Below are 57,671 nucleotides of genomic sequence, written 5' to 3' on the forward strand. Positions count from 1 at the left end.
GTCAGGAATTAATCTTCAAACTGACAACTATTTTCAGTACACTTCAAACGCTTTGACGTTTTACCTAAAACGCAAGTACGTTTTAAATGAAACGCTTCGACGTTCTGTTGCAAACGTCAAAGCGTTTTTTTATGTCCGATTTTCAAGCTTGTTTTTATGCCTGACGAAGCTGGCGATCCATGGCAGCAGCCGCACGGCGTCCGTCACCCATCGCCAAGATTACAGTGGCTCCTCCACGCACGATGTCACCACCGGCATAGATGGTCGGAATAGACGACTGCATGTCATCGTTGACAGCAATGGTTCCCTTGCGTCCTAATTCCAATCCCGGAATAGAATTCGGCACAATCGGGTTAGGCGATACACCTACACTGACAATGGCCATGTCAATGTCGAGAGTTACTGTAGCTCCCGGAATGGCAACCGGACTACGACGACCGGAAGCATCAGGTTCACCCAGTTCCATTTTCTGCAATACCACCTGTTTTACACGTCCCTTCTCATCGGCAATGTATTCTATCGGATTGTGCAGTGTCAGGAATTCCACACCTTCTTCCTTGGCATGTTTCACTTCTTCCAGACGAGCCGGCATTTCTGCTTCCGAACGACGGTAGATAATCATCGCTTTCTCTGCTCCCAGACGGCGTGCGGTACGTACAGAGTCCATTGCTGTATTTCCACCACCGATTACAGCCACTCGCTTACCGAATGTCACCGGAGTATCGGCATCTTCGCTGGCTGCATCCATCAGGTTCACACGTGTCAGGTACTCATTCGAAGACATGATGTTGATGGAGTTCTCGCCCGGAATGTTCATGAAGTTAGGCAGTCCGGCACCCGAAGCAACAAAGATTCCCTTGAAGCCTTCGCTTTCGAGGTCTTCCACACTGATGGTCTTACCTACGATGCAGTCCTTCACGAAAGTCACACCCATCTTAGACAAGTTTTCGATTTCCACATCCACAATCTTGTTCGGCAGACGGAATTCCGGAATACCGTATTTCAATACCCCACCAATTTCATGCAGTGCCTCGAACACAGTTACATCGTAACCCATCTTGGCCATATCGCCTGCAAACGATAATCCGGCAGGTCCTGAACCCACTACTGCAATCTTGATACCGTTCTTGGCTGCAATTTCGGGCACTGAAATCTGTCCGCTTTCGCGTTCATAGTCAGCCGCAAAACGTTCCAAGTAACCGATAGCCACCGCTTCGTGACCCATCTTCAGGTGAATACATCTCGATTCGCACTGCTTTTCCTGCGGGCAGACACGTCCGCACACAGCCGGAAGTGCACTGGTCTTTTTCAGCGTACGTGCAGCTTCCAGAAATTCTCCGCGTTCGATGTTCTTGACAAAGCCCGGAATATCAATACCTACCGGACAACCTTCCATACAAGAAGGATTGGCACAGTCCAGACAACGCTTGGCTTCTGTCAGCGCCTGCTCTTCGCTCAGCCCCAAGTTCACTTCTTCCTTGCGACTGTGTGAACGGTATTCCGAATCCAGCTCGTTCATCTTCACGCGCGGAATAGCCACACGTTCTTTCGGCTTCATGCTCTTGCGCAACGCTTCACGCCATTCAGCGTTTCGTCCGGAAGCAGCCTGTTCAGCTTCACAAGTTGCAGGTTTGGTATCCAGTTTATGAATTTCTTCACGCTCAATATCCTTGAAAGCCCCCATACGTTTCAGCATCTCGTCAAAGTCCACCTGATGACCGTCGAATTCCGGACCATCCACACATACGAACTTCGTCTTTCCGCCTACGGTGATACGGCAAGCACCACACATGCCCGTACCATCCACCATGATGGTGTTCAGCGACACATCAGTCGGAATATCATATTTCTTGGTCAGAAGGCAGACAAACTTCATCATGATGGCCGGACCAATGGCAAAACACTTGTCCACCTTTTCACGCTTGATGACTGCTTCTACTCCTTCCGTAACCAGACCTTTCTGTCCGTAAGAACCGTCGTCCGTCATGATAATCACTTCATCCGAGCTCTCACGCATTTCCTTTTCAAGAATAATCAGTTCCTTAGTACGTCCGGCCAGCACGGTAATGACCCGGTTTCCCGCAGCCTTCAATGCCTGCACGATAGGCAACATCGGGGCCACACCTACACCACCTCCGGCACAAACCACCGTCCCGAAGTTTTCAATATGAGTAGCCTTTCCCAGCGGACCTACCACGTCTGTAATGTAATCACCCACATTTAGTTCACACAGACGGGTAGACGAAAGTCCTACCTCCTGCACCACCAAAGTAATGGTTCCCTTCACCGGATCGGCTGCTGCAATAGTCAAAGGCATGCGTTCCCCCTTCTCGCCTACACGGACAATGACAAAATGTCCCGCCTTACGCGACTTTGCAATCAAAGGAGCCTCAATCACCAGTTTGAAGACCTTTTCGGAAAAATGTTCCTTCTGAAGAATCTTGTTCATAATTCTATCTGATAAGTTAATTATTTAGTTGTTTGTTTCATGAATAAATTGCTACAAAGTTATAAGAAATAATAACATAATCAAATAGATTCCTGCATTTCAATAAATTTTTGACAAGCATTAAATTATCATTCATACACAATCCCCCTTTTCAGAAACATCATTTAGTTGTATATACATCTTTTTCAGTTGAAACAAAATAAAACATCATAAAACTCTTTAATAATCAACATGTTGCACAATTGCACAAACAAGAAAAATCGGTATTTTTTACTATTTATTCCGTAAAAATGACTCTCGTACCAAATTAAAGACTATCTTTGTAAGGTTACAATATGACATAAAAGCCCATGAATGAACAACTGAATCACATCAGACAACTGATAAATGAAGGACATGTAGACACCGCTATATCTCGCCTGAATGATTGGTTGCAAACGGCTTCCTCGCCCACGGCGGAAGCATATTATCTTTTGGGAAATGCCTATCGGAAAAAAGGTGACTGGCAGGGAGCACTCAACAATTATCAGGAAGCGATTGCCCTAGACCCGGAAAGTCCGGCAGCCGATGCCCGAAAGATGGTGATGGATATACTTAACTTTTATAATAAAGATATGTTTAATCAATAAGAGATATATACTATGGCTAAGATGAAAGGTGTGGTTATCGTAAATACCGAACGCTGCAAGGGATGCAACTTATGTGTGGTAGCATGCCCGCTGCATGTGTTGTCACTCACCCCGAAAGTAAATCAAAAAGGATATAATTACGTACAACAGGTAGTGGAAGATACCTGTAACGGATGCTCTTCGTGCGCCATTGTGTGCCCGGACGGTTGTCTGACCGTGTACAGAGCGAAAAGTGAAGAATAAAAATGCCCAACAAGCAAAATCGAAAAATTATGGCAGAAGAAGTTGTTCTTATGAAAGGTAACGAGGCCATAGCCCATGCCGCCATCCGTATCGGCGTGGACGGTTACTTCGGTTACCCTATCACCCCCCAATCTGAAGTATTGGAAACGCTTGCCGAGCAGAAGCCGTGGGAAACTACCGGAATGGTAGTTCTTCAGGCTGAAAGTGAAGTGGCAGCAATTAATATGGTATACGGAGGCGCCGGCAGTGGAAAAATGGTCATGACTTCATCCTCCAGTCCGGGCGTCAGCTTGAAGCAGGAAGGTATCTCCTACATCGCAGGTGCGGAACTTCCTTGTCTGGTGGTCAACGTGATGCGAGGAGGTCCGGGTCTGGGTACTATCCAGCCCAGTCAGGCCGACTATTTCCAGACTACCAAAGGAGGCGGTCACGGCGACTACCACCTGATTGCACTGGCTCCGGCTTCCGTACAGGAAATGGCTGACTTTGTAGGGCTGGCTTTCGACCTGGCTTTCAAATACCGCAATCCGGCTATGATTCTGGCCGACGGTGTAATCGGTCAGATGATGGAAAAGGTAGTGCTTCCGGAATATCGCCCCAGACGTACAGAAGAAGAGATTCTGGCACAATGCCCTTGGGCTACAACCGGTTGCAAGGGACGTAAGCCCAATATCATCACCTCACTGGAACTGGATCCGGCCATCATGGAGCAGCGCAACTTGCACCTGCAGGCCAAGTATGCAGAAATAGAAGAGAAAGAAACACGCTACGAAGAACTGAATGCCGAAGATGCCGAATACCTGATTGTGGCTTTCGGTTCTTGCGCACGTATCGCACAGAAAGCCATGGAGCATGCACGCGAAGAAGGTATCAAGGTAGGTCTGTTCCGTCCGATTACATTATGGCCGTTCCCAAGCAAGGCCCTGAAAGAAAGAGCCAAACAGGTGAAAGGTATCCTGACCGTGGAACTGAACAGCGGACAGATGATTGAAGATGTCCGTCTGGCCGTAGAATGTAAGGTACCCGTAGAACATTTCGGACGTCTGGGAGGTATCGTGCCCGACCCGGATGAAGTAATCGAAGCCATCAAGGAAAAACTGATTCAGAAATAAGCTATGGATACCGATAGAATAAGAGCCGTCTTAAACGTACTGTTTATGATTGGAGCATTGATTTCCGTCATTCTCTACTTCACACTGGGTGAAGACAAGACCGTATTCTTTTATGTGTGCGGTGCCTCTCTTTTCCTGAAAATGATGGAATTCGTGTTTCGTTTCTTTCTACGATAAACTACAGGAGAATTAATTATGACAAAAGAAGATATAATCAAACCTGAAAATCTGGTTTATCAGAAGCCTCGCCTGCTGAACGATAACCCTATGCACTACTGCCCGGGATGCAGTCACGGAGTAGTTCACAAACTGATTGCCGAAGTCATCGACGAAATGGGCATGGCCGAGAAAGCTGTCGGAGTAAGTCCGGTAGGTTGTGCCGTGTTCATGTATAATTACCTAGATATAGACTGTCAGGAAGCCGCACACGGACGTGCACCTGCCCTGGCTACTGCCATCAAGCGCTTATGGCCCGACCGCCTGGTATTCACCTATCAGGGCGACGGTGACCTGGCCTGCATCGGTACAGCCGAAACCATCCACGCTCTGAACCGCGGAGAAAATATTACTATCATTTTCATCAACAATGCCATTTACGGTATGACCGGCGGACAGATGGCTCCAACCACACTGGTAGGCATGAAGACTTCTACCTGCCCGTACGGACGTGTTCCGGAAATCCATGGTTACCCGCTGAAGATGACCGAAATTGCCGCTACACTGGAAGGTACCGCTTACGTAACCCGCCAGTCAGTGCAGTCAGTGGCTGCCATCCGCAAGGCTAAGAAAGCCATCCGCAAGGCATTCGAATGTTCCATGCAGAAAAAAGGCTCCAGCCTGGTAGAAATCGTATCTACCTGCAACTCCGGATGGAAAATGACACCCGAAGCCGCCAACAAATGGATGGAAGAACACATGTTCCCCTTCTACCCATTGGGCGACCTGAAAGATACTACCGAAAATAAATAATTATTTGCACATTATATGAAAGAGGAAATTATCATAGCAGGATTTGGAGGTCAGGGAGTTCTTTCCATGGGAAAAATCCTGGCATATTCCGGCCTGATGGAAAACAAGGAGGTGACTTGGATGCCAGCCTACGGTCCGGAACAGCGCGGAGGTACAGCCAACGTCACTGTCATTGTGAGCGACGAGCGTATCTCATCCCCGATTCTCAGCAAGTATGACACAGCCATCATCCTGAACCAGCCTTCGCTTGCCAAGTTTGAAAGCAAGGTAAAACCGGGCGGTGTATTGATTTACGACGGATACGGCATCATCAACCCTCCTACCCGCAAGGACATCCATGTATATCGCATTGACGCCATGGATGAAGCCAACGAACGGAAAATGGCCAAGACCTTCAACATGATTGTATTGGGAGGTTTGCTGAAAATCCGCCCCATCGTATCAATCGAAAGTGTGGTGAAAGCCCTGCGCAAAACTTTGCCCGAGCGTCATCATCACCTGATTCCGATGAACGAAGAAGCCATACGCATCGGTATGGACATCATCAAGGAAGTCTGATTCCTTACCGGAAGCATACTTCTATCTTGCAGGCTGCCAGTGCATTTACAGAAAGGAATGCAGTTGGCAGCCTGCTTCTTTTTCCGGAGTTTCACTTCTGACACCTCCAATGCTACTTTTTGAAAGCCACAATCTCCCGTTTTCGCATTTTTATTGTATCTTTGCCCCATTATGAAGAAGCTATTTTTTACAACCCTATTCATACTGGTGTGTACGGCCCTTTCGGCACAAAACACCATCTCCCAATACGGACAAGGAATGTCGGCCACCGGAATGGACGGCAACAGATATGACCGAAACGGTAATCCGATAGATACAACCGCAGTGATTGATGCCAGCACCGTACCGGTGGGACTGAATGCCTGGAAAATCGACACACGCTTTGGAGAAATGACCCCCGTTCAGGTAGATACCCTGCAACATGGTTTCCAGAACTCCAATGATACAGGAGGGCCTACGGGACATTATACTTACTTAGGTAACTTGGGAGCACCGCGTATCTCACACGTGTTCTTTGAACGGAAAGAAAGCAGCCAGTTTTTCTTCACCGATCCGTACGATTTCACCGTACGAAAGCCCAGTGATGTGGTGTATACCAATACCAAATCACCTTTCACCAACCTGACCTACTTCAAGCAGGGAGACGGACGCTACGGAGAGGAACGCTTCAAGGCTTACTTTGCCGTGAATGTGAACAAGCGCTTAGGCTTCGGATTCGACATTGACTACACCTACGGACGAGGAAAATACGACAGCCAGTCGACGGCACTGTTCAACGGTAATCTCTTTGCCTACTATCACGGCGACCAATACGACATGCATTTCAGCTTTATTAATGAAAACCTGAAGGTGGCTGAAAACGGAGGTATCACGGACGACCGCTACATCACCAACCCGCTGGAGATGGCCGAAGGAAACCGGACCTACGAAACGTATTCTATCCCGACCAATCTGTCGAATATCTGGAACAACAATACCGGATACCATGCCTTTCTGACTCATCGGTATAACTTGGGATTCTATCGCGATGAAACGACTGAAAACGATACGATTACCAAAGAAGTATTCGTACCGGTAACCAGCTTCATTCATACCGTCAACGTAGACATCAACCGCAGAAAATACGTGTCTTATGACGTTGACCAGAATGAAGAATACTTTGAACATAACTACCTGGGAAAGGATTCACTGGACATCACCAAAAACTTCTCTATCAAGAACACCGTCGGCATTGCCCTGCGGGAAGGATTCAACAAATGGGCCAAAGCCGGACTGACCGTCTTTGCCAGCTTTGAACATCGTAACTTTACGCTGACAGATACCATTACCGGCACACCCGGACGACGCATTCCGACAACTCACAAGGAAAATGTATTGTCTATCGGAGGCCAGCTTATCAAATCACAGGGAAAGACACTGCACTACAATGTGTTGGGTGAAATAGCCATGATTGGAGAAGATGCCGGACAGTTCAGTGTAGAAGGACAAGGTGACTTGAACTTCCGCCTGTTCAACGACACCGTACGTCTGGAAGCCAATGCCTATATCAAGAACCTGAATCCTACGTTCTACTACCGTCACTTCCACTCCAAACATTACTGGTGGGACAATGACTTGAGTAAAATCATGCGTACACGCATTGAAGGAAAGCTGAGCATCGACCGCTGGCGGACACAGTTGAAGGCAGGAGTAGAAAATATCACCAACTATACGTACTTGGACAATGCTTCAGTGAAATATACCAACGCCAACGATGTAGTCAGCTACAAGAACGACATGGCCGTACGCCAGCATTCCGGAAACATCCAGGTGTTCAGTGCCAGCCTGCGTCAGGACTTCAAGTTGGGCATCCTTCACTTAGACAATGAAATCACCTACCAAAAGACCAGTAACGAAACCGTACTTCCCTTGCCGGAACTTGTGCTCTATCACGACCTATACATCCGGTTCGGACTGGCCAAAAAGGTGTTGAGCATTGAAATGGGAGCCGACATGCGGTACTTCACACAATATTACGCACCCGACTATGCTCCGGCTATCGGACAGTTCTACCTGCAAAATCCGGATACACGCTACAAACTTGGCGGATACCCTCTCATCAACGGATACATCAACCTGCACCTGAAACGTACGCGTATCTTCGTGCAGATGTATAACCTGCTGCAGCGCACAGGAGAAAAGAGCTACTTCCTGGCTCCGCACTATCCGCTCAACCCGCGTATCCTGAAAGTAGGACTCTCATGGAACTTCTTTGATTAATTCTCTGCCTATGAAGAGAAACCAAATTCTATACCTGGCAGGCGGATTGATTATTCTTGTCGCCATACTCCGGCTCTGTTCACACCATGAAGAAGAACCGAAGTTCACACCGCGCGACTATCCGGAAATCATCGAGTCAGGTATCCTCCGTGCAGTAACGGAATACAACACCATCAGCTATCATGTTGACAAGGATAGCCTGTCGGGTTTTGACTACGAACTGCTGAATGCCTTTGCACAAGCCAAGAACCTGAAACTGGAAGTCACTCCAGAAATGAGCTTTGAGGAACGGTTGAAAGGCCTCAACAAAGGGAAGTACGACCTGATTGCTACGGAAACGACCGTGACTACCCGCTCCAAAGACTCTCTTCTCTTCAGTCACACTTTGCTGCTCAGCAAACAGGTACTGGTACAGCGCAAACCGGAAGAAGGGAAAGACAGTCTGTACATACACAACCAGCTGGAATTAGGACATAAAACCCTGCACGTGGTCAAAGGCTCTCCTGCCCTGCTGCGTCTTCACAACCTCATCAGCGAGATAGCCGACACCATCTACATTCAGGAAATAGAACAATACGGTCCTGAACAACTCATGGCCATGGTTTCCGGAGGAGATATTGACTATGCCGTGTGCGACGAGAACATTGCCAAGGCAAACATGCACCTATATCCCAACCTGGATATTGATACAGATATCAGTTTCACCCAATTCTACGCATGGGGAGTAGCCAAACATTCTCCCATTCTGCTCGACAGCCTGAACCAATGGCTCGACGAGTACATGAAAAGCGAAGACTATCAGAAATTATATAAAAAATACTTTCACTAAAACCACTCATCTATGATCAAACTGGATAAAGTAAACTGGGGATTCATCGGATGCGGTGAAGTCACCGAAAAGAAAAGCGGACCCGCTTTTAACATGATAGAAGGCTCACGGGTGGTTGCCGTCATGAGCCGCGACGAAGAAAAAGCCAAATCCTACGCCATACGCCATCAGATACCCCGATGGTACACCGACGCACAAGAGTTAATTGGAGACGAAGATGTGAATGCCATTTACATCGCTACTCCTCCTTCTTCGCATGCCACATTTGCCATCATGGCAATGAAGGCCGGCAAACCGGTGTACATCGAGAAGCCGATGGCTGCCAGCTATGAAGACTGCGCACGAATCAACCGTATCTCGAAAGAGACCGGAGTGCCTTGCTTCGTAGCCTATTACCGCCGCTACCTGCCCTACTTCCAAAAAGTCCGCCAGTTGGTGGAGGAAGGTGAAATCGGTAACGTTATCAACGTGCAGATTCGTTTTGCACAGCCCCCGCGTGCACTCGACTACAACACCAAGAATTTGCCGTGGCGTGTGCAACCCGATATTGCAGGTGGAGGTTATTTCTACGACCTTGCCCCCCATCAGCTTGATTTATTGCAGGATATGTTCGGATGTATTCTCGAAGCAGAAGGCTACAAATCCAACCGTGGCGGGCTGTATGAAGCTGAAGATACAATCAGTGCCTGCTTCAAGTTTGACTCCGGTCTGCCGGGCTCAGGTTCCTGGTGCTTTGTAGCCCACGACTCCGCCAAGGAAGACCGTATTGAAATTATCGGAGACAAAGGCATGATCTGCTTCTCCGTCTTCACCTACGACCCGATAGCCTTGCATACAGAACGCGGACGTGAAGAAATCCTGCCTCCTAACCCTCCTCATGTACAGCTCCCTTTGATTAAAGCGGTAGTAGAGCATCTGCAAGGAAAGGCAGTCTGCACCTGCGACGGAGTCAGTGCCACTCCTACCAACTGGGTAATGGACCGCATTCTGAACAAACTTTAACCAATACATTATTATTTGGGGTGAAACCACTCTCCTTGTTGACCATACTGTCTATACTCCTTCTCTATCCGACTCACACCATGGCTCAGATAGAGAAGAAAGACAGCATGTCAATCAATGAACCGGCTCCTGTGGCTTCTCCCCGACTGTCATTAAGCAGTCTGACCGACGGCATTGTCCGTTCCATCAAATTCACCGGAGAAGAAATCAAAAAAGCCGGTGCCAAACTGAATACCATAGATACCACCTACATTTCTCCCAACAAATACAACCTGGCCTTTATGCTGGAGCAAAGTTCCTGGTATGAGCATTACCGATTAGGAAGCAACGACGGACAAAGTCTGAACTTTGCCCCGAACATCAACACCAAGCTGGGAGTTTATTTTGGCTGGAGATGGATTTTCCTGGGACTTTCTTTCGACATCAAGGACCTTATTGGTAAAGGCAAGGAAAAAGCTCCCCGAAAAGAAATTGTGTTCAACTTATACAGTGCCAAATTTGGCGTAGACTTGTATTACCGGAAAACGGGCAGCGACTTCAAACTGTCTTCCTATGAAAAGTTTAACCTGAGCCAAAGCTATACGAACACACAATTCAACGGTTTTCAAAGCAACATCAAAGGACTGAATGCCTACTGGATTTTCAACCACAAGCGATTTTCCTATCCTGCAGCCTATAGCCAGTCGACCAACCAGCGGAAAAGCTGCGGTTCCCTGCTGGCCGGATTCTCCTATTCCCAGCATAACATTTCCTTCGACCATACACAATTGCCAGAAGAAATGCAACAGCAGCTCAGCCCCTCCCTGAAATTTCACAGCCTGCGCTACACCGACTACAACCTCAGCGTGGGCTACGGCTATAACTGGGTGTTTGCCAGAAACTGTCTGCTGAACATCTCTCTTCTTCCGGCCATAGCCTATAAAAAGGCACGTATCAACGACCAGCCCACCCAAAGCGGAACTGACTGGGCACAATGGATAAGAGACATCAATTTCGACCTGATTACGCGTGCAGGCATCACTTGGAACAACAGCAAATACTATGTCGGAGCCTCTCTAGTACTTCACACATACGACTACCGGAAACCCACTTTCTCTATGACCAATTCTTTCGGAAGCCTGCGCATCTACATGGGATTCAATTTCTGGAAGAAGAAAGAATACCGTGAAAAAAAGGAATAAAAAGGGAGCCGCCCCAGTGAATAAAAGCAACTCCCATATTAAATAAAACAAACACAATGAACTTCTAGAAGTGAACGCCCAGCGTAAGCAATAACTGATGACGTTCGTTGGTTACTTTTGTAGCTTGCAGTGCTACATCATCAAACATATAAAAGTCAGATTTGTAGAAATCATATTTATAAGCTACATCAGCATAAAAAAGCCGTCCTCTATATCCTAAGCCAAAGGTTACAGCCTGACGAGATTTCGGATTCATATAGGAAGCCACCGTACGCGTATTGTCAGTCGCTTCAATGTTTCTAAATGCATCTTCCACAATAGGAGAAGACTGATAGTTATATCCTACCCGAAGACTGAATGCATCTGTCAACTTTGTTTCCATACCGGCACGGAAAGTATGTACCCCCTTTAAAGTCTCGCTGATAGAAGATGTTGCATTTAATTCATACCCTTCTCTATCTTTCAACTTAGCAGATGAATACTTCTCATATTCATATTCTGCATCTAAGGCCATAATTCCACCCACAATCGTTCCAGCACTTATATTAAAACGCCACGGAATAACCATACTGTAATCCCATACATAATTCATATCAGGATAAAAATAGTCTGATAAATTTTCTGAATAAGAAACAGGATTCTTTCCATCCAATGCAATATTAGAAGTCATGGCAGCAGTATAACGATCAGTTAATGTATACCATATCGGAGTATGAATGGCCAAGCCAAACCGGAACGGTGAATATTCAAACGGACGAATAATCGTTCCCAGTTTCAGATCAACTCCTGTACCTTCCGCTTTATACCAGTTATTCAGTGTAAAATCACCTTTGTCATGATAAGTCACACTTCCATCCTGCATATTTCTATTCATTGTTTCACCATACGATGAATACAAATTATAGTTCAAATCATACAAGCCCAATGTCAAGCCAAAGTAGAAACGGTCACGTATATTAAATGACAAGTTAAAATCATACTGATTAATACCTCCTTCTTCCCGGCTATAATACTCACCTGTTTCTCCATTCCAGCCAAAGATTTGAGTAATGTTTCCATCTTTATCCCAATTTGCATCCACCAAACCGGTACGAGCTCCCATCATGGCTAAATAAGGAGTACTATAAAAATCAGAATGTGTATACGGATTACGGTTGTCTACATCAGAGCCTGCATCAAGCAATCCATTAAAACCATTGGCAGTCGTATATCCTGCATTTCCTATCATATTAGCCATCTGATATGTCATGGAGGCTCCATTTAAAGCTCCTTTAGCATAAAACTGACGGTTAAAATTAGCACGCTTGTGGTAATTAAATCCGAAATTCAGATAACGTAAATCCGTCTTATTCCCAATTTTGGTGCTCCACACAAATCCTATCTGGTCAAACGAAGCACGGGTGCGATTCTCTTTTGTTGTATTCCCTGCAAAATCTGCATTGGTACGTGTATTATTAAATCCAAAACTTACTGCCACATCATGACTGCGATACATTCCGATTCCCGCAGGGTTCGTTGACATCGTTGACAAATCAGCTCCTAAAGAACTCATAGCACCACCCATACCCACAAAACGAGCAGTTCCATTCAACTCATTTCCCATAAACTGGAGAGCTTCGTATTGACTCTGTGCTACAGCTGCTGAAGCACAAGCAGCCGTAACAGCTAATGCGATTATTCTGGTCTTCATATTATCCAAAAGTTATAAGTACATCTTCATTTTTCTTATCGTCTACGTGAGCTGCCACCTCCGCCTCCAGAGCGCATTCCGCCGCCCATAGAGCCACGGGTACTGCTTCCACCAGAAGAGAAACTACCACTGCGACTAGACGAACCGAAATCAGAACGTACACTACGATTTACTCGACTGTTATTATCATTGTAGTTATAATTCACGCTGCGACGTGTACTGCTCGGACGTGTATAAGAAGAGGAACCAGAACGATTAATAGTCGTACTTGGACGTGTATATAATCCGGTATTGCGTTCAGAACGAGTTACGCTACCTGTAGAGATTCCTTCACGTCTGACAGATGATCCTCCTCCAACTCCGGGACGTACTGAAGAACTGACCGAACGAACTTCATTAGGACGAACCACTCTTCCGGCTGAACGGGTAGAGAAAGCATCCCCTGAGCGACGGGAGCTGATTGTTCCTGATTGAACCATGTTCTGCCGACGGGAAGTCGTATAATTCTGATAACGTGACGGGCGATAGTCTGTATATCCACGATGCCATCCTCCTCCCCATCCATACGACGGATAGTACGGGTGATGATGATGCCATCCCGGGCCCCAGTAACCGGCCCAGTAGCCTCCCCAGTAACCACCATACCAGTATGGAGAATACCAGCTGCTGTAATACCATGGAGAAGACCATCCCCAGCCAAAGCTGAATCTTGGTCCGGCAATGCTCCAGTTCCATCTCCAGTCCCACCACAGCGGATTGCTGTAAGTCGGGAATACGTAAGCATAAAGTCCGTCATCGTATACGTTCCAGTCCCATGACGGGAAAGCTCCATACACTACGTCCCAGTACAGCGGACTGCTTACCGGAATGGCATAGCGCGGACTACGGAAACGGACAATACGCATGGCATATTCGTAGTCATCCTGCGTACCTTCAAATCCGTTCACCCACTCTCCCCGTTCGCTATACGGTTTTTCCTGAATGTAAAGCGTATCGTTCTGCATAGAGAACGTGTTCTCACGCGATGTGTACCGACGGTTGTATTCGTCTACATCACGCGTATTTCCAGCCACATCCTTCACTACTACCGGCGTGGAAGTAGCCGATGTGGAATACACCGTTGTCCCCTGACTATTCTGCTTCGGGGCCGCTACGGTCTCCTTCTTCGTTTCCGCTTTTTTCTTGGGAACGAAGTAAAGGTCGTCGTTACTCTGGGCTGCCAAAACGAATGGCAAGCCAGCCAACATCAACGAAGCAAATACTTTCACCTTCATCATAATTATATCATTTAACGGTTCTACCTTTTTATGCTGATACAAAATTAGGAAGATATTTTTCCCTATCAAGCAGGAAATCCCTATTTCGAGGTAGGGATTTCCCTAAACTTCTCCCAGCATCTGTATGCTTCATTTCCTTTTTTCCGCCCAGTACACACCACACAGAATACAGACAGCACCTACTGCCGAACATAAGGTCAGTCCTTCTCCCAAAATCAGCATGGAAGCTCCCAAAGTGACCAGCGGACTCAGATAAATATAATTGGAAGTATGCAGCACCCCTATTTTCTTTAGTGCCACGTTCCAGGCCACAAAGCAAACCAACGAAGCTATCAGAGCCAGAAACAACAGGTTCGACCACACTTCAGGACGGCACAAGATGGCCGTATTCTGCCGGAAAGGAAATACGGCAAATAACGGCAGAATGGTAAGTACCCCATAAAAGAACACTTTCCGGGTGATAAACGACACCGGATAACGTCCGGACAAGCGACGAATGACCAAACTATAGCAAGCCCACGAGAAGGCAGCACATAACGTCAGCAAATCGCCTGCAGGAGAGACTTTCAAACCCTCCTTCCCACCGAACACAATCAGCCCCACCCCACAAAGGGCCAGCATAGAGCCCATCAGTAACCGTCGGGTCAAACGGTCTTCTTTATAAAATGCCGCCGAGAGAAAGGCCGTAAGCAACGGGGCCGTACACAGCAGAAACGCCACGTTCGAAGCCTGCGTCAGTCCCAAAGCCGTATTCTCCGTATAAAAATAAAGCGAGCCGCCAAAGAAACCGGCCAAAGCCAACAAGCCTTCTTCCTTCCAACTGTTTGCCAGTAGCCGACGGGGAGCAATCAGCCAGATACCCGCATAAGCAACCAGAAAACGGTAGAAGAAAATCTCATGCGGATGCAGCCCCTGCTGAATCAGTACCTTGGTCGAGATGTAGGTCAGTCCCCACACCACGACCACGGCAATGGCCATCACGTGATAATATCCTTGTTTCACCGACCCATTTATTTAGTACCCAAAAACGGAACCACCACAAACTCTGCTTCCGGATATTCCCGTTTCAACAGGTCGCGCATGTATTCCTCCGTATCGCGACGGATAATCTCATCATCTTCTTCCGGGAAGAGGTTGTAGGCCAGCGTGTGCAGACGGATGCTCCGACGCGTCATCGCTTCCAGGCTCAGCAAGGTGTGGTTGATACTTCCCAGGCGACCAGAAGTGACGAACACCAGCGGATACTGCTTCTGTGCCACATAGTCGATAGTCAGCAGTTCACGAGTCAACGGCACCATCAGTCCTCCGGCTCCTTCCAGCAACACCGCATCATAGCGTTCGCTCAGTGTCTGAGTGGCACGTTCAATCTTGTCGAAATCAATCGGACGCTTGTCTATCTCCGCTGCCAGGTGCGGAGAACAGGGATAAGAAAAAATCTCCGGCATGGTCAATCGTTCCTTATCTTCCGGCAACAAGTCGGTACCCATAATCCGGCGGTGCAGCTCGATATCTTCCGACATGTCCGTATTCCCCGTCTGAATCAGTTTCTCCGTAATGGTACGGATACCCCGTTCATTCCAGGTCTTAGCCAGGTAAGCCGTAGCATAACTCTTTCCGATATTGGTATCGATACCGCTGACAAAATATACATTCTTTTTCATACTCGTAACCTTTTTATTTTCTACATATCATATAAATAGGATGGAAGGTCAGGTACACCTTTCCCCGTTCATCCGAAAATTGTCTCGTATAATTCCGGCAGAACTCCTGCAACCTGCCGCGTGTCCATGGCTGTGCAGCCGTACCCGTCACTCCGGTCTCCTTCAAATGCTTCAACACGTCCAAGGGGGAAGAAAATGACAGACGTAACTGTTCCTCGTGAGCATATACTACCTCATAGCGTGCTGCCAGTATCTCTTTCAGTTCCTCCAGCGACGGATACGACAATCCCGCCGCGGTCAGTGTCGCCACTTCCTCCGTATTGTGAGGACCGAAGGTACTGAAAGCCAGGTATCCCCCTTCGTGCAGCAACTTCCGGCATCCTGAAAAGAAACGTGGCAAATCTTCAAACCACTGCACCGCCGAGCACGATACAATCAGGTCCTGCCCCTCCGGAAAAGCTAATGTCTCCGCATCCTTCGCCATGAAATGCACCTTTTCACCCAACACATCCGCCAGATAAGGTTCCACTTCCGGACAAAGATCGTTCAGCCACATTTCTTCCGGTACAGCCTGCTGCAAGTACATCCGCGTGAACATGCCCGTGCCGCAGCCTATTTCCAGCACCCGTTCCTGTATATCCGAAGGAATGTAACGACCGGTCAGTTCCGCCATCCGGGATGCCACGTAACGCTGCACGTCGGCCTTATCCAGGTAAGTCCCCACGGCCTTGGCAAAGCGCCGACTAATCAGGGCCTTGTCCATAAGCGACTTTCTCCGTTCAGCAACTCACGGAACAACTCCTCGTCATAGTGTTCCGCATCCACTTCTTCCACGGCCACTCCCTGCCAGGCTTCGCGCTGGTTCTGAGGCGGGAATATCTTGTCGTTCATCCCGACAACCGCCTTGTCCCAAGTCCACTCCACAGCCGGACGATTCTTTACGGCCGTCCACAAAGCCGCCAGCTCCTGGTGCAAATCGTCTACCTCCCGATAAGGATGATGCGATAGGAATGTCTTCACCTGTGCGGCCGACCCGCAAATCCGCCGACGGAAACGAATTAGCACCGGTTCCGAAAAGTTCTCCAGCGTTCCCTGAAAGATAGCTTCAGGAATACCTTCTGTATCGTGAATAGGGAAAGGCGTACCGTTCACTGCCAGCCTCATCCCATAAGGATATTCTTTTCCGGCCAATGTCTGGCAGGCTACCCATACCCCCATGGACCAGGCCATGACCCGTATCTCCTTGTACCCCCCCAGCAGACTGTAGTCAAAATCCAAATCCTTATAGTCGAAACACAACAGGCAGTCACATCCCTCCTGCACCGGTCCGGCAAACAGATTTTCGTCCGAGCCCCATCCGGCAAAGAAGAGCAGCAATGTAGAATTTCCTTCCTTCTTGATAAACCGTTGTTTCATATCTTAATTTCTTTCTGTTTTCATGCTTTCATTTCATGACACAACCGTGCCATTTCCTCTTCTTCAATCAGCGAAGTCAGCGAGAAACGCAACCGCGCCGTTCCCTCGGGTACAGTAGGCGGACGCACCGGCAACACATAAAAGCCATGTTCCTGCATCTGCAAGGCCTTCCAGATGGCCTTCTCGTTGGCTCCCACTACCAGAGGTATAATGTGACTTTCCGACGGACATTCCACCCCACTCTCACGGATAGCCGTCCGCAGGCTTGCTGAGATTTTGGCCAAATGCTCCCGCCGTGCCTGCATATCTTCCAGGTGCGACAAGACAAAGCGCGTCCATGCCACATTGATAGGCGGCAAGGCCGTAGTGAAAATCAACGTGCGCATCCGGTTCACCAGGTAATCACGTATCACCTTCCGGCACACCACATACGCTCCCACGGAAGCCATCGCCTTGCCGAAGGTACCGCACAAAAAATCGATGTCCTTCAGGCAACCTTGTTCCTCGGCTACCCCCAGTCCTCGCTGGCCCCGTACGGCAATGCCGTGCGCCTCATCCACATACAGCATCACGTTGGCATAACGGCGCTTCAGTTCCACCAGCCGGTCGAGCGAAGCTACGTCACCGTCCATACTGAACACGCTTTCAGTCACTACAATAATCCGGTGATACTCGCCGTGATGCTTGGCCAGCAGATTCTCCAACTGCGCATAGTCCTGATGACGGTAACGGATGCACTTGGCCGCCGACAAGCGGATGCCGTCAATCAGACTCGCATGCACTAATTTGTCGGCTAAAATCAGTGTGTTCGCATCGGTCACCGCCGGAAGAATCCCCGTATTCATGTGATACCCGCTGCTGAACACCAGTGCACTCTCCGCTCCAAACAACGAAGCTAACAGCGATTCCAGTTCCCGATAGGCCGGGAAGTTGCCCGTCAGCAACCGTGAGGACGAGGAAGAAAAGCACAAATCCCTCTCCTTCACCGTCCGCAGAAATTCCTCACGCAACGCCTTGTCCGAAGCCAGTCCCAGATAATCGTTCGACGACAGATTCAACATCCTCCGTCCACCGGCCTCAATCCATTTCCCCTCACTACAGGTTTCCGGCAACACACGCAGGTTGCCACACGCCTCCAGCTTATCCAGTTCCAGCTGAAAATCTCCGTCCAGTCCGGGTTGTATTTCATTTTCCATGATTTACCTCCTTTGTTTTTATTCCGGCATTTCGCCGACAATCTTGCACAAACCGCTCGTCAGTTTCGTCAGTTCTTCCGGACGAATGATGAAAGGCGGCATGATATAGGCCAGCCGTCCGAACGGACGTACCCAGATACCTTCTTCCACAAACCGACGCTGCATCCAGCCCATGTCAACCGGCTTCTTGGTTTCAATAACTCCAATGGCACCCTGTACCCTGACATCGGCCACCTGCGGCAACGAAGCCGCCGGTGCCAGTTCTTCTTTCAACTGTGCTTCGATGCGGCGCACCTTCTCCTGCCAGCCTGACGACAACAACAGACGCACAGAAGCCAGTGCCACGGCACAAGCCAGCGGGTTGCCCATAAACGTAGGACCGTGCATGAACGCACGCGGCTCCTTGGAAGAAATACAGTCGGCCACCTTTGCCGAAGCCAGCACCGCCGAGAAGGTCATATACCCTCCTGTCAGTGCCTTACCGATACACATGATATCCGGTTCCACCTGCGCATGTTCCCATGCAAACAATTTCCCCGTACGTCCGAAGCCTGTGGCAATCTCGTCAAAAATCAGGAGCATACCATGCTCCCGGCAGAGGCGTGCCGCCTCCCGCAAATACTGCGGATGATAGAAACGCATGCCTCCGGCCCCCTGCACTATCGGCTCTAAAATCAGTCCCGCCAGCTCACCGTGATGCTGCATGATGACTTCACGTAAGGGTTCGATGTCCTTCTCATCCCATTCGGCATCGAAACGGCACTGCGGAGAAGGTACAAAATAGCGCACCGGAAGGGCCGAACCAAACAGGCTGTGCATGCCCGTCACCGGGTCGCATACCGACATGGCATTCCACGTGTCGCCGTGATAGCCCGAACGGATGGTCACAAAATTGTTCTTCTCCGGATGACCTGCCGCAAACTGATATTGCACCGCCATCTTCAAAGCCACTTCTACAGCTACTGACCCACTGTCGGCATAAAAAATATATTCCATGCTGGGAGGCACGATTTTCAGCAATTCCTTTCCCAATTCGATAGCCGGTTCGTGCGTCAGTCCCCCGAACATCACGTGCGACATCCGGTGAAGCTGTTCCTCCACCGCCCGGTTCAGCACCGGATGATTGTATCCATGCACGGCACACCACCACGACGACATGCCGTCAATCAGTTCCGTACCATCGGCCAGCGTCAAGGTACAACCCTGTGCCCGTTCCACCTTGTAAGTGGGCAACGGGTTTGAAGTTGAAGTATACGGATGCCACAAATGCGACCGGTCAAATTCGTCAAACAATTTCTCACAATTCATATCCTGCCTCCTTTATACGTTCTTTGTCTTTTGTTACTTTTGAGCCAAGGGTGGTCAGCAAATCCCCCACAATGGCCGAATTGATTCCCACATACAGCGCACGGTCCACCGTCTCCTCGCTCAGCTGTGAGCGCCCTCCGGCAAAGCGAAGGAAAGCCGTCGGATTCACCATGCGGAACATGGCCACCGTACGCAGCACCTCTTCCGCCGTCAGCGGCTTTGCGTGTTCCAGCGGCGTACCCTTGATGGGCTGCAACAGGTTCAACGGGATGGACTGTACCTCCAGTTCCCGCAAGGTCAGTGCCAGTTCCACCCGCTGGGCCGGCGTTTCTCCCATACCGATGATGCCTCCGCTGCATACGTCCATACCCGCCCGGCGAGCTGCCTGGAGCGTTTCTATCTTCTGTGCCTGCGTATGCGTGGAACACAAGGTCGGGAAGAACGAAGGCGCCGTTTCCAGGTTGCAATGATAACGGCTCACCCCGGCACGATACAAGGCCGCAAGCTGTTCTTCCGTAGCCAGTCCTAACGACGCACACAATTCAATCTTACTTTGCGCCCGAAGATATGCAAAGTGCGTGCAAAGTTTCTCTACCTCTCCCGCCGAAGGCCGACGACCACTGGTCACCAGCGAGAAACGAGCCACACCCTGGTCTTCGTTCATCTTTGCCTGGCGCAGACATTCCTCTTCGCTCACCAGTCCGTACTCCTCCACCCCCGTGTGATGATGCACCGACTGGGCACACCATTTGCAGTTTTCAGGGCAACGACCCGACTTGGCGTTAATGATGGAACACATATCAAACTTCCGTGAAGCGTATGCCACCGTAATGCGGTGAGCCACCTCACACAGCTCCTCAAAAGGCGCTTCCTCGAGCAGCCACAAAGCCTCTTCCGAAGTAAGCATGCCCCCTTCCTTTATCTTCTCTTCTAATTTCTGTAATCTTTCCATACGTATTTATCCTAAAAAAGAAGGGATGTATCCGCTTCGGTTAAGTCTGTCAGACTTGACCTGAAGCGGAGACATCCCTTCCGGTTATTGTTATCTTATTTATTTCATCTAAAAGCAGTGCAGGCACTTCTTCCCTTTGCGGCACCAGCAGACGCCACAATTCTGTCCGGTCTGTCTCGAATAGACTTCCTCCAAGCCCCGGTCCTCCACTTCCAAAGAGTGCATCTTCCCCTGAAAGGTCAGTCCATGACATGCCTTCTGTTTTCTTTCCCTCGCACACTGCCGTTTTCTGCTTGCCCAATGAAGCATCTGCAATTCCCCGTCCCACCTGTCCAATGGTGACATGGCGGTGCAGACTTACAAACGCAGCATATTCCTTCCGGCTCCAGCGACGGAACCGAAGCATGACCTTTTGCGAACAGGGAGTGATACGATGCATCTGTTTTTTCTTTGTTTAAATGTACGGCTGCAAATGTATAGAAAAATCTACAGAAAATGCAAGGATTGGGGAGAATACGTTTTTTTGGTCTACAAATTCGCTTTTATCTTCTTTTCTATCTCCGTGTCCGTTGTCTTTTCCGCATAGCCTTGGAACTTTGCAATTATCGTGCGGTCTTTACCTATCAAGTAAAACTGCGGAACTCCGCTACCAGCCTGATAATCATTTATAAGTTTAGCTATTGTTTCCTTATCGGCAGTCAGAAAACTGTATTCTATTCCCTGATTTTTCACATAGGCTTCGCAAGACGACTTCGACCTTCCCCACGTTTCTACAGCCAGCACCTCAAGCTCGTTCACTGCATATTCTTTTTTCAACCTATTCAAGAAAGGTATCGAAATCTTACATGGTCCGCAGCCTATCCCTGTGAACTGCAACAAGATGACCTTCGACTTTATACCGCTTAAAGAAACCTTCTGACCCTTCATATCAGTAAGCGTCCAGTCTGGAGCTTTTTTACCCGTCATATCCACAGTTGGTTTTGAAGATCGCTGCCTTTTTTTTACAATCTCAAAACCTTCTGGATAATAATTTGTCGCTACAATACACTCTTTATCAACCGGGTTATAGATAAAGTCAGAACAAGAAGCTTCATTCATGTTACCCTCCATTTCCCTCCGATAACGATATGGCATGTCATCTTTTTTGGAGATCCAGATTTTGTAGACAGACGTCGGATCATATACATACGGATTCTGCGGCATATAACGAGCTTTACCAAAAAACTCCACCTGAACAGGCATGTGAATGGTCAGTTCCATCAAATAATCATCACCCAAATCTTTCAAGGAAAGCTCTATAGAGTCCTGGGTAGTAATTGCGTATTTAAGAATTGACTGAGTATAGTAAAAGAATTCAGGCATAACCATACGGAAAGGAAGCGGGCTTTTAGTTGTAAAATCATCTTCCCGAATCCATTTTTCCCCCTCCTCTTCATAAACATAAGAGGACACTTTTCCATCATATACACCACGAAAGGCATTGTCCTGAAACTCTACAAAAGATGAACCTATAGCCGTATCTTGTGGGTTAATATGTTCATAAACTTCGGATGTTATTGTATAAACAGGATCTTTTTCCCCTGGCAACCAAGCTTGTCTAACGACCTTATAACTCACTGATTCAACCTTGTTCATTTTCTGTAATACGTCAGACAAATATTCTTTATCGGTACGCGGGCCACAACTAACAGATATCAATATACAAAATGCGGCCATAAGTAGATTTTGAGTTTTCATCTTTTTCCTATTTTATTTAATTAATTCTTTCATTTTCTCTTTCAGGATATGTTTACGATACCCCATCCAGCTATGTATCACCTTACGTTCCGGTGAAATCAGCACATAATGAGGAACTCCCTTTACACCATAAACCGCTGCAAGTCCGTCATTCACCTCACGAAGTTCATTCCATTGATGGCCGGTCAGTTTCCTTTCTGCCACAAACTTCTTCCATCTGTTTTTCGCGGCTCCACAAATGCTAACCAGTTCCAGTTTTCCCTTATACATACGACTCACTTCTTCCATTTCAGGCAGTGCCTCCATGCAAGGCTGGCAACCGAGGTTCCAGAAATCAAGCAGAATGTATTTACCCTCAAACTCAGAGAGATGATGTGTATTTCCCTCCGTATCATACAGCGTGCCGTCTACCATGTGGTCGCCCGCCTTTACCGATTCTACCATCTTAAAATAAGCTGCAATTTCACGTCCTACCAGCGACTTGCGGTCAGCTTCAGACAGACGTGCATACAACGGATAAACCAATTCTTTATGGGAATATTGAGAATCGGTGTTCCAATTGAGGAAAGACAATTGATCACAATACTTTTCCAGCCAGACTTTTGTGACCGGAGCCGTTTTCATGTATTCCAGTTCCCGCAACCGAACTTTGTCTTGCAGAGGATATATATGATTCCGACGGATAGAATCAATCTTGTTTCGGATAGAAACATCATTTATGCCCTTGTCAAACATTTCATATACTATCATCTCTTGCTTAAAGGCTTCCACCATTTCCGGCATTCCCAGCTTGGTAAATTCAGCCTCCGTCTGCTGCTCCGGTACCTCACTTTCTACCGTCCAGAACGGACAGAGCATACCTTCACCCTGAATCCGGATTCTTGCTCCGGAAACTACCCATAGAGAAAGCGGCCACACTGAAAATGTCTTCTTATAGATTACTAATAGCAACAGCTGCCGAGATTCCTTTGAAGTAATGGTATCCCTTAACACAAACCTGCCACCTGTAACCGTATCAGATAGCATAGCGGCCGCATACTGTCTGTTTTCAAACTGAAAGAGGGAAACAATTGAACTGTCGGGCAGATTCTTCACAAATCCTTCTATCAGGAATTCACCTTCCGAAACCTTCTGTCCGGAATGGCAACTCCCCATCATCAATCCCAATAACAGAGAGGAAAATAATATTGCTGTGAATTTCATGGTATCATATTTCTAAAAAATGAGTCCGCTCTAAAATACAGGATTACATTCCAACTTCTCTCAGAAGCATTTAAGCATAATTACAGCCCATTTTTAAAGCGGACTCAAACACAATTTACTGAAGTTTGAAGGAAACAGGTACGGTAAATTTTACCCTTACGATCTTCCCCCTCTGCATGCCCGGCTTCCACTTAGGCATGGTCTGCAACACGCGCAAAGCCTCTGCATCCAAATCCGGATCTACAGAACGAGCCACCTTGAATTCGGTAAGAGTTCCGTCTTTTTCCACCACAAACTGCACGATTACCCGTCCCTGCACATTATTCTTCATGGCATTTTCCGGATATTTCAGGTTGTCCTGAAGGAATTTCAACAACTCCTTCATTCCTCCCGGAAATTCAGGCATCTGTTCTGCAACCATAAACACTTCGTCTTTCGCTACACCGTCAGTAGGAGCCGCTACTGAATCTGGTGCAACGGTTTCTTCTTTGGCATCCTGTTTTTCGGATGCTCCCTGCGAGCAGGAGATGTTTCCGGCAACGAGTAGAGCAAAGGCCGGAAGCACGAACAGCGCATATTTGATATGCCCTGTAGCATTTGATTTTTTCTTGTTCATCATAATGATACGTTGTTTAAGGTGAGAGAAGTTGAAATTATTGGATAACCCGTACTTGTGGTTGTAGGCCAACCCAAGCAGGTGATATTGATAGCTTTTAGTAGCAAACCCTGCCTCCATTACTTTCCTGTCGGCCAGGAACTCTAAGTTGAGTCTGACCTCGCGTTTCAGTAGCCAGGCAAAGGGATTCATCCAGCAGCAGATGCTGACCATCTCGGCAAGAAGTACATCAACAGAATGATGCTGCTTTACGTGCGCCATTTCGTGCGTCAGGATTTCATTGATTTCATCTTCCTTCACCGCGGCAGGATTCATGAAAATCCATCCGAAGAAAGAGAACGGTCCGGAAGGGTCATTCAAACATTTTACGCGGACGCCGTTTATCTCTTTTTCCGGCATACGCACAATGAAGCGATACAGACTGAACGCCTGAACCGCAAGCCGGACGAGCAATACCACTACCCCGGCAAGATACAGATAGCCTATCCATTCAGACAGTACGAATACACGGTTCCCGGTTTCTACTGCTTCACTGCCCACCACAATCTCCGGCAACACCGCCGAGTAATCAAAGTGAGTGAGCATAATCATGCGGTCACGGCTTTCCAGCCATTCACGTACGTCGATAAAAGGCAGGATAAATGGCAATACAAGCGACACTATCAGGATAAATCTTCTTGAACGAAAGAAGGTATCCCGCGTACATACCAGTTTATAGAGTGCATAAAACAGGATTAATCCGACATTGACTTGAAGAAGGTATAGCATAGAAATAAGTTTTTATTTGTCTTCACGTTTTTCAATCAGGTTGATAATCTCATTCAGGTCTTCCTTGGAAATCTTCTGCTCCTTGGCAAAGAACGAAACCATCTCCTTATAAGAATTGGCAAAGTAATTGCGCACAATGTTGCCCACAGACTTGCTGGTATATTCTTCCTGAGCCACCAAAGGAGTATAGCGGTAAGTATTACCAAACCTCTCTGCCTGCAGGTATCCCTTCCGCTTCAGGTTGTTAATAATGGAGGCCACCGTGGTATAAGGTGGTTTAGGTTCAGCATAGCAGCCCACCACATCCTTCACAAAACATGGTCCCAAGTTCCAAATAAAGCGCATGGCTTCTTCTTCCTGATAAGTTAGCTTTTCCATATCGAACGAGTTTTTCTACGAACTTTTCGCAAATCTACGAATTTATCGTAAATAATACATATTCAAACAGTTAATTAAATTAAAAGTAAAATTGATTCATTTGTTTTATTCTCCTCCAAAAACACAAGTGCGTTTTATCTCAAACGCAAGTACATTTCATGTCAAACGCCTTTGCGTTTTAATCTAAACATCCTTGTGTTTTAATTAAAACGCAAAGGCGTTTTTTTAGCCTATATTTATTTGCTGAGAGAAAGCAGTAAAAAGGCTGTTTCAAATTAGAATAATGTAATTTGAAACAGCCTTTTGTTTTTATAATTAGACAATATGTAACTCACCCCGCTTTTGGAAGATTACCTCATCGTGATGCCTTTCCTTATATGGAAAAACAATCTGCTATACGGGAAAACCCACCTTATCTTTATCCGTGATTTTTCTTAATACACGACAGGGATTTCCAGCTGCCACGACACCCGAAGGGATATCATGAGTTACGACACTTCCGGCACCGATAACGGTATCATCGCCTATCGTCACTCCACTGAGGATAGTGCTGCCGCCTCCAATCCAGACCCGATTGCCTATGGTAATGGGTTCAGGAATCAAAGCACCTGCTATCCGCTCTGCCGCATCAAGCGAATGATTGGCCGAATACATACTCACATTGGGCCCCAACAACGTATTGTTACCTATCGTTATCTGCCCGCAATCGAGGAGCGTACATCCGAAGTTAATATAAACATCATTGCCAATCGTAATATTTTTGCCGAATTCGCAAGCAAAGTCCGGCTCCATCCACACACGCTCCCCTACTTTCTTGAAGAGTTTGTGCATGATTTCCTGACGTCGTTCTACTTCTTCATCTTCAGTACGGTTAAACTCCTTAAACAGCTTCTTTGCCTTAACCCTCAGGTTAAACAAATCAGCATCAAAATCATTATAGATTTGATGCTCCTGCATTTTATCCCATTCTGTCATATTCAACTTTGTTAAGTTTGGTTTCATAGTGACGAAACTATGAAAAAAATGATGAAATAACAAAGAAATCATCTGATATATTACGATTTATCGCAAAACCAAAGACGATACAACAGAATACGCATATTAACCGCAACTTCCGCAAGAGCAGGCGGGTAATTCTTCTTTTCGGATTTCCGTAATGTAGAAACGGGCGAAGGCATTTTTAATCTCATTCCGCACACGACGGAATTCCGCTTCAATAAATTCCGGAGTCCCGGTGGCATGCGACGGGTCGTCAAAACCGATGTGAAGACGCTTGCCTACTTTTCCGGTAAATGCCGGACAACTTTTATTTGCTCCTCCGCACACGGTAATCACATAATCCCATTCCTGATCAAGGTAGGTATTCACATGAGTCGGCACATGCGAACTGATGTCAATTCCGACTTCTTTCATTACCTCCACCGCCTTGGCATTTATTTGTGCGGCAGGCTCTGTTCCACCCGAATACACTTCTATATTTTTATCGAACGACTGCAAAAAGCCGTGGGCCATCTGGCTGCGGCAACTATTTCCTGTACAAAGAATCAATACTCTCATATAAAAATGGTAAATTAAAGAACAAAATTAAACAAATAACCCGACAAGATAATGAAGAAAGCCACCGTTCCGAAGAATATCGCAATCAGCCGCCACGTCATCACCTTTTTCAGCAAAGTCGCTTCCGGAAGTGAAAGACCCACCACGGCCATCATGAAAGCAATGGCTGTACCCATAGGAATACCTTTGGCTACGAATACCTCGATGACCGGCACAATGCCTGCCGCATTGGCATACATCGGCACGGCAAGAATGACCGAAAGCGGTACGGCAAACCAGTTGTCCTTCGACATGTATTGCTCGAAAAATCCTTCGGGCACAAAGCCGTGCATAAACGCACCTATACCGATACCTATCAGAATGTAAATCAGTACACCACTGACAATCTTCCAGGCATCACGCACAATGACGGGAAGACGCTTGATAAAAGTGGTATGGTCTTTCTCCCATTCTCCTGCCTGCGCCGAGGAGCTGGCCTGTATCTGCTTCACCCAGTCGCTCAGGTAAGGTGAGAGATGCATACGGCCAAGCACAAAACCTCCTATCACTCCCAGCAGAATACCACTGATGACATAGATAAGTGTGACTTTCAGTCCAAAAGAGCCGAGGAACATAGCCACCGCCACCTCGTTCACCAGCGGAGAAGTAATCAGGAAGGCAAACGTCACTCCCAAAGGGATACCGCCTTTTACAAAGCCGATAAACAAGGGAATGGACGAGCAGGAACAGAACGGAGTAATGGCTCCGAAAATAGAGGCCAGAACATACTGCAACCCATACATTTTATGCGTTACCAGATAGTTCCTCAAACGTTCTATCGGAAAATAAGCGTTAATGATTCCCATCAGCACACTGATAAAAAACAGTAGAATAAGAATCTTGATGGTATCATAAAAAAAGAAGTTTACGGCTACCCCAAGCGGCGTATCAGCACTCAGTCCGAACAATCCGTAAACAAGCCAGTCTGCAAAATCTTGTATCATGTTTCTATCGTTATAATTCGTTTAAATACGAACAAGTATCCCATCATAAAAGCGGCAGCTGCCTTGAAGGTCGTTTCTGCCGCTTCTGAATCAATCCTCTTGTTTATCCGATCCCTAAAAGTTTCTTCACATCGCTTTCGGTGGGAACCTGTCCTTTCATCTTCACTACTTCGTCTACCACAACGGCAGGAGTCGTCATGACGTTGTAGCTCACCATTTCCATGATGTCATCCACCTTGGTCAGTTTCACGTCCAGGTTATTTTCCTTGATTACTTTTTCAATTACATTATAGGTGGTCTTGCACTTTGCACAACCCGGTCCCAATACTTTAATTTCCATACTTGTAAAGATTTTGTTTGTTATCAAATTCGTTTATAAATACATTATCCAGCTATAATATATGCCGATGACGATAAACAGCACACCAACTATGCGGTTCATCCATTTCTGCACCTTCTGCATCTTGCCGTAAAAATTGCCCAGCTGCTGTACACTGAAGGCTAAAATCCACGCCACGACCAGCACCGGTATGGCAGTCGCAATGGCAAACACAACGGGCAGCAGATAACCTGCTGTGGCCGTGGCCGACATCGGTATCAGCATGCCAAAATAAAAGACACCGCTTGTGGGACAGAAAGCCAGGGCAAACAACGCGCCTATTATCAACGCACCCCAACCGCCTTTCCGGGCAAGCCCTTCCGCATTACCCTGAAATCCGAACTGAGGCAAGTTCAACCTATCACCGAGAAGCATGAAAAGGCCTATCAGGAACAAAAGCGGGCCCAACACAAGCTCTCCCCACACTCCGATGGTCTTCTGTATGCCAAACATGCTCGAGCCCTCTTTCAGAACCAGAATCAACACCACTCCAAGCAACGCGTACGAAAGAATACGTCCCAGCGTATAGAGTAGTCCGTTCCAGAAAATACGCCTCCGGTTCTCAATATCTTTCCCGATAAAGCCAATGGCCGCAATGTTGGTTGCCAACGGACAAGGCGAAAGTGCAGTCAGCAGTCCAAGCAAAAACGCCGTCCATACAGGAGTGGAACTGTTGTCCAACAATGTCTGTAACCAGTCCATAGCCTCTCCTTATTATTTCAACATGTCATTTATGGTTTTCACCAGTCCTTCCTTGAACACCTCCGGCGATTTACGGGCATTTCCGAAAGCAAACTGAGTCATATTTTCCGCAGTCTCCTGCCCGTTCTTATAACCAACCACAAACAGTGACGACCAGGTAACCTCATATTTTTCGGCGATTTTCTCATTTTCCTTCTTGCTGATGTCTATCACCTTGAACACCACTTCCCCCTTCTTTACCTGCTCCGAAAGATTCTCTTTCATCACAGCCAGAGTATTGTTTTCAATGGCTATACACGTAGCACAACGCTGCTTTCCATGAAAATACAATACCTCTACATGGTCTTTGGCAGTTACCTCACTGTTTCTGACCACCGCTTTGTCACTTGTCTGAATTTCTTTTTCACTTCTGCCCTGCATCCCACATGAGGCCAATGCCAAGCATACTGACAGAAGACATACCATCTTTTTCATCGTTCTTCTATATCTATTATTAGTAATTCGCAAAACAACGAACAAGCACAACAAAAAAAAGAGCTTATTCGCAACAGCTCTCTTTTTTACATATCGGCTGGCCCAGGAAATCGGCAAACATTTTTTTGGCCAGTTTCCAGTTCTCCTTATTAATGCAATACCTCACCTTAGGTGCTTCAATCTCTCCCTGAATCAGTCCGGCTTCTTTCAGTTCCTTCAAGTGCTGTGACACTGTAGCCTTGGCTATAGGCAGTTCTTCATGAATGTCGCCGAAAAAGCAACATTCCTGTGAGGCCAAAAATTGAAGTATGGCTATACGAGCCGGATGCCCCATGGCCTTGGCAAAGCGGGCCATTTTTTCCTGTTCTTCTGAATAGTTCTTTCTTACCATTTTCACCTCTTTTGTTTGTTGTTCGCAAAATTACGAATATAATTATACAGCGCCAAAGAAAAACTTATTTTTTTCAAGCAGAAAACTTCTTTTAGCTATCTGCTTATTGTAGAACTTTAAAATGATTAGGAAATAATGTAACTTATTATATTTTGCAAACTTCCTAAAAGAAAAAGCAGACTGCTGAAAAGTTTTCTACGTTTCCCCCACATAAACCGTACGGTTTCCGATAGGGAAACCTATATTTCCGCACTGAGAAACTTACGTTTCTGCAACGGGAAACGTAAAAAAATAGCCTGAAGCTTCCGCAAAAACTTCAGGCTATTTATAAAACCCAACTTTTCAGTTGTTTACTTCTTTATCTTCTTTCGGTAAAGTTCCGCACGTGCCAGAATCTCGTGTACAAACTCATAGGTATCGCTTCCTCGGGCATACCCGTTCTTGCAAACGGGATCCTGATAATATTCCTTGTTGCTTTTCAACAGCATAAAGTGGGCCACATGATGCTCCCAGATGTAGCGGTTACGTCCGTATTTTTCGGCCAATGCCATGGCATCGGTCACATGGCCGATACCGGAATTATAGGCAGCCAATATGAACTTGGCCTGTTCTTCCTTATCCGTGATTTTACTAAACGTACGCTGCATTCCGGCAATATACTTCACGGCAGCTTTGATACTCTCTTCCGGATCCTGCTCTTTGCCCGGCGGCACTCCCATGGCACGTGCCGTAGCCGGCATCAGCTGCATCAGCCCCTTGGCCCCAGCCCATGATACGACATTCGGATTGAAGTTCGATTCGGTATAGGCCAACGAAGCTAACAGACGCCAGTCCCAACCGATTTCTTTGGCATAACGCCGGAACAAATCATCGTAGTGGGAAATCTTACCGTCTTTCACGGAAAGAATGGCTCCATGTGCGGGACGCTTGGCCAATTCAAAATAACGGCGGGCGCTGGCACGAAACTCCGGTGAATTGATGTTCTCGCGGTGCCATTTATCGGCAGCTTCTGCCAGTAAGGGTGAAGTTTTTCGTACGGCCCACGAAGAACGCTGGTCAAAGCTGATGGCCAAGTTGATGTCAAGTACCGGATAATAGGTACGGTTGATGCGAGCAATTTCATCTGTAGCTACCGTGTAGTCAATACGCCCCTCTGCCACCCACGTAATCAGGTCTTCCGACGATACACTGTCGGAGGAAATCTCACAAATATCGATTCCTCCTCCCAGTTCGCGGTTCAGATTCTCCAGACGGGTACGGTATTTTCCGGAATTGACATAGACTTTCTTTCCTACCAGTTCCGTGACATCCTTCAAAGCTTTCTTCCCTCTCCGCTGTATAATTACCTGCCGCGTAATGTCTTCTTCACCACAATAAATCAGACTATCCTTCAGCGGATTGGTAATAATCAGGTTGTAGGCTACCAAATCACCTTCTCCTTTGAGCAGACTGCTCACCAGCTGCTCTTCGTCTTTTACGACCTTCACCTTTAGGTCGAGTCCCAGCGACTTGGCAAACTGCTGGGCCAATTCGTACTGGAATCCCATGGGTTCACCACGGTAATGGAAATAAGACACAGAGCTGTTGACAGTCAGCACCACCAGTTCCTTTCTTTCCTGAATCTGTGGCAAATCGACGGCAGTCTCTTCCGCTTTTTTCTCAGAGCCGCATGAAAAAAACAAAAAAAAGGCCAGCACACAGCACAGCCCCGTTATCCAGCCTTTCATTTGTCTACGATTCGTTCAATGTACATCTTCAGAATCTCGATGGCCTTTTCATTATGACCTCCTTGCGGCACAATCAGGTCGGCTATTCGCTTGGCCGGTTCGATAAACTCCAGGTGCATGGGTTTCAACACACGCACATAACGTTCCATCACCGCCTCAGCCGTACGTCCGCGTTCTATCACATCTCGCTGGATGACACGGATGAGACGTTCGTCCGGATCGGCATCCACAAAAATACGGAGGTCCATCTGCTTGCACAACCTGCGGTCGCTCAAAGCCAAAATACCTTCGATGATGATGACCTTACGGGGTTCTACATGCACGGTTTCTTTCTGGCGCGTACAGGTAAGATAGGAATATACAGGCTGTTCAATGGATTCTCCGTTACGCAGCATGGAGATATGCTTGGAGAGCAAATCCCAGTCGAATGCCGAAGGATGGTCAAAGTTGATGTTCTGCCGTTCTTCCACGGGCACATGACTGCTGTCCTTATAATATGAATCAAGCGGAAGCACTGCCACTTCATTCTCCGACAGACTTTCGATAATCCTTCTCACTACAGTTGTTTTACCGGAGCCTGTTCCTCCTGCAATTCCAATGATAATCATAACTTGTTTCAATAATTAATTTCTATATTTGCAATATTCAAAGATACGAAAATCATAAAAACAAACAAACATGGTCAAGCACATTGTTTTATTTAAATTGAAAGAAACCCTTTCTCCGGCAGAAAAAGCCGACATTATGAACCGTTTCAAGACTGCCATCGAGGCTCTTCCGGCCACTATCCCCTTTATTCGTGACATTCATGTAGGACTGAATGAAAACCCGGCAGAAGTATGGGACATCTGCCTGGACAGCAGTTTCGATACGCTGGACGACGTGAAGGCTTATGCCATCCATCCGGCACACGTAGCCGCAGCTGGTATTCTGAAAGATGCCAAGGAAAACCGTGCCTGCGTGGACTATACTATCTAAAACTCAGCCATCATGGAAAAAATCATCAATCCATGGGAAGGAATGGAAGGATACTTCTGTTTCGGCTGTGCCCCCAACAACGAGTCGGGCCTGAAAATGGAATTTTATGAAGACGGGGACGAGATTGTGAGTAAATGGGTACCTGAAGCCCGTTTTCAAGGTTGGTTGAACACCCTGCACGGAGGTATTCAGGCAACTCTGCTGGATGAGATATGTGCCTGGGTGATTGCCCGCAAGCTTCAGACGGCGGGAGTGACTTCGCGCATGGAAACTCAATACCTGAAACCCATTCACACGACCGACTCTCACCTTACCCTCAAAGGAAGAATCAAGGAGCAGAAACGGAACTTTGTGTTCATTGAAGCCGAAATCTACAATGCACAGGATGAAGTCTGCACCAAGGCCGTCTGCACCTATTTCATTTTCCCAAGAGAAAAAGCAGAAAAGGAAATGTACTTCAAAGGCTGTTATACGGAAAAAGAAAAGGAATCTTTATAAATTTGACAGCAAAAGCGAGTTTTTTCTGATAAATATTTGCTTTTTTAATTCTTATCTAATATTTTTGTCGCAACAAAAGAACGATAATTATGATTTTAAATACTGTACATCATCGCCATCATCATTACCTAACGGTTCACACGGTAGGCTGACGACGCGTGCAGTTACAAGAGATAAGATTACACAAAGGCTTGCCGTAAGAATTTATTCCTCGGTAAGCCTTTTTTATTTGACACTTTAAAAACTTAGAACAATATGTTAAGAATTGCCGTACAATCCAAAGGGCGCTTGTTCGAAGACACAATGGCCCTGTTTACTGAAGCAGACATCAAGTTATCTACCTCCAAACGCACCCTGCTGACACAGTCCAGTAATTTTCCGGTAGAAGTACTGTTCCTGCGCGACGATGATATTCCACAATGTGTGGCCAACGGCGTGGCCGACCTCGGTATTGTAGGAGAAAACGAATTCGTGGAACGTGCCGAAGAAGCGGAAATCGTGCACCGTCTGGGCTTCAGCAAATGCCGTTTGTCACTGGCCATTCACAAAGAAACGGAATACAACGGACTGGAATGGTTCAATCACAAAAAGATTGCTACCTCCTACCCCAATATCCTGAAAAACTTCCTGACACAACAGCACATTGAGGCCGACATCCATGTTATCACGGGTTCGGTGGAGATTGCTCCGGCCATCGGTCTGGCAGATGCCATCTTCGACATTGTCAGCTCCGGCTCCACCCTTATCAGCAACAACCTGAAGGAGGTGGAAGTGGTAATGAAGAGCGAAGCGCTGCTCATCGGAAACAAGCACATGTCAGACGAAAAGAAGGAAATACTTCAGGAACTGCTGTTCCGCATCAATGCAGTCAAAACCGCTGAAGACAAGAAATACGTGCTGATGAACGTACCGACCGACAAGGTACAAGAAATCGTAGCTGTTCTTCCCGGTGTAAAGAGCCCAACCATTATGCCATTGGCTACAGAAGGCTGGAGCAGCATCCACACTGTTCTCGACCAGAAATGTTTCTGGGAAATCATCGGCAAGCTGAAAGCCATCGGTGCACAAGGCATCCTGGTGCTGCCTATTGAGAAAATGATACTTTGATTTTCAGAACCTAATCACAAAGATTGTTACTATGAACATCATTACTTATCCTGAAAGAAATACATGGGCGGACTTGCTGAAACGCCCGACTCTTCAAACGGAATCATTGCGGGAAACCGTACTCGAAATATTAAACCGCATCAAATTTGAGGGTGATAAAGCCGTACTCGAATACGAAGAAAAATTCGACAAAGTGCAACTGAACTCCCTGCTGGTAAGCGAGGAAGAAATTGCCGAAGCAGAAAAGAAAGTCAGCATCGAACTGAAGGCGGCCATCACACTGGCTTATAACAACATCCGCACGTTCCACGCCGCACAGGTATTCCAGGGAAAGAAAATCACCACACTGCCGGGCGTGACTTGCTGGCAGAAAGCGGTAGCTATCGAGAAAGTGGGATTGTACATTCCCGGTGGAACAGCTCCTCTTTTCTCCACTGTCCTGATGCTGGCTACCCCGGCACAGATTGCCGGATGCAAGGAAATCATTCTCTGTACTCCTCCCAACAAGGAAGGAAAGATTCACCCGGCCATTCTCTACGCAGCCAAACTGGCTGGCATCAACCGCGTCTTCAAAGCCGGCGGGGTACAAGCTATCGGAGCCATGGCCTATGGCACGGAAAGCATTCCCAAAGTATACAAGATATTCGGTCCGGGCAACCAGTATGTCACTGCCGCCAAACAGCAGGTTTCCTTACGTGACGTAGCTATTGACATGCCAGCCGGGCCTTCTGAAGTAGCGGTACTGGCCGATGAAACAGCCAATCCGGTCTTTGTGGCTGCCGATTTACTTTCACAGGCAGAACACGGCACCGACAGCCAGGCCATCCTGATTACCACCAGTGAAACTTTGCTGAAAGCGGTGACAGAAGAAGTGGAACGCCAGCTGGCCCAGCTTCCCCGAAAGGAAATCGCCAGCCGTTCTTTAGCTGCCAGCAAATTGATTTTAGTGAAGAACATGGACGAAGCCGTAGAAATGACCAACGAATATGCTCCCGAGCACCTGATTATCGAAACCAAGGATTACATGGAAATCAGCGAACGCATTGTCAATGCGGGTTCCGTGTTCTTAGGCTATTATTCTCCGGAAAGTGCAGGCGACTATGCTTCGGGCACCAACCATACTCTCCCTACCAACGGTTATGCCAAGGCCTACAGCGGAGTCAGTCTGGACAGCTTCATCCGCAAGATTACCTTCCAGGAAATTACACCCGAAGGTATTGCCATGATTGGTCCGGCCATTGAAGTCATGGCAGCCAACGAACAACTCGACGCGCACAAAAATGCAGTATCCGTACGTTTAAATAAGTAACTATGAAACCATTGAAAGAACTTACGCGACCGAACATTTGGGCCTTGAAACCCTATTCTTCGGCACGCGACGAATATAGCGGGAAAGAGGCTTCCATATTTTTGGATGCCAATGAAAATCCCTACAATACCCCCAACAACCGTTATCCAGACCCGCTTCAAAGAGAATTAAAGGGCCTGATTGGAAGAGTAAAGAAGGTATCGCCAGACCGCATTTTTTTAGGTAATGGAAGCGATGAGGCCATTGACCTTCCTTTCCGTGCTTTCTGCCGTCCGGGCATTGACAATGTAGTGGCTATCGACCCGACGTACGGTATGTATCAGGTATGTGCCGAAGTAAATGACGTGGAATACCGGAAAGTACAGTTGGATGAAAACTTTCAGTTCAAAGCTGCCGACTTACTGGCTGCTGCCGACGAACACACTAAACTGATTTTCCTCTGTTCGCCCAATAACCCGACGGGAAACCGTCTGTGCCGGGAAGAGATTCTTACCCTGCTCCGCTCATTTGAAGGACTGGTTATTCTGGATGAGGCATACGCAGACTTCTCAAATGAAGCATCGTTCCTGCAGCAGCTCGACGAATTTCCGAACCTGATTATCCTGCAGACCTTCTCCAAGGCATGGGGATGCGCCGGTATCCGTCTGGGCATGGCTTTTGCTTCTCAGGAAATCATCAACCTGCTGAATAAAATCAAATATCCGTACAACGTAAACCGACTGACCCAGCAGGAAGCCATCCACATGATTGAAAAGCATTATCAGGTACAGCAGTGGGTAGAATCCTTGCTCCACGAACGTACCCGTCTCATGCAGGAATTCCAGAAGCTTGCTTGCTGCCGACGTATCTATCCTACTGATGCCAATTTCTTCCTGACACGAGTAAGTGATGCCAAGAAAATCTACAACTACCTGGTGGATAAGGGTATCATCGTCCGCAACCGTAGTAGTGTCACACTTTGTCAGGACTGTCTGCGCATCACCATCGGTACGCGTCCGGAGAACGATACCCTGCTGGAAGCCCTGAAAAACTACAAGGAGGAGGAAGCATGAAAAAAGTATTGTTCATTGACCGCGACGGTACCCTCGTCATCGAGCCGCCCGTAGATTACCAGTTAGATGCGTTCGAGAAACTGGAATTCTATCCGAAGGTGTTCCGCAACCTCTACTTTATGCGGCAGAAACTGGATTTTGAGTTTGTCATGGTGACCAATCAGGACGGATTAGGTACTGATTCTTTTCCGGAAGACACATTCTGGCCCGTGCACAACCTGATGCTTCAGTCGTTCAAAAACGAAGGCATTGAATTTGACGACATCCTTATCGACCGGAGTTTCCCGGAAGACAATGCCCCTACCCGCAAGCCACGCACCGGCATGCTCACGGCCTACCTGAACAATCCGGAATACGACTTGGGCGGAAGCTTTGTGATTGGCGACCGCGCTACCGATGTAGAGCTGGCCAAGAACTTAGGCTGCAAGGCCATCCTGCTGCAACCGGATAAAAGTCTGCTGACCGAAAAAGGACTGGAAGACACGTGCGTATTAGCTACCACCGACTGGGACCGCGTGGCAGAGTTTCTCTTTGCCGGTGAACGTACTGCCGAGGTATGCCGCAAGACTAAGGAAACCGATATCCGTATCCGGGTGAACCTGGACGGAAACGGCACCTGCCATATCCATACCGGACTGGGATTCTTCGACCACATGCTGGAACAAATAGGCAAGCATGGCGGCATCGACCTGGACATCCACGTAGACGGTGACCTGGAAGTGGACGAGCACCACACCATTGAAGATACGGCCATCGCCTTAGGAGAATGTCTATACAAAACATTAGGAAACAAGAGAGGTATCGAACGCTACGGCTACTGTCTGCCCATGGACGACTGCCAGTGTATGGTTTCACTCGATTTCGGCGGACGGGCCTGGCTGGTATGGGACGCCACCTTTACCCGTGAAAAGATTGGCGACATGCCTACCGAGATGTTCCTCCATTTCTTCAAGTCGCTGAGTGATTCGGCCCGTATGAACCTCCATATCAAGGCCGAGGGAACCAATGAGCACCACAAGATAGAAGGTATCTTCAAGGCCCTCGCCCGCAGCATCAAGATGGCCATACGCCGTGACATTCATCATTTTGAGATTCCTTCCAGCAAGGGATGCATCTGACATAAAAAAAGAAGCATGGATTCCAGGCATTCGCTAAAATCCATGCTTCTTTTTTATTCTTTACAATCTACAATGTGCTACTGCTTCTTCAGCTGCACTCCCAATTGTAATCCGTCATATTGGCTCAACAACGAACTGGCTGTACTTACTGCCGAATTGGATGACTTACTTGCCACAGCTCCTGTGATGGTCTGTGCCAGCGACATCAATTTGTCTGCCTTGAACAGCAGGCTCATGGTATCTCCGGTCAGCCCCTTCGAAACCGTCGCATTCACTTTCAATCCCAGACGAGTTTTCATTGTCAGTTCCTTGGTATCCGCATTGTAACTGTATGTTCCGTTAACTGTTTTTCCACCCACCACCGAAGTATACGTACTATCGGCATTGAAGGTGTAGGTTGTACCTTCCTTGAAACCCAGCTTCTCCAGTACAGCGCTCATCTTATCTTCTACCTGTTTGGCAGCCACTTCACCACCAGCCTTGGCCAGCAGATTGTCACTCTCAAACTTACAGTCCGGACCCACATAAGCCCACGTTCCTGTCAATGAGGCACTTTCACCCGTTACCTTATTCGCTACCGCATTGGCTACACCTGACAGAATTGATTTCAGGTCCTGAGCCATTCCATTGGCTGTTCCGGCAATACACAATGCCAGCACCAGCACACTTCTCCATAAAACACTTTTTTTCATCACTCTTCTTATTTTATTTTGGTAGATACTTATTTAACAAGTGGGGCATGCCTTTCATTCGGTCAGCCTCAGCAAGCCTTGAAACTCATGTCAAGACCTTTCACAGAATGCGTCAGTGCACCTACAGAAATGTAATCCACTCCACATTCTGCATAGTCACGCAAGGTGTCGAAGGTAATACCGCCTGATGACTCCAGTTCCACACGACCGCCAACCATTTCTACGGCCTTGCGTGTATTTTCCGGAGTAAAGTTGTCCAGCATGATGCGGTCTACTCCACCCAGGTCGAGCACCTGCTTCAATTCGTCGAAGTTGCGCACTTCAATTTCAATCTTCAGGTCCTTTCCTTTTGCCTTGCAATATTCCTTAGCACGCGTGATTGCCTTGTCAATTCCTCCGGCAAAGTCCACGTGATTGTCTTTCAGCAGAATCATATCGAACAGACCGATACGATGGTTTACTCCTCCACCGATTTTCACCGCCATCTTTTCCAGAATACGCATACCCGGAGTCGTCTTACGTGTATCCAGCACGCGAGTCTTCGTACCTTTCAGGCGTTCTACATATTTGCTGGTCATCGTAGCAATACCGCTCATACGCTGCATGATGTTCAGCATCAGGCGTTCGGTCTGAAGCAAAGACTGAATCTTTCCTTCTACCACCATGGCCACATCGCCCGGTTTCACGTGTGTACCGTCCTGAATGAACACTTCTACCTTCATTTCAGGGTCAAAGCGATGGAACACTTCTTTTGCAATTTCAATACCGGCCAGAATACCTTCTTCCTTAATCAGCAGTTTCGACTTGCCCATTGCATCCGCCGGAATGCAAGACAACGTAGTATGGTCACCGTCACCTATATCCTCTGCAAAAGAGAGGTCAATCAGACGGTCAATCAAATCCTTTACAATTTTTTCGTCCATTTTGTTCAAAATATTAAGTGATATTTCAGGAAGCAAAGGTAATTATTATTCATATCTTTGCAAAGGCAACCCGTTTTAATCAAAGTAAAAAAGATATGAAATTTACCCTACTTGTGGTCGGCCGAACGGTCGAAAAGCATTATATCACAGCCATCAATGACTATGTGGAACGTACCAAACACTATGTTTCGTTCGATATGGAGGTGATACCTGAACTGAAGAATACCAAAAGCCTCAGCATGGAGCAGCAAAAAGAAAAGGAAGGCGAAGCCATCCTGAAAGCCTTGCAGCCCGGCGATGTAGTAGTATTGCTCGACGAGCATGGAAAAGAATTCCGCTCCATCGAGTTTGCCAACTGGATAGAGCGGAAAATGCATACCGTAAACAAGCGGCTGGTGTTCATCATCGGCGGACCTTACGGATTCTCTCCTTCCGTCTATCAGGCTGCCCAGGAAAAGATTTCACTTTCCAAAATGACATTTTCGCACCAAATGATACGGCTTATCTTCGTGGAACAGCTTTACCGGGCCATGACCATTCTAAACAACGGCCCTTACCACCACGAATAAACCGGTTATCTCAACCGCAGAATATCGCCTACTTTCGGAGCCGGTGAATCTGGCTCCATCTTATTCAACTTATACAGGTTCTTCAAACGGATACCGAATTTCTGGGAAATAGAGTACATGGAATCACCCTGACGCACCACGTACACAATGTATTCCTTCGTAGCCCGACGGTGTTTTTTCTCCAGGTACACAATTTCCCCTCCCATAAACTGATAGTCCTTGGGAAGCTCGTTGTAAGTACGCAGTTTCTTCTTGCTGATACCCAATTCATCCGACAGTTTTTCAAACGTATCTCCCCTACGGGCGATGATGTACACCATATCATTAGCTAAATACGGCTGATGCGGATTGGGGAATTCTTCTATCCATTCCAAACCTTTCTTGGTATCGTAACGATCCAGGTCGTAGAGCTCAATGATGTTGATCAGACGATCAGCATAACGCGGGTCAGTGGCATAACCTGCCTTCTTCAAGCCACGTGCCCATCCCTTGTAATCCGTAATCTTCAAACGAAACAAAAAGGCATAACGTGCTCCCGTACGCAAGAATTTGGAATGATCACGATACGAATCCTTGGCATGACGATAAGCCCGGAAACATTCATTCGGTGCATCGTCGTCGGCACGTACTGTCCGTCCGTCCCAACTCCGTCCACACTTGATACCGAAATGGTTGTTCGACTTGCGGGCCAGTTCACTTCGTCCGGCTCCTGACTCCAGCAGTCCCTGTGCCAGTGTGATACTGGCCGGAATATGATAACGCTTCATCTCCTCCACTGCAATTTTATGATACTGCCGGATGTAATCTTCGTATGCCTTATTCTTGCGCTGATCTGCTCCCAAAGAGAGTGCCATCCCTGCCAGACAGCACACCAAAATATATTTTAATGATTTCATGCAGTTCTTCTTTACCGTTTAACGTGCAAAGATAAACGATTCACCACAGAAGCTTACGGGCAAACACTTAAAAATACAGAAAAACAGGGAGAAAAGCATTTTTTTACTTATATTTGTTTACCAACTACAAAAACAAAAGCCATGAAAGAAATCAAACTTGAAATTCGTATCCACTCCTTGCAATACGATGAACTTACCCCACAAGACCGTGAACTGATAGACAAAGCTAAAGAAGCCACCTCACGCAGCTATGCGCCTTACTCCAAATTCTCAGTCGGTGCCGCTGCCCTGCTGAAGAACGGGGTGATTGTGACGGGCACGAATCAAGAAAACGCTGCCTACCCATCCGGAACATGTGCCGAACGTACCACACTGTTTTATGCCAATTCCCAGTATCCCGACCAGCCTGTGCAGACACTGGCCATCGCCGCCCGAAGTGAATCCGGCTATCTCGATACACCGATTCCTCCTTGCGGAGCCTGCCGGCAGGTGCTATTGGAAACTGAACAGCGCTACCAACAGCCTATGCGCATTTTGCTATATGGAGAAAATGCGATTTACGAGATAGACGGAACCAAAGACTTGTTACCCTTATCTTTCGGCGGGGAGTTTTTGAAATAAACTCCCTCACCCTACCACATAACGGGCATACTTTCCGGTCAGCCGGCGAAGCAGAATCACCAGTCCCCATGATACAAGGAAAGCAACTACCGCAGCAAACGGTATCTGCAATCCGACAGGCACGTGACACATACGGGCCAGCACTACGCTCGGACCGGTGAAGAAATAATGAATCATATACACTCCGAAACCGCATACCGTCAGATTGGCAAGGGCTTTCTGTATTGGCTGACTATTTACACGAACTTTCTTACAAAGCATGAACAACGGAAGGGTCATCAGCACCACGTTCGGGGAACAATAGTAGAAGAAAAGTTCGAGCTGTTCTTCCGTGCAGTCGGGCGATGCGGTCATGTGACGGAAACCGAAGAACGTGACACAGAAACCTACGACAAACATAGGGATTCCCCATCCCAGTGTTTTTGCCAGACTCCATTCCGTGTGACGGAGATAATGTCCTAACAGCAGATAACCGTTGAATCCTGCAAACATATAGAGCATATAAAACTCGTTCCAGGAACAGGACCCCCAGATGTAAGGCCCTACAAATTCCCTGTAATAAGGAACAAAAAGCGTCACGCCCCAGGCCACAAGAAACCAGCGCTGTGCTTTCCGGCTGGCTTTTTCCACCCAGGCGGAAAATACCGGCATGTACAGATACAGCCCGATAAGCAGATAAATGTACCACATGTGCACGTCCAGCAAAGAGAAGTTGAACGGCATCTGTGCAATGTATCCCAACGATACATCGAGTGACTGGCGCATCACCTCCTCACCCGAATACGGGAAAAAATCGAGAATGACTTCCGGAGCTACTCCCAATAAGCCTGTAATCCACGGGAAAAGATTGTAAATGACCGACCAGATAAGGAAAGGCCAGAACACACGCCCGATGCGTTTACGATAAAACGGAGCCACCTCCCCTTTTACCGGCAACAGCAAGGCTCCTGTAATCATTACAAACAAAGGCACACACGGACGAAGCAAGGAACCGTACACGGCACCCCACCACTTGATTTCCGCAATATTGGCCGGGGGCTCTCCCGGATAGAAGTTAAACGGGTCTGCCGAATGGCAGCATACTACAGTGAACATGGCTACCAGACGAACCACGTCGAGCCACACGATGTGTGTTTTTTGAGTAGGATTTAAAGTTGAGTCCATAATAACTAACTGATAATTTGAAGATTATACCTATATTTTCAAAATATCCCAAAGGAGTCCTGACGAACAGAAAAAAACGCAAGTGCGTTTCCACAAAAACGTACTTGCGCTTTAAGTAAAACGCCTAAGCGTTTCGGATAAAACGTACTTGCGTTTTCTTCCAAACGCAAAGGCGTTTTTTGAGTCTTATTTATCGCCGTACATACGGGCACGCATTTCCTTGATATGGTCGGATGAAATATACTCGTCGTAGCTCATCATCTTGTCGATGATTCCGTTCGGAGTCAACTCGATGATACGGTTGGCCACGGTTTCGATGAACTCATGGTCGTGTGAGGCAAAGAGCACATTTCCCTTGTAAATCTTCAGGTTGTTGTTGAACGCCTGAATAGATTCCAAGTCCAGGTGGTTGGTCGGAGTATCCAGAATCAGACAGTTGGCATTACGCAACTGCATGCGAGCAATCATACAACGCATCTTCTCACCTCCCGACAACACGCTGACTTTCTTCATCACCTCTTCACCGGAGAACAACATACGGCCGAGGAAACCTTTCATTTCCACTTCATTGCCCTGACCGTACTGGCTCAACCAGTCTACCAGGTTCAGGTCGCAGTTGAAATAATCCGTATTATCCAGCGGCAAGTAAGCCGTAGTAATGGTTACTCCCCAGTTATAGTGTCCGGCCTGTGCCTTACGGTGTCCGTTGATAATCTCAAACAAGGCCGTCATGGCACGCGGGTCGCGGCTCAGGAAGACAATCTTGTCGCCCTTCTCTACGTTGAAGTTCACGTCATTGAAAAGCACTGTTCCTTCTTCCGTTTCGGCACGCAGTCCGGAAACCTCCAGAATCTGGTTACCCGGCTCACGGTCCATCGTAAAGATGATACCCGGATATTTACGGGAAGACGGCTTGATTTCATCCACATTCAGTTTCTCCAGCATCTTCTTACGGCTGGTAGTCTGCTTGGATTTCGCTACATTGGCAGAGAAACGACGGATAAATTCTTCCAGTTCCTTACGTTTTTCTTCTGCCTTGGCCTTCTGGTTCTGCTGCTGACGGAGAGCCAGCTGGCTGGATTCATACCAGAAGCTATAGTTACCGGCAAAGAGGTTCACCTTGCCGAAGTCGATGTCCACCGTATGCGTACATACCGAGTCAAGGAAGTGACGGTCGTGGCTTACCACCAGCACGGTATGTTCAAAGTTAGAAAGGTATTCTTCGAGCCAGGTCACCGTATCCATATCCAGGTCATTGGTCGGCTCGTCGAGCAACAAGTTGTCCGGATTTCCGAAAAGCGCCTGTGCCAGCATCACGCGCACCTTTTCCTTACCACTCAAATCACCCATCAGCGTGTAGTGCTTGTCTTCTTTTATGCCCAGTCCGCTCAGCAGGATAGCTGCATCGCTCTCGGCATTCCAGCCTTCCAGTTCGGCAAACTTTTCTTCCAGTTCGGCTGCCTTGATACCGTCTTCATCGGTAAAATCTTCCTTGGCATACAGGGCCTCGCGCTGCTTCATGATGTCCCAAAGGATGGTGTGTCCCATCAGTACGGTATCGAGCACCGTGTGGGCATCAAACTTAAAGTGGTCCTGGCTCAACACCGAAAGACGCTCGCCCGGTCCCAGGGTAATGCTACCCTTAGTAGGGTCCAGCTCGCCTGAAATCACTTTCAGGAACGTAGACTTACCGGCACCGTTGGCTCCGATAATACCATAGATATTACCATTCGTGAACTTCAGATTCACGTCGTTATACAACACTCTTTTACCAAATTGAACGGCTACATTTGAAACTGTTATCATCTGTTTTTTCTACCTTTTTTGAATTACGGCACAAAGATAATATAAAAATATGAGATACAGTATAAAGGAGAAGAGGAGGTTTCATTTCAGATTGACAAGTACCGCACGTCTTACAAAATCAGAACCAGTCTTTCAATTCCGAAGCCTTGGCCTTGCTGATGATGATTTTCTCGGGCACCGGCACTTTCAGGTTGATGGCCAGCCGTCCGTTGAACCATAGGCTGATGTCGGATACGGCCTTCCGCGACACGATAAACTGGCGGTTGGCACGGAAGAAATCATGCGGATTCAATTGCTCGGCCAGTTCGTCGAGCGACTGAGAGAAGACAAATTCTTTTCCCTCACTATCTACCGCCTTAACCAGCCCGTTGGAGATATAAAAATACTGGATAGCCTCCACCGACACAGGTAGAAGTTTATCCCCCTTCACCGGCACCAGAAAATGCGTCTTGTAATTTTCTTTCTTTTTCAAACTACGGATGATAGCCGACAAGTCAGGCTGTTTTTCTTCCTTCACCTGTCCGCCCAGCAATTCCAGTTTGTGCATGGCCTCCTGCAAATCAGTCCGGCTGATGGGCTTGAGCAGATAGGCCACACTGTTCACCTTAAAGGCCCGCAAGGCATATTCATCGTAGGCTGTAGTAAAGATGATGGGGCACGTGATGTCTACCTGCGCACAGATATCGAAGGCTGAACCATCGGCCAGATGAATGTCCATAAACACCAGCTCCGGCATGGGATGCGTGCGAAACCACTCCACCCCATCGAAAATACTGTCCACTTCGCCGACGATTTCAAAATCGGTGTTCACTTCCTGCATTACGGCCTTCAGGTTGCGCAAGGCTGCTTTCTCATCTTCTATAATCAAAGTCTTCATATCAAAGGCAGAATAACGGCGAAACGATGATTTTCCTCTTTTACGATTATGTCTTTTTTATACAGCAACTGATAGCGTTTGGCCAGATTTGCCAGTCCGATACCCATTCCGGCACTCCCTCCCCGTTTGGGCTGAAGCGGATTACTCACCTCTACCGTGTCACCTTCGGCTATCACAGACACTGTCAGCGGACGGCGGTTACTGATTTCATTGTGCTTCACGGCATTCTCCACCAATAACTGCAGGGCCATGGGTGGCAGTTTCCGTGACATCAGTTCCGGATGGATACGGATGTCAAACTGAAGATTCTCTTCATAACGCACCTGCAAAAGGTACATGTACGACTGCACGAACTCCATTTCCTCGCGCAAAGTCACGGAATGCGCCTCGTTATCCTGCAAGGTGTAGCGCATCACCCGTGACAATTCTTCCAAATAGTGGCGGGCCTTGTCGGGTGACTCCCGAATCAAAAGGTACAAGGTGTTCAGCGAATTAAACAGCATGTGGGGGTTCAACTGGCTTTTCAAGGCTTCGTACTGATTGATGACATTTTCCATACGCAACTGCTGGTTTTCGAGCAGCATCTTACGGCTCTTCCGGTTCTGATGGAAGAAATAGCAGCTTCCCGTCACAATGCAGGTTATCAGGAAATCACGCAAAGGATGAAGATAATGATGAAGCATGGCATCAATGGCAGGCACATCGAAATGCTGATGCAGGTAAACAAAGCATTTGCCCAGCAGGTTACTTACTACCCAGGTCAGCACAAACGAACAAACCACCTTTTTCCACCCGATAGAAACCATATCGCTATTGAAACGGAACACGGCTTCATTCAGGAAAAAGAGAAAAAGAAGGGAAAGGTACGTAAACAGTACCTCATTGCCCACATCGGCCCAGTGCATGCCCGGAAACGAAAGACCGTCGGCCGAATACGGATTCGACAAGGTAATCAGTTCCGGGAAATGCGTAAGGAATGCCACCATGATGGAGATGGCATTCACTATCAGCACATATTTATTGCTCCAGATTCGCTTCATGCTGCAAAGTTATTCATTTTTTGCCGACTTACGTGCCGACACATACATGCCGGGACGAAAATCTTTTTGCGGATGAGCCACACGGGCATACACTTTGATGGAACGGTTGGCATTGTCTACCATCTGGTCAATGGAAACCAGTACGGCTTCGAAGGTTTCATTTCCCATTCCGTTTACATGGAACTCCATACGGTCGCCCACATTCAACTTATCCAGATCTTTTTCGTAGGCTGTAAGCTGCAGCATCGGGGCCTGCTTGTCAATCACATCGCACACGGGTTCACCTACATTGAAATATTTTCCTACGTTCACATTCATGTTCGTGACATAGCCGTTTAAAGGTGCCTTTATTTCCAGATAAGGCTGAATACCTTTTGTCTGCAAGCTGCGGGCATCCACTCCCAAAATCAGCAACTGGGCCGCAGCTGCATCCAGACGGCTCTTCATCGACAAATATTCCGCCTTGCTCTGCTGCATCCGTTTTTGTGAAGCAGCCTCATGAGAAGCCAGATTCTGCTGGCGAAGATATTCTTTTTCCAGGAACTCAGTCTGCGCAGCCGCATCGAGCCAGGTTTGCTGCAAGGCTATGAATTCCGGATTCTCCAGCGTCAGGATGACCTGGTTTTTACGCACATAATCGCCCGGAAGGAAAGAAACACTGTGTACAGCCCCACCCATACTAAGGGTAATCGTTGCGTGTTGCTGTGGCGGTATCATCAAGATGCCGTTAAAAGAAGGTGCATTGGCCACCTGAGTAGCTCCCGTAGTACCGTCCACCTCCAGGCTGTCGGCAGATGCCTGAAGACTGTCCTGCTGTACGGACTGTACCGCTGTAGATTCATCGGATGTTTTTTTAGTGGCACCACCTCCGCAAGAGGCCATCACCAGCGAGTAGCATAAGGCTGAGAAAAAAAGAATTTGTTTCATCTTGCTATATTTTTTTATTTTTATTCTGTATATAATTCGATTTCCAACACGGATACATTGTATGCATACACTGTCTCAATATAATTCCGGCGAATGTCACGGGAAGCATTCAGACTCTGCACAAACTCCGTAATGTTGATTTCACTTTCCTTGAACTTCATCAAGGCACTTTCCTGCAAGGCATCCGCCTCTTTCAATGCAGCCTTGGCATAATAATCCAAGCTTTCCTGCTGCTGGCGTACACGACGGTAAAGCTCCTCCACCTTGTTATTCAGTTGCACACGGTTCTGGTCGGCCTCCCACTGAGCAATCTGCAGGTTTACCTTTGCCTGCTTGCTGCGACTGCGCTGCGGGAAGAACAGAATGGGGAAAGACACTCCCACCATCCACGAATTCAAGCCATTCAGCGGAGCAATTTTCTGACGGACATAACCCAGCGAAAATTCCGGGAAGAACTTGCTCCGTTCTATCCGAAGCTGCGATTTCTTTTCCTGCACCTGACTGGCAAAATAGTTCAGATGAGGAGCCGAAAGCATCCGGTCTTGCAAGGACAGCGGAAGCACAGCCAATGAACTGTCGTTGGGAACCACCTGTTCACCGGCATAACATGCCCAGGCGAAACGGCGGGAAGCCAGTTCCATCTCCTCCCGCGCCTGCAAGCTGCGAGTGTGGAGTTCGGCAGCAAGTGTCGCAATCATATTACGTTCCGTCTGGTCAATATCTCCTTGCTGGTAACGCAAGTCACCACTCTCACGCAACTTCAAGGCCAGCTCTTCTTGCGCTCCATACAAATGATACAGGTGGAAAGCATACTGATAATATACCCAAGCCCGTTTCACTTCGGCCACAATCTCTTTCTTCACCATGTCACGGTAATGAGTGCCAGTGGTTACCTGGGCATTCACCAGCGCATTCTTATAAAAAGGAGTCAGCAAAGAGCCTAACGACTGTTCTACGGCCAGTTCATTATCTTTCTTGTATTCTCCGTTCAATTGTCCCCAGGAATAGCTGAACGAGGTATTTCCTCCATCCCACACTTCACCACGTGCTGCCCGGCTGCGTTCAATCTCCGCACTGGCTATCTTCAGACGAGGATGATTCTGCAAGGCTATTTCTACGGCCTCATCCAGGGTAATTGCTTTCTGCGGAGTGACTGCAGAAACAGATACAGCTGCGAGGAGCAACATACACGTCACACCCGCCTTGCGTCCCAACCGTACACGGTGTTTTTTCCGGCCCCACAGATGGGCTATCACATTTACCAAACGATAGAATACCGGAATGACAATCAGGGTCAAAACAGTAGATACAATCAGACCACCAATCACTACCGTGGCCAGCGGACGCTGTACTTCGGCACCGGCAGAAGTAGCTACGGCCATCGGCACAAAGCCCAACGAAGCTACCAGTCCGGTCAGGAAGACAGGCCTCAACAGATGAGGACATCCTTTTGCAATAATTCGGTTCGTACACATGGTATATGTTTTTTCTTTTCGCAAATCATTAAAATGGTTAATCATCAGAATACCGTTCAACACGGCTACACCAAACAGGGCGATAAATCCTACACCGGCTGAAATACTGAACGGGAGTCCGCGCAGCCACAGAGCTACCACACCGCCAATCAGTGACAAAGGTACCGTAGAAAAGACAACCAATGAATAGATGACACTGCGGAAGGCAAAGAACAGCAACAGCAGAATCAGCATCAGCGCAATCGGAATAACAATGCTCAGGGTACGCACGGCATTCTGCAAGTTCTCAAACTGTCCGCCGTATTCCCAGTAATATCCCGGTTTCAACTTGATATTTTTCTCCAGAGAGGTACGTATCTGTTCTACTACCTGCTGAATATCGGCATCGCGCACATTGACCCCAATGACAATCCGTCGTTTGGTTGCATCGCGGTTAATCTGCAAAGGACCGTTTTCCAAATCAATGCTGGCTACCTCGCTGACTGGTATCTGAATACCTTCTCCCGTGCGGACAAACAGTTTGTCGATATTCAAGTCCTTCACCTTTTCGTTGTCCAGACGAAGTACCAGATCAAAACGACGTTCGTTTTCAAAGACTACCCCGGCGGTTTCTCCTGCATATGCCGTACGAATAATGGAATTCAATTCTTCTATGTCAATGCCATAACGGGCTATTTTAGAGCGGTCATACTTCACCAGCAATTGCGGAAGCCCCATGGCTTGCTCTACCAGCACATCGGCAGCTCCAGGTACCTGTTCCACGTATTTCGCAGCTTCTTTGGCCTTGGCATACAGTTCAGTCATATCCTCTCCATACAGCTTGATGGCAATGTCAGCTTTGGCACCCGTCATCAATTCATTGAAACGCAACTGGATAGGCTGGCTGAAATTGAATTCTGCCCCTTCCACCGTTTCCAGTGACTTCTTCATCTTCTCTACCATCTCTGCCCGACTGCTGGCCGATGTCCATTCGCTGAAAGGCTTCATCACAATCATCACGTCGGCATCCTCTACCGCCATCGGGTCGGTCGGGACCTCTGCGGTACCAATCTTGGCAACCACATGCTTGATTTCCGGGAAATCCTGCTTCAGTTTCTTTTCAGCCTCAAGCGACACCTCGATGCTGCGGCTCAATGAACTACCTGCCGGAAGCGTCATCTGCATGGCAAAGTCACCTTCGTCAAGAGTTGGAATAAACTCGGCACCCAAGCGGGTAAACAGAAAGAACGAAAGTATTAATAAGGTAAAGGCTGACACCAGCGTACCCCATACATGCGACAGACAGAAGTCCAATGTCCGACGATATACACGGTTCAATTTTTCAAAGAAACGGTCGGCCAATGTCGGTTTTACCGATACCGTACGCTTCAGGAACAAGGAAGCCATCATCGGCACATAAGTCAGCGACAGCAGCAAGGCACCGATAATACAGAACACCAGCGTCTTGGCCATCGGAGTAAAGTATTTTCCTTCGATTCCGGTCAAAGTCAATATAGGGAAGAACACAATCAGAATAATCAAAACGGCAAACGTGGCGCTTCGTACGACATTGCCGGCTCCTTTCTCCACCTCTGCATCCATTTCTTCTTTGCTAAGAGTACGTCCCATCAACCGACGGCCATAGATATGTGCCAGAATTCCTTCCAATATCACAATGGAACCGTCTACCACAATACCGAAGTCGATAGCTCCCAAACTCATCAGGTTGGCAGATACACCGAACACCCGCATCAGGATAAAGGCAAAAAGCATAGCTAACGGGATTACGGAAGCCACAATCAATCCTGCACGGACATTGCCGAGGAACAGAATCAATACCAAGAACACAATAATGGCTCCTTCTACCAGGTTGCGGATAACTGTCGAAATGTTACGGTTCACCAGTTCCGAACGATTCAGATAAGGTTCTACACTGACTCCTTCGGGAAGCATCTTCTGTACCTTCGCCACGCGTTTCTCCAACTCCTGCGTGACCACATTGGCATTGGCACCCTTCAACATCATGGCAATACCTCCTACGCATTCACCTTCTCCATCCTTGGTCATGGCACCAAAACGCTTGGGAGCTCCATAGCGTACTTTAGCAATGTCGCTCACATGTACAGGGATTCCTCCACGATTGGTCACGACAATCTGTTCAATATCTTTCAAGTCGGTAATCATACCCTCCGAACGGATGTAATAGGCACGGTTCACCTTTTCTATATAACTACCTCCAGTATTCTGGTTGTTGCGGCTCAATGCATCGTACACATCGCTGATGGTGATATTGAGCGAATACAAAGCATCCGGGTCGACAGCCACCTCATATTGCTTCAGGTATCCTCCGAAACTGTTGATTTCCACAATGCCTGGAATGCCCGAAAGCTGTCTTTTCACAATCCAGTCTTGAATGGTACGCAACTCCATGGCATCATATTTATCCTCATACCCGGGAGCTACTTTCAGTACATACTGGTAGATTTCACCCAAACCGGTGGTAATGGGCATCATCTCCGGCACACCCAACTCCGAAGGAATTTCTCCGGCCACGGTTTGTATCTGCTCATTCACCAGCTGACGGGCATCCAGTGTGGGCACACTTTCCTTGAACACCACGGTCACCAGCGACAAGCCGAAACGGGACACGGAACGAATTTCCTCCACATTCATGATGTTGCTCATGGCCACTTCTATCGGAAAAGTAATCAACTGTTCCACCTCCTGAGGGGCCAAAGTGGGCGACACGGTAACAATCTGTACCTGATTATTGGTAATGTCGGGCACTGCATCGATGGGCAATGTCAGCATTGAATAAATGCCCCCAATCATTAAAAACAAGGTTGTCAACACGACAAACAGTTTTTTTCGAATTGAAAAACGGACTATTTTCTTAAACATTTTCTTGTGTATTGATTGATGATGGAAACAAAATTACCTCACACCACACAATAAAAGCCCAACAAACGTGCGAAGCTGACAAATCAAGGGTTGAACTGACCTATCAGAATGATGAAATGCCAAAATCGGGAGTACACGTGTAATCTTCGTTTTTTCTATGTCAGTGTGGCAGTTTTTTATTATTTTTGCAGCCAATTTGAATAAAACTGCCATTAAGGCACGAAATTTGTTAGAGAGAAAAGAAAACTATTCAAACGAAAATAAAAACCATTAAGATATGAACAACGAAAATAAAAATCCGAACGTGGAAGAAGAATTGAAAAAGCAGTCACAAGAAACTGCCGAGAATGAACAAACGACTTCCGAAGCATCAGAAGCACAGGAAAATGCCTCTTCAGAAGAAAAGGAACTGACTGCCGAAGAAAAGTTGGGAAAAGAACTGGAAGAAGCTCAGAAAGTCATCGACGAGCAGAAAGACAAATACCTGCGTCTGTCTGCTGAATTCGACAACTTCCGCAAACGTACCTTAAAGGAAAAAGCCGAATTAATCAAAAACGGAGGAGAAAAGGCTATCAATGCTATCCTGCCGATTCTGGACGATTTGGAACGTGCGCTGCAGAACATGCAGAAGGCAGAAGACGTGAAAGCCATTTATGAGGGAGTGGAACTGATTTATCAGAAGTTTTTGAAAAACCTGCACCAGGAAGGCTTGGAAAAGATGGAACCTGTGGGCGAAGCATTCGATACTGACTTCCATGAAGCTGTGGCTTTGGTACCTGCTCCAAGCGAAGAACAGAAAGGCAAGGTCTTGGATTGTGTACAAACCGGATATAAACTGAACGAAAAAGTCATCCGCCATGCAAAAGTGGTGGTTGCCCAATAATAAACAGGTATAGTCATGGCGAAAAGAGATTATTATGAAGTGCTGGGGGTTGCCAAAACAGCCACGGCAGACGAAATAAAGAAGGCCTACCGAAAAAAGGCCATCCAATATCATCCGGACCGCAACCCGGGTGATAAGGAAGCGGAAGAGAAGTTCAAGGAAGCCGCAGAGGCCTACGAAGTATTGAGCAACCCGGACAAGCGTTCACGCTATGACCAGTTCGGTTTTGCCGGAGTAGACGGTGCAGCCGGAGGTGGAAGTGGATTTGGCGGATTTGGAGGCCAAGGCATGTCTATGGACGATATTTTCTCTATGTTCGGCGATATTTTCGGCGGACACGGAGGATTTGGCGGATTCAGCAGCGGATTTGGTGGCGGAGGCCAGTCACGTCAGCGGAAATTCCGTGGTTCAGACTTGCGCGTAAAGGTCAAACTGAACCTGAAGGAGATTTCAACTGGGGTTGAAAAGAAATTCAAGCTGAAGAAATACGTAGAATGCAGCCACTGTCATGGTACAGGGGCAGAAGGTGACGGAGGTACAGAAACTTGTCCTACCTGTCACGGAACGGGTAGCGTAACCCGCACACAGCAGAGCATTTTCGGCATGATGCAGACACAGTCTGTATGTCCGCAGTGCGGCGGTGAAGGTAAAATTATCAAGAACAAGTGTAAGGAATGTAACGGTGAAGGAGTGGTTTACGGTGAAGAAGTAGTAACCGTGAAGATTCCGGCCGGAGTAGCTGAAGGCATGCAGGTGACCATCAACGGAAAAGGTAATGCCGGAAAGCACAACGGGGTACCGGGCGACTTGCTGGTCTTGATTGAGGAAGAAAAGCATCCGGAACTCATCCGCGACGAAAGTGACTTGATCTACAACCTTCTGTTGAGCGTACCGACCGCTGCATTAGGAGGTACGGTAGAAATTCCGACCATCGATGGAAAGGCAAAAATCAAGATTGAGCCGGGCACACAGCCAGGCAAAGTGCTCCGCTTGCGCGGCAAAGGTCTGCCAAACATCAACAGCTACGGCTACAACACCGGTACAGGTGACTTGCTGGTAAATATCAGCGTCTACATTCCGGAAACGTTGACGAAAGAAGAACGTCAGGCACTGGAAAAATGGCAGGAAGCAGAGAACTTCAAGCCAAATACAAGCCTGAAAGAAAAAATCTTCAAGAAATTCAGAAGTTTATTCGATTAAGCAACAGCTTTTCAGATACAAGAAAGGACTGTCTCCCCTACAAGTGGAGTCAGTCCTTTCTGCATTTAAACACGACTCCTGCAAGTCTCCTATTTCGGCCGAAAGCCTTTTTCCCAGTACTGCATAGGAAGTACTCCAGTACTTTTGTGGAAGTACTACAGTACTCCTTAAGAAGTACTGAAAAGAGAACAGGACATTTCAGATTCTGCTCCGGTCCACATCGTCTTCTTTATCCAAATAAAATTTAAACCAAGACTAAAAAGAGATAACAGCCTAAATAGCAGTGACATTTTTTGTATTTTTGGGGTAACAAAAAAATGAAAGTCATGAAAAAATATATCTTGCTGCTGACATTGTTCTGTCCGTTACTCGTTTTAGCACAGACAGAAAACCCTAAGTCGCTTCCTTCCGACTCCCTTTCCACGACATTGCATGCTGAACAGCTCATGGCTAAGGATACACTCAGTGTACCCCTGCCCGCTCCTGTTCCGCAGCATTACCTATACTCTCCCTTCGATATGTATGGCATTACCCCGTTCAATTACGGCTATACCACCTGGGAGTTGCATAAAGGATTCAATGCCTCCATCGGCATGAATGTCACGTTCAGTCCGAGCAAATATGCTCCTTCCGGAGTGGGTTTCGGTCAGGACGCCGCTTTCTTGTACGCCGTACCGCTGAACAAGCGCTTCAGCGTAGCAGGCGGATTGTATGCCAGCAATTTCAACTGGGGTGGCATTAACTACCGTAATGTAGGAATTACCGGCATTGCTGCGTTTAAAGTCAACGAACGTATCAGTCTGTATGCCTATGGCAACAAATCGCTCATGCCGAAACGTTCACCCTATTACTATCCCATGCCAAATTTCGCTCCCGACCGGATTGGGGGAATGATTAATTTCAAGTTTAATGAAAGCAGTTCCATCAGCATCGGAGTAGAAGGAATCAAGTACCCACAAGGGACTTACTGGTAAATGAAATCGTAAAAAGATAGGTTATCCTGATAAAAATGATGATATTTGCAGCTGTTTTTAAAAAGCAGAAATCATGAATTATCAGGAAACACTTACCTACTTATATAATAGTGCCCCTCTGTTTCAGCAGGTGGGCAAAGATGCTTACAAAGAAGGATTAGACAACACGTATGCCCTGGATGATTACTTCCATCACCCTCACCGCAAATTCCATACGATTCACGTGGCAGGAACCAACGGAAAAGGTTCTTGTTCGCATACATTGGCTGCCATTCTACAGGCTGCAGGCTATAAAACCGGACTTTATACTTCTCCTCATCTGGTGGATTTCCGTGAACGTATCCGCGTAAACGGCACTCCGGTAAGTCAGGAATTTGTCATCGATTTTGTAGAAAAGCACCGTGCTTTCTTCGAACCGCTCCACCCTTCTTTCTTTGAACTTACCACTGCTATGGCATTCACCTATTTCGCTGAACAGCAGGTGGATGTAGCTGTCATAGAGGTCGGTCTTGGAGGAAGACTGGACTGCACCAACATCATTCAGCCCGACTTATGTGTCATTACCAACATTAGTTTTGACCATGTACAGTTTTTAGGTAATACCCTGGAAAAAATTGCTTCAGAAAAGGCGGGCATCATTAAAGAAGGTACTCCGGTTGTAATCGGTGAAACCACCCCCGAAACCCGACCAGTCTTCCAGGCTAAGGCTACTGCCGTAGGGGCTCCCATTGTATTTGCCGAAGACGAGCACCTGCTCATCCATGCGACCCGCAACGAAGCGATGCATTACGTTTACCAAACAGCTGACTATCCTCAACTGGAGGGCGAACTGGGAGGCTTATGCCAGCTAAAGAATACCAATACCCTACTCTCGGCTATCCGCCAGCTTCGTCATGCAGGATACAACCTGTCTGAAGAGAATGTACGCAAAGGTTTCCTTCATGTCTGCGAGCTGACCGGTCTGATGGGACGCTGGCAGAAATTAGGTGAGAAACCGACCATCATCTGCGATACCGGACACAACACGGGTGGTATGCAATACATAACCGAGCAACTCAGACATCAGACTTATAAAACCTTACATATTGTCATCGGCATGGTGAACGATAAGGATGTGAGCGGTGTATTGTCTATGTTGCCTAAAGATGCCCGATATTATTTCACACAAGCCAGCGTGAAAAGAGCTCTTCCCTACCAGCAGATGAAAGCACTGGCCGAGACCTTCAATTTACACGGAGAAGCCTACCCCCATGTGAAAGAAGCCTTCGAAGCAGCCAAGGAACAGGCCCAGCCGGATGATTTTATTTTTGTGGGAGGAAGCAGTTTTATTGTCGCCGATTTACTTTCTTTAAACAATTAAAGAACGTTCTTTCTTCGAAAATGTTTGGGTATATTGAAGAAAATCTTTTTATTTGCACAACAAAATAATGTGTGAACTAAAAGATTTTAATAATATGAACAACACATTTTACAAAGAAAATAATTTAAGCGGCTTAAAAAGAGCAGATTTTCAAAAAATTGTAGACGGCAAAGAGACAGATTTGTTTATTCTTTCGAACCAGCAAGGTACCGAAGTAGCAATTACAAACTATGGGGGAGCAATTTTAACTGTGATGGTACCGGACAAAAACGGTAAACTGGCCAATGTGGTGCAGGGACATGACAGTATCGACAACGTAATCAACAGTCACGAACCTTTCCTGAGTACATTAATCGGACGCTATGGCAACCGTATTGCGAAAGGCAGTTTCCTGATGGACGGACAAGAACATAATTTGACCATCAATAACGGTCCTAACTCCCTGCATGGAGGTCCGACTGGTTTCCATGCCCGCGTTTGGGATGCCAAACAGGAAGATGAACATAGTGTAACGCTGCACTATCTCTCTAAAGATGGGGAAGAAGGTTTCCCAGGCAATCTGGACATCACAGTTACTTACACACTGACAGGAGAGAACGAATTGGTCATCACTTACGTAGCCAACTGCGACAAAAAGACCATCACCAACCTGACCAACCACGCATTTTTCAGCCTGGCAGGTTTGAATAATCCGACTCCGACCGTAGACAATAACATTGTCACAATCAACGCAGATTTTTATATTCCAATAGACGAAGTATCTATCCCTACAGGAGAAGTATTGAAGGTAGAAGGTACTCCGATGGACTTCCGTACACCGCACACAGTGGGAAGCCGTATCAATGAACCGTTCCAGCAGCTCATCAACGGAGCCGGATACGACCATTGCTACGTGCTGAACAAACGCGAAACGGAAGCTCTGGTATTTGCGGCTAAATGTATAGAACCGGAAAGCGGACGTTCGCTGGAAGTTTATACTACAGAGCCGGGTGTACAAGTATACACAGCCAACTGGCACAATGGTTTCACTGGATACCACGGTGCTACATTCCCGGCAAGAAGTGCCATCTGCTTTGAAGCACAGCACTTCCCCGACTCACCCAACAAAGGACACTTCCCGTCAGTCGTGTTGAAGCCGGAAGATACCTACCATCAGGTAACTATCTATAAATTCGGAGTTGAAAAATAAAAATCTAGTTCTTTAATTAACCTATAACAAACTAACACCTTTAAACAACATGTCACAACAACAAAAAAGCTATTTGTTACCCATAGTAATGATGTTCGCATTGTTTGCTATGATTTCTTTCGTAACCGGATTGCCGGCTCCATTTGGAGTTATCGTACAGAGTGAATTTGGAGCTACCAACCTGGAAGCTACACTCGGATTCGCTGCGAACTTCATTGCATACGCTTTTATGGGTATTCCTTCGGGACTTCTTTTACAGAAAATCGGATACAAGAAAACAGCATTGATTGCTATTGCAGTAGGATTCATTGGTGTAGGTATTCAGGCATTGGCCTCTAAAGGCGGATTCTCTGTATATTTGGCTGGAGCCTTCATCTCTGGTTTCTCTATGTGTATGCTGAACACAGTAGTTAACCCGATGTTGAACACTCTGGGTGGTGGCGGCAAGAAAGGTAACCAGCTTATCCAGACTGGCGGTTCACTGAAC

The 57,671-nt window shown here is 47.3% G+C and carries 56 protein-coding genes and 1 pseudogene (1 of these 57 running past the window's edge); 24 read left to right on the forward strand and 33 right to left on the reverse strand.

The window, feature by feature from the left end:
* Positions 1 to 154: 154 nt before the first annotated feature.
* Positions 155 to 2,449, reverse strand: coding sequence for a bifunctional dihydroorotate dehydrogenase B NAD binding subunit/NADPH-dependent glutamate synthase (locus DXD04_RS08905; RefSeq protein ID WP_117672720.1), 2,295 nt, complete (start codon positions 2,447 to 2,449; stop codon positions 155 to 157).
* Between the two features lie 350 nt (positions 2,450 to 2,799).
* On the opposite strand from DXD04_RS08905, the gene DXD04_RS08910 reads away from it, so the two are divergent.
* From DXD04_RS08910 to DXD04_RS08950, 10 genes are all read left to right on the forward strand, one after another.
* On the forward strand, positions 2,800 to 3,078 hold the full coding sequence (locus DXD04_RS08910) for a tetratricopeptide repeat protein (protein WP_022052453.1): 279 nt from the start codon (positions 2,800 to 2,802) through the stop codon (positions 3,076 to 3,078).
* Between the two features lie 12 nt (positions 3,079 to 3,090).
* Positions 3,091 to 3,321, forward strand: coding sequence for a 4Fe-4S binding protein (locus DXD04_RS08915; protein WP_007561869.1), 231 nt, complete (start codon positions 3,091 to 3,093; stop codon positions 3,319 to 3,321).
* A 29-nt stretch (positions 3,322 to 3,350) separates the two neighbouring features.
* A complete protein-coding gene (locus DXD04_RS08920) occupies positions 3,351 to 4,433 on the forward strand; it encodes a 3-methyl-2-oxobutanoate dehydrogenase subunit VorB (RefSeq protein ID WP_117672722.1) in 1,083 nt (360 codons plus the stop codon).
* A gap of 45 nt (positions 4,434 to 4,478) precedes the next feature.
* On the forward strand, positions 4,479 to 4,610 hold the full coding sequence (locus DXD04_RS16905) for a hypothetical protein (protein ID WP_258361454.1): 132 nt from the start codon (positions 4,479 to 4,481) through the stop codon (positions 4,608 to 4,610).
* 18 nt (positions 4,611 to 4,628) lie between these two features.
* Positions 4,629 to 5,402, forward strand: a complete 774-nt coding sequence (locus DXD04_RS08925; protein ID WP_117672724.1) for a thiamine pyrophosphate-dependent enzyme — start codon at positions 4,629 to 4,631, stop codon at positions 5,400 to 5,402.
* Positions 5,403 to 5,417: 15 nt separating this feature from the next.
* Positions 5,418 to 5,960, forward strand: coding sequence for a 2-oxoacid:acceptor oxidoreductase family protein (locus tag DXD04_RS08930; RefSeq protein ID WP_022052450.1), 543 nt, complete (start codon positions 5,418 to 5,420; stop codon positions 5,958 to 5,960).
* 171 nt (positions 5,961 to 6,131) lie between these two features.
* Positions 6,132 to 8,219, forward strand: a complete 2,088-nt coding sequence (locus DXD04_RS08935; protein WP_117672726.1) for a putative porin — start codon at positions 6,132 to 6,134, stop codon at positions 8,217 to 8,219.
* A 10-nt stretch (positions 8,220 to 8,229) separates the two neighbouring features.
* Positions 8,230 to 9,048 (forward strand): transporter substrate-binding domain-containing protein, encoded by an 819-nt coding sequence (locus tag DXD04_RS08940; protein WP_117672728.1) that lies wholly within the window; start codon positions 8,230 to 8,232, stop codon positions 9,046 to 9,048.
* A 12-nt stretch (positions 9,049 to 9,060) separates the two neighbouring features.
* Positions 9,061 to 10,050 (forward strand): Gfo/Idh/MocA family protein, encoded by a 990-nt coding sequence (locus tag DXD04_RS08945; RefSeq protein ID WP_117672730.1) that lies wholly within the window; start codon positions 9,061 to 9,063, stop codon positions 10,048 to 10,050.
* A gap of 80 nt (positions 10,051 to 10,130) precedes the next feature.
* Entirely contained in the window at positions 10,131 to 11,231 is a 1,101-nt protein-coding gene (locus tag DXD04_RS08950) for a DUF4421 domain-containing protein (RefSeq protein WP_373104269.1), read from the forward strand.
* Between the two features lie 64 nt (positions 11,232 to 11,295).
* Here DXD04_RS08950 and DXD04_RS08955 read toward each other — a convergent pair whose 3' ends face one another.
* From DXD04_RS08955 to udk, 23 genes are all read right to left on the reverse strand, one after another.
* Positions 11,296 to 12,921 (reverse strand): OmpP1/FadL family transporter, encoded by a 1,626-nt coding sequence (locus DXD04_RS08955; RefSeq protein WP_117672732.1) that lies wholly within the window; start codon positions 12,919 to 12,921, stop codon positions 11,296 to 11,298.
* Positions 12,922 to 12,956: 35 nt separating this feature from the next.
* Entirely contained in the window at positions 12,957 to 14,195 is a 1,239-nt protein-coding gene (locus tag DXD04_RS08960; RefSeq protein WP_117672851.1) for a hypothetical protein, read from the reverse strand.
* Positions 14,196 to 14,327: 132 nt separating this feature from the next.
* Positions 14,328 to 15,176, reverse strand: coding sequence for a DMT family transporter (locus DXD04_RS08965; RefSeq protein WP_117672853.1), 849 nt, complete (start codon positions 15,174 to 15,176; stop codon positions 14,328 to 14,330).
* Positions 15,177 to 15,208: 32 nt separating this feature from the next.
* On the reverse strand, positions 15,209 to 15,859 hold the full coding sequence (gene bioD / locus DXD04_RS08970; protein ID WP_117672734.1) for a dethiobiotin synthase: 651 nt from the start codon (positions 15,857 to 15,859) through the stop codon (positions 15,209 to 15,211).
* A 13-nt stretch (positions 15,860 to 15,872) separates the two neighbouring features.
* Positions 15,873 to 16,622, reverse strand: a complete 750-nt coding sequence (bioC, locus tag DXD04_RS08975) for a malonyl-ACP O-methyltransferase BioC (protein WP_117672736.1) — start codon at positions 16,620 to 16,622, stop codon at positions 15,873 to 15,875.
* Entirely contained in the window at positions 16,607 to 17,275 is a 669-nt protein-coding gene (locus DXD04_RS08980; protein ID WP_117672738.1) for a DUF452 family protein, read from the reverse strand. The genes bioC and DXD04_RS08980 overlap by 16 nt, the downstream gene beginning before the upstream one ends.
* A 20-nt stretch (positions 17,276 to 17,295) precedes the next feature.
* Entirely contained in the window at positions 17,296 to 18,471 is a 1,176-nt protein-coding gene (locus DXD04_RS08985) for an 8-amino-7-oxononanoate synthase (protein ID WP_117672740.1), read from the reverse strand.
* Between the two features lie 18 nt (positions 18,472 to 18,489).
* On the reverse strand, positions 18,490 to 19,779 hold the full coding sequence (gene bioA, locus DXD04_RS08990; RefSeq protein WP_117672742.1) for an adenosylmethionine--8-amino-7-oxononanoate transaminase: 1,290 nt from the start codon (positions 19,777 to 19,779) through the stop codon (positions 18,490 to 18,492).
* On the reverse strand, positions 19,769 to 20,731 hold the full coding sequence (gene bioB / locus DXD04_RS08995; protein WP_117672744.1) for a biotin synthase BioB: 963 nt from the start codon (positions 20,729 to 20,731) through the stop codon (positions 19,769 to 19,771). The genes bioA and bioB overlap by 11 nt, the downstream gene beginning before the upstream one ends.
* Before the next feature lie 49 nt (positions 20,732 to 20,780).
* Entirely contained in the window at positions 20,781 to 21,170 is a 390-nt protein-coding gene (locus DXD04_RS09000; protein WP_117672746.1) for a hypothetical protein, read from the reverse strand.
* Positions 21,171 to 21,259: 89 nt separating this feature from the next.
* Positions 21,260 to 22,468 carry a TlpA family protein disulfide reductase gene (locus tag DXD04_RS09005; RefSeq protein WP_117672748.1) on the reverse strand — a complete coding sequence of 403 codons (1,209 nt, stop codon included), beginning with the start codon at positions 22,466 to 22,468 and terminating at the stop codon, positions 21,260 to 21,262.
* Positions 22,469 to 22,480: 12 nt separating this feature from the next.
* Positions 22,481 to 23,671, reverse strand: a complete 1,191-nt coding sequence (locus DXD04_RS09010) for a TlpA family protein disulfide reductase (protein ID WP_117672750.1) — start codon at positions 23,669 to 23,671, stop codon at positions 22,481 to 22,483.
* A gap of 115 nt (positions 23,672 to 23,786) precedes the next feature.
* Entirely contained in the window at positions 23,787 to 25,055 is a 1,269-nt protein-coding gene (locus DXD04_RS09015) for a M56 family metallopeptidase (protein WP_117672752.1), read from the reverse strand.
* Positions 25,056 to 25,067: 12 nt separating this feature from the next.
* Complete coding sequence (locus tag DXD04_RS09020) at positions 25,068 to 25,433, reverse strand: BlaI/MecI/CopY family transcriptional regulator (RefSeq protein WP_022052432.1); 366 nt, start codon at positions 25,431 to 25,433, stop codon at positions 25,068 to 25,070.
* Positions 25,434 to 25,826: 393 nt separating this feature from the next.
* Positions 25,827 to 26,408 carry a sugar O-acetyltransferase gene (locus DXD04_RS09025; RefSeq protein ID WP_117672855.1) on the reverse strand — a complete coding sequence of 194 codons (582 nt, stop codon included), beginning with the start codon at positions 26,406 to 26,408 and terminating at the stop codon, positions 25,827 to 25,829.
* A gap of 126 nt (positions 26,409 to 26,534) precedes the next feature.
* Positions 26,535 to 26,990: an arsenate reductase ArsC gene (locus tag DXD04_RS09030; protein ID WP_117672754.1), complete on the reverse strand. Its 456-nt coding sequence runs from the start codon at positions 26,988 to 26,990 to the stop codon at positions 26,535 to 26,537.
* Positions 26,991 to 27,004: 14 nt separating this feature from the next.
* Entirely contained in the window at positions 27,005 to 27,973 is a 969-nt protein-coding gene (locus DXD04_RS09035; protein ID WP_022052429.1) for a permease, read from the reverse strand.
* A 103-nt stretch (positions 27,974 to 28,076) separates the two neighbouring features.
* Entirely contained in the window at positions 28,077 to 28,313 is a 237-nt protein-coding gene (locus DXD04_RS09040) for a thioredoxin family protein (protein WP_117672756.1), read from the reverse strand.
* A 33-nt stretch (positions 28,314 to 28,346) separates the two neighbouring features.
* The gene (locus DXD04_RS09045) at positions 28,347 to 29,054 is read right to left on the reverse strand and encodes an aromatic aminobenezylarsenical efflux permease ArsG family transporter (RefSeq protein WP_117672758.1); all 708 of its coding nucleotides are present in this window, start codon (positions 29,052 to 29,054) and stop codon (positions 28,347 to 28,349) included.
* Between the two features lie 12 nt (positions 29,055 to 29,066).
* Positions 29,067 to 29,528, reverse strand: a complete 462-nt coding sequence (locus tag DXD04_RS09050; protein ID WP_181977124.1) for a nitrophenyl compound nitroreductase subunit ArsF family protein — start codon at positions 29,526 to 29,528, stop codon at positions 29,067 to 29,069.
* Between the two features lie 64 nt (positions 29,529 to 29,592).
* Positions 29,593 to 29,919, reverse strand: a complete 327-nt coding sequence (locus DXD04_RS09055; RefSeq protein ID WP_007561718.1) for an ArsR/SmtB family transcription factor — start codon at positions 29,917 to 29,919, stop codon at positions 29,593 to 29,595.
* 350 nt (positions 29,920 to 30,269) lie between these two features.
* The gene (locus DXD04_RS09060) at positions 30,270 to 31,646 is read right to left on the reverse strand and encodes an MltF family protein (protein ID WP_117672760.1); all 1,377 of its coding nucleotides are present in this window, start codon (positions 31,644 to 31,646) and stop codon (positions 30,270 to 30,272) included.
* On the reverse strand, positions 31,643 to 32,254 hold the full coding sequence (gene udk / locus DXD04_RS09065; protein ID WP_117672762.1) for a uridine kinase: 612 nt from the start codon (positions 32,252 to 32,254) through the stop codon (positions 31,643 to 31,645). The genes DXD04_RS09060 and udk overlap by 4 nt, the downstream gene beginning before the upstream one ends.
* 70 nt (positions 32,255 to 32,324) lie before the next feature.
* Between udk and DXD04_RS09070 the strand changes: the two genes are divergently transcribed.
* The 6 genes from DXD04_RS09070 to hisB all read left to right on the forward strand — a co-directional run bounded on the left by DXD04_RS09070 (position 32,325) and on the right by hisB (position 37,708).
* Positions 32,325 to 32,624, forward strand: a complete 300-nt coding sequence (locus DXD04_RS09070) for a Dabb family protein (protein ID WP_117672764.1) — start codon at positions 32,325 to 32,327, stop codon at positions 32,622 to 32,624.
* Positions 32,625 to 32,636: 12 nt separating this feature from the next.
* Positions 32,637 to 33,122, forward strand: a complete 486-nt coding sequence (locus DXD04_RS09075; RefSeq protein WP_117672766.1) for a PaaI family thioesterase — start codon at positions 32,637 to 32,639, stop codon at positions 33,120 to 33,122.
* A 255-nt stretch (positions 33,123 to 33,377) separates the two neighbouring features.
* Positions 33,378 to 34,229 carry an ATP phosphoribosyltransferase gene (hisG, locus tag DXD04_RS09080; protein WP_117672768.1) on the forward strand — a complete coding sequence of 284 codons (852 nt, stop codon included), beginning with the start codon at positions 33,378 to 33,380 and terminating at the stop codon, positions 34,227 to 34,229.
* A gap of 31 nt (positions 34,230 to 34,260) precedes the next feature.
* Positions 34,261 to 35,538 carry a histidinol dehydrogenase gene (hisD, locus tag DXD04_RS09085; RefSeq protein WP_117672770.1) on the forward strand — a complete coding sequence of 426 codons (1,278 nt, stop codon included), beginning with the start codon at positions 34,261 to 34,263 and terminating at the stop codon, positions 35,536 to 35,538.
* A 2-nt stretch (positions 35,539 to 35,540) separates the two neighbouring features.
* Positions 35,541 to 36,590 (forward strand): histidinol-phosphate transaminase, encoded by a 1,050-nt coding sequence (hisC, locus tag DXD04_RS09090; RefSeq protein WP_117672772.1) that lies wholly within the window; start codon positions 35,541 to 35,543, stop codon positions 36,588 to 36,590.
* Positions 36,587 to 37,708 carry a bifunctional histidinol-phosphatase/imidazoleglycerol-phosphate dehydratase HisB gene (gene hisB / locus DXD04_RS09095; RefSeq protein ID WP_117672774.1) on the forward strand — a complete coding sequence of 374 codons (1,122 nt, stop codon included), beginning with the start codon at positions 36,587 to 36,589 and terminating at the stop codon, positions 37,706 to 37,708. The genes hisC and hisB overlap by 4 nt, the downstream gene beginning before the upstream one ends.
* A gap of 77 nt (positions 37,709 to 37,785) precedes the next feature.
* On the opposite strand, the gene DXD04_RS09100 is transcribed toward hisB, so the two are convergent.
* Together DXD04_RS09100 and nadC are read right to left on the reverse strand one after the other, a co-directional pair.
* A complete protein-coding gene (locus DXD04_RS09100) occupies positions 37,786 to 38,400 on the reverse strand; it encodes a DUF4923 family protein (RefSeq protein ID WP_117672777.1) in 615 nt (204 codons plus the stop codon).
* Between the two features lie 68 nt (positions 38,401 to 38,468).
* Positions 38,469 to 39,323, reverse strand: coding sequence for a carboxylating nicotinate-nucleotide diphosphorylase (nadC, locus tag DXD04_RS09105; RefSeq protein ID WP_117672779.1), 855 nt, complete (start codon positions 39,321 to 39,323; stop codon positions 38,469 to 38,471).
* 95 nt (positions 39,324 to 39,418) lie between these two features.
* Here nadC and rlmH point away from each other — a divergent pair, with 95 nt between their 5' ends.
* A complete protein-coding gene (rlmH, locus tag DXD04_RS09110) occupies positions 39,419 to 39,892 on the forward strand; it encodes a 23S rRNA (pseudouridine(1915)-N(3))-methyltransferase RlmH (RefSeq protein ID WP_022052416.1) in 474 nt (157 codons plus the stop codon).
* A gap of 5 nt (positions 39,893 to 39,897) precedes the next feature.
* Here the strand turns inward: rlmH and DXD04_RS09115 are convergent, their stop codons facing one another.
* Positions 39,898 to 40,788 carry a glucosaminidase domain-containing protein gene (locus DXD04_RS09115; protein WP_117672781.1) on the reverse strand — a complete coding sequence of 297 codons (891 nt, stop codon included), beginning with the start codon at positions 40,786 to 40,788 and terminating at the stop codon, positions 39,898 to 39,900.
* 141 nt (positions 40,789 to 40,929) lie between these two features.
* Here DXD04_RS09115 and DXD04_RS09120 point away from each other — a divergent pair, with 141 nt between their 5' ends.
* On the forward strand, positions 40,930 to 41,409 hold the full coding sequence (locus DXD04_RS09120) for a cytidine deaminase (protein ID WP_117672783.1): 480 nt from the start codon (positions 40,930 to 40,932) through the stop codon (positions 41,407 to 41,409).
* A 6-nt stretch (positions 41,410 to 41,415) separates the two neighbouring features.
* Here the strand turns inward: DXD04_RS09120 and DXD04_RS09125 are convergent, their stop codons facing one another.
* The 6 genes and pseudogenes from DXD04_RS09125 to DXD04_RS09150 all read right to left on the reverse strand — a co-directional run.
* On the reverse strand, positions 41,416 to 42,573 hold the full coding sequence (locus DXD04_RS09125) for an acyltransferase (protein ID WP_117672785.1): 1,158 nt from the start codon (positions 42,571 to 42,573) through the stop codon (positions 41,416 to 41,418).
* Between the two features lie 186 nt (positions 42,574 to 42,759).
* Positions 42,760 to 44,379: an ABC-F family ATP-binding cassette domain-containing protein gene (locus DXD04_RS09130; protein ID WP_007561688.1), complete on the reverse strand. Its 1,620-nt coding sequence runs from the start codon at positions 44,377 to 44,379 to the stop codon at positions 42,760 to 42,762.
* 118 nt (positions 44,380 to 44,497) lie between these two features.
* Positions 44,498 to 45,256, reverse strand: coding sequence for a LytR/AlgR family response regulator transcription factor (locus DXD04_RS09135; RefSeq protein WP_117672787.1), 759 nt, complete (start codon positions 45,254 to 45,256; stop codon positions 44,498 to 44,500).
* Positions 45,253 to 46,296, reverse strand: coding sequence for a sensor histidine kinase (locus DXD04_RS09140; protein WP_117672789.1), 1,044 nt, complete (start codon positions 46,294 to 46,296; stop codon positions 45,253 to 45,255). The genes DXD04_RS09135 and DXD04_RS09140 overlap by 4 nt, the downstream gene beginning before the upstream one ends.
* A gap of 9 nt (positions 46,297 to 46,305) precedes the next feature.
* Positions 46,306 to 47,223, reverse strand: a complete 918-nt coding sequence (locus DXD04_RS09145; RefSeq protein ID WP_117672791.1) for an efflux RND transporter periplasmic adaptor subunit — start codon at positions 47,221 to 47,223, stop codon at positions 46,306 to 46,308.
* Positions 47,224 to 47,824: 601 nt separating this feature from the next.
* Positions 47,825 to 51,578: pseudogene (locus DXD04_RS09150) on the reverse strand (CusA/CzcA family heavy metal efflux RND transporter); the annotation flags it as partial.
* A 277-nt stretch (positions 51,579 to 51,855) separates the two neighbouring features.
* Between DXD04_RS09150 and grpE the strand changes: the two are divergent.
* The 6 genes from grpE to DXD04_RS09180 all read left to right on the forward strand — a co-directional run.
* Entirely contained in the window at positions 51,856 to 52,461 is a 606-nt protein-coding gene (grpE, locus tag DXD04_RS09155; RefSeq protein WP_117672795.1) for a nucleotide exchange factor GrpE, read from the forward strand.
* A 15-nt stretch (positions 52,462 to 52,476) separates the two neighbouring features.
* On the forward strand, positions 52,477 to 53,661 hold the full coding sequence (gene dnaJ / locus DXD04_RS09160) for a molecular chaperone DnaJ (protein ID WP_007561676.1): 1,185 nt from the start codon (positions 52,477 to 52,479) through the stop codon (positions 53,659 to 53,661).
* A gap of 326 nt (positions 53,662 to 53,987) precedes the next feature.
* A complete protein-coding gene (locus DXD04_RS09165) occupies positions 53,988 to 54,635 on the forward strand; it encodes a hypothetical protein (protein WP_259295969.1) in 648 nt (215 codons plus the stop codon).
* Positions 54,636 to 54,708: 73 nt separating this feature from the next.
* On the forward strand, positions 54,709 to 55,995 hold the full coding sequence (locus tag DXD04_RS09170; RefSeq protein ID WP_117672799.1) for a bifunctional folylpolyglutamate synthase/dihydrofolate synthase: 1,287 nt from the start codon (positions 54,709 to 54,711) through the stop codon (positions 55,993 to 55,995).
* A 94-nt stretch (positions 55,996 to 56,089) separates the two neighbouring features.
* Positions 56,090 to 57,184 carry an aldose epimerase family protein gene (locus tag DXD04_RS09175; RefSeq protein WP_117672859.1) on the forward strand — a complete coding sequence of 365 codons (1,095 nt, stop codon included), beginning with the start codon at positions 56,090 to 56,092 and terminating at the stop codon, positions 57,182 to 57,184.
* A 49-nt stretch (positions 57,185 to 57,233) separates the two neighbouring features.
* Positions 57,234 to 57,671, forward strand: the start of a protein-coding gene (locus DXD04_RS09180) for an MFS transporter (protein WP_117672801.1). Its footprint extends 846 nt past the window's final position; the window shows 438 of its 1,284 coding nt (coding positions 1-438); it begins with the start codon at positions 57,234 to 57,236; its stop codon lies off the right edge, out of view.

The sequence above is a fragment of the Phocaeicola plebeius genome (assembly GCF_003437535.1).
Classification (GTDB): Bacteria; Bacteroidota; Bacteroidia; order Bacteroidales; family Bacteroidaceae; genus Phocaeicola; species Phocaeicola plebeius_A.

Coding starts and splice junctions, on each gene's coding strand:
- bioD (WP_117672734.1), bottom strand. CDS start 15,859: ATGAAAAAGAATGTATATTTTGTCAGCGGTATCGATACCAATATCGGA.
- DXD04_RS09125 (WP_117672785.1), bottom strand. CDS start 42,573: ATGGACTCAACTTTAAATCCTACTCAAAAAACACACATCGTGTGGCTC.
- DXD04_RS09130 (WP_007561688.1), bottom strand. CDS start 44,379: ATGATAACAGTTTCAAATGTAGCCGTTCAATTTGGTAAAAGAGTGTTG.
- DXD04_RS08920 (WP_117672722.1), top strand. CDS start 3,351: ATGGCAGAAGAAGTTGTTCTTATGAAAGGTAACGAGGCCATAGCCCAT.
- DXD04_RS08965 (WP_117672853.1), bottom strand. CDS start 15,176: ATGGCCATTGCCGTGGTCGTGGTGTGGGGACTGACCTACATCTCGACC.
- bioA (WP_117672742.1), bottom strand. CDS start 19,779: ATGAATTGTGAGAAATTGTTTGACGAATTTGACCGGTCGCATTTGTGG.
- DXD04_RS08925 (WP_117672724.1), top strand. CDS start 4,629: ATGACAAAAGAAGATATAATCAAACCTGAAAATCTGGTTTATCAGAAG.
- DXD04_RS09025 (WP_117672855.1), bottom strand. CDS start 26,408: ATGACAGAATGGGATAAAATGCAGGAGCATCAAATCTATAATGATTTT.
- DXD04_RS09005 (WP_117672748.1), bottom strand. CDS start 22,468: ATGAAAACTCAAAATCTACTTATGGCCGCATTTTGTATATTGATATCT.
- DXD04_RS09035 (WP_022052429.1), bottom strand. CDS start 27,973: ATGATACAAGATTTTGCAGACTGGCTTGTTTACGGATTGTTCGGACTG.
- rlmH (WP_022052416.1), top strand. CDS start 39,419: ATGAAATTTACCCTACTTGTGGTCGGCCGAACGGTCGAAAAGCATTAT.
- DXD04_RS08905 (WP_117672720.1), bottom strand. CDS start 2,449: ATGAACAAGATTCTTCAGAAGGAACATTTTTCCGAAAAGGTCTTCAAA.
- DXD04_RS09050 (WP_181977124.1), bottom strand. CDS start 29,528: ATGAAAAAGATGGTATGTCTTCTGTCAGTATGCTTGGCATTGGCCTCA.
- dnaJ (WP_007561676.1), top strand. CDS start 52,477: ATGGCGAAAAGAGATTATTATGAAGTGCTGGGGGTTGCCAAAACAGCC.
- hisD (WP_117672770.1), top strand. CDS start 34,261: ATGAACATCATTACTTATCCTGAAAGAAATACATGGGCGGACTTGCTG.
- bioB (WP_117672744.1), bottom strand. CDS start 20,731: ATGGAAAGATTACAGAAATTAGAAGAGAAGATAAAGGAAGGGGGCATG.
- DXD04_RS09020 (WP_022052432.1), bottom strand. CDS start 25,433: ATGGAAAAGCTAACTTATCAGGAAGAAGAAGCCATGCGCTTTATTTGG.
- DXD04_RS09055 (WP_007561718.1), bottom strand. CDS start 29,919: ATGGTAAGAAAGAACTATTCAGAAGAACAGGAAAAAATGGCCCGCTTT.
- DXD04_RS09000 (WP_117672746.1), bottom strand. CDS start 21,170: ATGCATCGTATCACTCCCTGTTCGCAAAAGGTCATGCTTCGGTTCCGT.
- DXD04_RS09045 (WP_117672758.1), bottom strand. CDS start 29,054: ATGGACTGGTTACAGACATTGTTGGACAACAGTTCCACTCCTGTATGG.
- DXD04_RS09060 (WP_117672760.1), bottom strand. CDS start 31,646: ATGAAAGGCTGGATAACGGGGCTGTGCTGTGTGCTGGCCTTTTTTTTG.
- DXD04_RS09170 (WP_117672799.1), top strand. CDS start 54,709: ATGAATTATCAGGAAACACTTACCTACTTATATAATAGTGCCCCTCTG.
- DXD04_RS08940 (WP_117672728.1), top strand. CDS start 8,230: ATGAAGAGAAACCAAATTCTATACCTGGCAGGCGGATTGATTATTCTT.
- DXD04_RS09145 (WP_117672791.1), bottom strand. CDS start 47,223: ATGAAACAAATTCTTTTTTTCTCAGCCTTATGCTACTCGCTGGTGATG.
- grpE (WP_117672795.1), top strand. CDS start 51,856: ATGAACAACGAAAATAAAAATCCGAACGTGGAAGAAGAATTGAAAAAG.
- DXD04_RS09135 (WP_117672787.1), bottom strand. CDS start 45,256: ATGAAGACTTTGATTATAGAAGATGAGAAAGCAGCCTTGCGCAACCTG.
- hisG (WP_117672768.1), top strand. CDS start 33,378: ATGTTAAGAATTGCCGTACAATCCAAAGGGCGCTTGTTCGAAGACACA.
- DXD04_RS08915 (WP_007561869.1), top strand. CDS start 3,091: ATGGCTAAGATGAAAGGTGTGGTTATCGTAAATACCGAACGCTGCAAG.
- DXD04_RS09115 (WP_117672781.1), bottom strand. CDS start 40,788: ATGAAATCATTAAAATATATTTTGGTGTGCTGTCTGGCAGGGATGGCA.
- DXD04_RS09175 (WP_117672859.1), top strand. CDS start 56,090: ATGAACAACACATTTTACAAAGAAAATAATTTAAGCGGCTTAAAAAGA.
- DXD04_RS08930 (WP_022052450.1), top strand. CDS start 5,418: ATGAAAGAGGAAATTATCATAGCAGGATTTGGAGGTCAGGGAGTTCTT.
- DXD04_RS09015 (WP_117672752.1), bottom strand. CDS start 25,055: ATGCTATACCTTCTTCAAGTCAATGTCGGATTAATCCTGTTTTATGCA.
- DXD04_RS09070 (WP_117672764.1), top strand. CDS start 32,325: ATGGTCAAGCACATTGTTTTATTTAAATTGAAAGAAACCCTTTCTCCG.
- DXD04_RS09010 (WP_117672750.1), bottom strand. CDS start 23,671: ATGAAATTCACAGCAATATTATTTTCCTCTCTGTTATTGGGATTGATG.
- DXD04_RS09075 (WP_117672766.1), top strand. CDS start 32,637: ATGGAAAAAATCATCAATCCATGGGAAGGAATGGAAGGATACTTCTGT.
- DXD04_RS09120 (WP_117672783.1), top strand. CDS start 40,930: ATGAAAGAAATCAAACTTGAAATTCGTATCCACTCCTTGCAATACGAT.
- hisC (WP_117672772.1), top strand. CDS start 35,541: ATGAAACCATTGAAAGAACTTACGCGACCGAACATTTGGGCCTTGAAA.
- udk (WP_117672762.1), bottom strand. CDS start 32,254: ATGATTATCATTGGAATTGCAGGAGGAACAGGCTCCGGTAAAACAACT.
- DXD04_RS08980 (WP_117672738.1), bottom strand. CDS start 17,275: ATGAAACAACGGTTTATCAAGAAGGAAGGAAATTCTACATTGCTGCTC.
- DXD04_RS08985 (WP_117672740.1), bottom strand. CDS start 18,471: ATGGAAAATGAAATACAACCCGGACTGGACGGAGATTTTCAGCTGGAA.
- DXD04_RS09100 (WP_117672777.1), bottom strand. CDS start 38,400: ATGAAAAAAAGTGTTTTATGGAGAAGTGTGCTGGTGCTGGCATTGTGT.
- DXD04_RS09040 (WP_117672756.1), bottom strand. CDS start 28,313: ATGGAAATTAAAGTATTGGGACCGGGTTGTGCAAAGTGCAAGACCACC.
- DXD04_RS16905 (WP_258361454.1), top strand. CDS start 4,479: ATGATTGGAGCATTGATTTCCGTCATTCTCTACTTCACACTGGGTGAA.
- DXD04_RS08935 (WP_117672726.1), top strand. CDS start 6,132: ATGAAGAAGCTATTTTTTACAACCCTATTCATACTGGTGTGTACGGCC.
- DXD04_RS09140 (WP_117672789.1), bottom strand. CDS start 46,296: ATGAAGCGAATCTGGAGCAATAAATATGTGCTGATAGTGAATGCCATC.
- bioC (WP_117672736.1), bottom strand. CDS start 16,622: ATGGACAAGGCCCTGATTAGTCGGCGCTTTGCCAAGGCCGTGGGGACT.
- DXD04_RS08955 (WP_117672732.1), bottom strand. CDS start 12,921: ATGAAGACCAGAATAATCGCATTAGCTGTTACGGCTGCTTGTGCTTCA.
- DXD04_RS09030 (WP_117672754.1), bottom strand. CDS start 26,990: ATGAGAGTATTGATTCTTTGTACAGGAAATAGTTGCCGCAGCCAGATG.
- nadC (WP_117672779.1), bottom strand. CDS start 39,323: ATGGACGAAAAAATTGTAAAGGATTTGATTGACCGTCTGATTGACCTC.
- DXD04_RS09165 (WP_259295969.1), top strand. CDS start 53,988: ATGAAAAAATATATCTTGCTGCTGACATTGTTCTGTCCGTTACTCGTT.
- DXD04_RS08950 (WP_373104269.1), top strand. CDS start 10,131: ATGGCTCAGATAGAGAAGAAAGACAGCATGTCAATCAATGAACCGGCT.
- DXD04_RS08960 (WP_117672851.1), bottom strand. CDS start 14,195: ATGAAGGTGAAAGTATTTGCTTCGTTGATGTTGGCTGGCTTGCCATTC.
- DXD04_RS08910 (WP_022052453.1), top strand. CDS start 2,800: ATGAATGAACAACTGAATCACATCAGACAACTGATAAATGAAGGACAT.
- DXD04_RS08945 (WP_117672730.1), top strand. CDS start 9,061: ATGATCAAACTGGATAAAGTAAACTGGGGATTCATCGGATGCGGTGAA.
- hisB (WP_117672774.1), top strand. CDS start 36,587: ATGAAAAAAGTATTGTTCATTGACCGCGACGGTACCCTCGTCATCGAG.